The organism is Rothia sp. ND6WE1A (assembly GCF_001683935.1).
Classification (GTDB): domain Bacteria; phylum Actinomycetota; class Actinomycetes; order Actinomycetales; family Micrococcaceae; genus Rothia; species Rothia amarae.
In genome coordinates, this window is sequence record NZ_LXTU01000073.1 from 57,672 (window position 1) to 115,342 (window position 57,671).

51 protein-coding genes, 4 tRNA genes and 1 riboswitch (2 of these 56 cut by a window edge) are annotated in these 57,671 nt (G+C 53.1%); of the genes, 12 read left to right on the forward strand and 43 right to left on the reverse strand.

What is annotated here, in order from left to right; translation table 11 throughout:
* Both A7E48_RS10135 and hisI read right to left on the reverse strand, forming a co-directional pair.
* Positions 1–1,295 carry the 5' portion of an anthranilate synthase component I gene (locus tag A7E48_RS10135; protein WP_068173023.1) on the reverse strand. 292 nt of this gene lie to the left of the window's left edge, so the window shows 1,295 of its 1,587 coding nt (coding positions 1–1,295); its start codon is at positions 1,293–1,295; the stop codon falls past the left edge of the window.
* A gap of 86 nt (positions 1,296–1,381) precedes the next feature.
* Complete coding sequence (hisI, locus tag A7E48_RS10140; RefSeq protein WP_068173024.1) at positions 1,382–1,780, reverse strand: phosphoribosyl-AMP cyclohydrolase; 399 nt, start codon at positions 1,778–1,780, stop codon at positions 1,382–1,384.
* Between the two features lie 51 nt (positions 1,781–1,831).
* Between hisI and A7E48_RS10145 the strand changes: the two genes are divergently transcribed.
* Positions 1,832–2,473, forward strand: a complete 642-nt coding sequence (locus A7E48_RS10145; protein ID WP_083147371.1) for a TIGR03085 family metal-binding protein — start codon at positions 1,832–1,834, stop codon at positions 2,471–2,473.
* A gap of 94 nt (positions 2,474–2,567) precedes the next feature.
* Here the strand turns inward: A7E48_RS10145 and A7E48_RS10150 are convergent, their stop codons facing one another.
* From A7E48_RS10150 to zapE, 21 genes are all read right to left on the reverse strand, one after another.
* A complete protein-coding gene (locus A7E48_RS10150) occupies positions 2,568–3,638 on the reverse strand; it encodes an endonuclease/exonuclease/phosphatase family protein (protein ID WP_141669449.1) in 1,071 nt (356 codons plus the stop codon).
* Positions 3,604–4,365, reverse strand: a complete 762-nt coding sequence (gene hisF / locus A7E48_RS10155; protein WP_068173028.1) for an imidazole glycerol phosphate synthase subunit HisF — start codon at positions 4,363–4,365, stop codon at positions 3,604–3,606. Before hisF ends, A7E48_RS10150 begins: the two co-directional genes overlap by 35 nt.
* A gap of 8 nt (positions 4,366–4,373) precedes the next feature.
* A complete protein-coding gene (gene hisG / locus A7E48_RS10160; RefSeq protein WP_068173031.1) occupies positions 4,374–5,219 on the reverse strand; it encodes an ATP phosphoribosyltransferase in 846 nt (281 codons plus the stop codon).
* A gap of 16 nt (positions 5,220–5,235) precedes the next feature.
* Positions 5,236–5,499: a phosphoribosyl-ATP diphosphatase gene (locus A7E48_RS10165; RefSeq protein WP_068173034.1), complete on the reverse strand. Its 264-nt coding sequence runs from the start codon at positions 5,497–5,499 to the stop codon at positions 5,236–5,238.
* Between the two features lie 80 nt (positions 5,500–5,579).
* Complete coding sequence (locus A7E48_RS10170; protein WP_158004419.1) at positions 5,580–6,941, reverse strand: threonine/serine exporter family protein; 1,362 nt, start codon at positions 6,939–6,941, stop codon at positions 5,580–5,582.
* 93 nt (positions 6,942–7,034) lie between these two features.
* A complete protein-coding gene (gene ribH / locus A7E48_RS10175; protein WP_068173035.1) occupies positions 7,035–7,511 on the reverse strand; it encodes a 6,7-dimethyl-8-ribityllumazine synthase in 477 nt (158 codons plus the stop codon).
* Entirely contained in the window at positions 7,508–8,230 is a 723-nt protein-coding gene (locus tag A7E48_RS10180) for a GTP cyclohydrolase II (protein ID WP_083147373.1), read from the reverse strand. Before A7E48_RS10180 ends, ribH begins: the two co-directional genes overlap by 4 nt.
* A complete protein-coding gene (gene ribB / locus A7E48_RS10185) occupies positions 8,227–9,525 on the reverse strand; it encodes a 3,4-dihydroxy-2-butanone-4-phosphate synthase (RefSeq protein ID WP_068173037.1) in 1,299 nt (432 codons plus the stop codon). Before ribB ends, A7E48_RS10180 begins: the two co-directional genes overlap by 4 nt.
* Positions 9,526–9,547: 22 nt before the next feature.
* Entirely contained in the window at positions 9,548–10,618 is a 1,071-nt protein-coding gene (gene ribD, locus A7E48_RS10190; RefSeq protein ID WP_068173038.1) for a bifunctional diaminohydroxyphosphoribosylaminopyrimidine deaminase/5-amino-6-(5-phosphoribosylamino)uracil reductase RibD, read from the reverse strand.
* Entirely contained in the window at positions 10,608–11,321 is a 714-nt protein-coding gene (gene pnuC / locus A7E48_RS10195) for a nicotinamide riboside transporter PnuC (protein ID WP_068173040.1), read from the reverse strand. Before pnuC ends, ribD begins: the two co-directional genes overlap by 11 nt.
* A gap of 126 nt (positions 11,322–11,447) precedes the next feature.
* Positions 11,448–11,573: riboswitch (FMN riboswitch) on the reverse strand.
* A 70-nt stretch (positions 11,574–11,643) separates the two neighbouring features.
* Complete coding sequence (locus tag A7E48_RS10200; RefSeq protein ID WP_068173041.1) at positions 11,644–12,573, reverse strand: hypothetical protein; 930 nt, start codon at positions 12,571–12,573, stop codon at positions 11,644–11,646.
* Positions 12,574–12,654: 81 nt separating this feature from the next.
* Positions 12,655–13,317 carry a ribulose-phosphate 3-epimerase gene (gene rpe / locus A7E48_RS10205; protein ID WP_068173136.1) on the reverse strand — a complete coding sequence of 221 codons (663 nt, stop codon included), beginning with the start codon at positions 13,315–13,317 and terminating at the stop codon, positions 12,655–12,657.
* Positions 13,318–13,416: 99 nt separating this feature from the next.
* Positions 13,417–15,129, reverse strand: coding sequence for an RsmB/NOP family class I SAM-dependent RNA methyltransferase (locus tag A7E48_RS10210; RefSeq protein ID WP_068173044.1), 1,713 nt, complete (start codon positions 15,127–15,129; stop codon positions 13,417–13,419).
* Entirely contained in the window at positions 15,126–16,058 is a 933-nt protein-coding gene (gene fmt, locus A7E48_RS10215; RefSeq protein ID WP_068173047.1) for a methionyl-tRNA formyltransferase, read from the reverse strand. The genes A7E48_RS10210 and fmt overlap by 4 nt, the downstream gene beginning before the upstream one ends.
* Positions 16,058–16,651, reverse strand: a complete 594-nt coding sequence (gene def, locus A7E48_RS10220) for a peptide deformylase (protein ID WP_068173050.1) — start codon at positions 16,649–16,651, stop codon at positions 16,058–16,060. The genes fmt and def overlap by 1 nt, the downstream gene beginning before the upstream one ends.
* Positions 16,652–16,710: 59 nt before the next feature.
* Entirely contained in the window at positions 16,711–17,592 is an 882-nt protein-coding gene (locus tag A7E48_RS10225; protein WP_068173053.1) for a cytochrome, read from the reverse strand.
* Positions 17,593–17,713: 121 nt separating this feature from the next.
* Positions 17,714–17,789 (reverse strand) — tRNA-Gly (locus A7E48_RS10230).
* Between the two features lie 193 nt (positions 17,790–17,982).
* Positions 17,983–18,054, reverse strand: a tRNA-Val gene (locus tag A7E48_RS10235).
* A gap of 27 nt (positions 18,055–18,081) precedes the next feature.
* Positions 18,082–18,152: transfer RNA gene (locus A7E48_RS10240), tRNA-Cys, on the reverse strand.
* Positions 18,153–18,202: 50 nt separating this feature from the next.
* Positions 18,203–18,275: transfer RNA gene (locus A7E48_RS10245), tRNA-Gly, on the reverse strand.
* A 215-nt stretch (positions 18,276–18,490) separates the two neighbouring features.
* Positions 18,491–19,546, reverse strand: coding sequence for a cell division protein ZapE (gene zapE / locus A7E48_RS10250; protein WP_233126073.1), 1,056 nt, complete (start codon positions 19,544–19,546; stop codon positions 18,491–18,493).
* Positions 19,547–19,739: 193 nt separating this feature from the next.
* Here zapE and ybaK point away from each other — a divergent pair, with 193 nt between their 5' ends.
* Positions 19,740–20,234, forward strand: coding sequence for a Cys-tRNA(Pro) deacylase (ybaK, locus tag A7E48_RS10255; protein ID WP_068173057.1), 495 nt, complete (start codon positions 19,740–19,742; stop codon positions 20,232–20,234).
* Here the strand turns inward: ybaK and A7E48_RS10260 are convergent.
* Positions 20,231–21,517: a S9 family peptidase gene (locus A7E48_RS10260; RefSeq protein ID WP_083147374.1), complete on the reverse strand. Its 1,287-nt coding sequence runs from the start codon at positions 21,515–21,517 to the stop codon at positions 20,231–20,233. The genes ybaK and A7E48_RS10260 overlap by 4 nt on opposite strands.
* 144 nt (positions 21,518–21,661) lie before the next feature.
* Here A7E48_RS10260 and msrB point away from each other — a divergent pair, with 144 nt between their 5' ends.
* The 3 genes from msrB (at position 21,662) to A7E48_RS10275 (ending at position 24,036) form a co-directional block, all read left to right on the forward strand.
* The gene (gene msrB, locus A7E48_RS10265; RefSeq protein ID WP_068173059.1) at positions 21,662–22,075 is read left to right on the forward strand and encodes a peptide-methionine (R)-S-oxide reductase MsrB; all 414 of its coding nucleotides are present in this window, start codon (positions 21,662–21,664) and stop codon (positions 22,073–22,075) included.
* Positions 22,076–22,266: 191 nt separating this feature from the next.
* Positions 22,267–23,529 carry an HRDC domain-containing protein gene (locus tag A7E48_RS10270; protein ID WP_068173141.1) on the forward strand — a complete coding sequence of 421 codons (1,263 nt, stop codon included), beginning with the start codon at positions 22,267–22,269 and terminating at the stop codon, positions 23,527–23,529.
* Positions 23,530–23,577: 48 nt separating this feature from the next.
* On the forward strand, positions 23,578–24,036 hold the full coding sequence (locus A7E48_RS10275) for a Rieske (2Fe-2S) protein (protein ID WP_068173061.1): 459 nt from the start codon (positions 23,578–23,580) through the stop codon (positions 24,034–24,036).
* An 84-nt stretch (positions 24,037–24,120) separates the two neighbouring features.
* Here the strand turns inward: A7E48_RS10275 and dxs are convergent, their stop codons facing one another.
* Together dxs and A7E48_RS10285 are read right to left on the reverse strand one after the other, a co-directional pair.
* Positions 24,121–26,097 carry a 1-deoxy-D-xylulose-5-phosphate synthase gene (dxs, locus tag A7E48_RS10280; protein ID WP_068173063.1) on the reverse strand — a complete coding sequence of 659 codons (1,977 nt, stop codon included), beginning with the start codon at positions 26,095–26,097 and terminating at the stop codon, positions 24,121–24,123.
* A gap of 114 nt (positions 26,098–26,211) precedes the next feature.
* Positions 26,212–27,129: a site-specific DNA-methyltransferase gene (locus A7E48_RS10285; RefSeq protein ID WP_083147376.1), complete on the reverse strand. Its 918-nt coding sequence runs from the start codon at positions 27,127–27,129 to the stop codon at positions 26,212–26,214.
* A 94-nt stretch (positions 27,130–27,223) separates the two neighbouring features.
* On the opposite strand from A7E48_RS10285, the gene A7E48_RS10290 reads away from it, so the two are divergent.
* Positions 27,224–27,841 carry a mismatch-specific DNA-glycosylase gene (locus A7E48_RS10290; protein ID WP_068173065.1) on the forward strand — a complete coding sequence of 206 codons (618 nt, stop codon included), beginning with the start codon at positions 27,224–27,226 and terminating at the stop codon, positions 27,839–27,841.
* A 43-nt stretch (positions 27,842–27,884) separates the two neighbouring features.
* On the opposite strand, the gene A7E48_RS10295 is transcribed toward A7E48_RS10290, so the two are convergent.
* The 4 genes from A7E48_RS10295 to A7E48_RS10310 all read right to left on the reverse strand — a co-directional run bounded on the left by A7E48_RS10295 (position 27,885) and on the right by A7E48_RS10310 (position 36,109).
* A complete protein-coding gene (locus A7E48_RS10295; RefSeq protein ID WP_068173066.1) occupies positions 27,885–29,411 on the reverse strand; it encodes a sodium:alanine symporter family protein in 1,527 nt (508 codons plus the stop codon).
* 211 nt (positions 29,412–29,622) lie between these two features.
* Complete coding sequence (locus A7E48_RS10300; RefSeq protein WP_068173067.1) at positions 29,623–32,433, reverse strand: aconitate hydratase; 2,811 nt, start codon at positions 32,431–32,433, stop codon at positions 29,623–29,625.
* A 205-nt stretch (positions 32,434–32,638) separates the two neighbouring features.
* Positions 32,639–34,093, reverse strand: a complete 1,455-nt coding sequence (locus A7E48_RS10305; protein WP_068173068.1) for a class I SAM-dependent RNA methyltransferase — start codon at positions 34,091–34,093, stop codon at positions 32,639–32,641.
* Positions 34,094–34,099: 6 nt separating this feature from the next.
* Positions 34,100–36,109: an APC family permease gene (locus A7E48_RS10310; protein WP_068173069.1), complete on the reverse strand. Its 2,010-nt coding sequence runs from the start codon at positions 36,107–36,109 to the stop codon at positions 34,100–34,102.
* 171 nt (positions 36,110–36,280) lie between these two features.
* On the opposite strand from A7E48_RS10310, the gene A7E48_RS10315 reads away from it, so the two are divergent.
* Both A7E48_RS10315 and A7E48_RS10320 read left to right on the forward strand, forming a co-directional pair.
* On the forward strand, positions 36,281–36,973 hold the full coding sequence (locus A7E48_RS10315) for a TrkA family potassium uptake protein (RefSeq protein ID WP_068173070.1): 693 nt from the start codon (positions 36,281–36,283) through the stop codon (positions 36,971–36,973).
* Positions 36,974–36,975: 2 nt separating this feature from the next.
* The gene (locus tag A7E48_RS10320) at positions 36,976–37,629 is read left to right on the forward strand and encodes a TrkA family potassium uptake protein (protein WP_068173074.1); all 654 of its coding nucleotides are present in this window, start codon (positions 36,976–36,978) and stop codon (positions 37,627–37,629) included.
* A 34-nt stretch (positions 37,630–37,663) separates the two neighbouring features.
* Here A7E48_RS10320 and A7E48_RS10325 read toward each other — a convergent pair whose 3' ends face one another.
* The 4 genes from A7E48_RS10325 to dut all read right to left on the reverse strand — a co-directional run bounded on the left by A7E48_RS10325 (position 37,664) and on the right by dut (position 40,316).
* Positions 37,664–38,377: a DUF3159 domain-containing protein gene (locus A7E48_RS10325; protein ID WP_068173077.1), complete on the reverse strand. Its 714-nt coding sequence runs from the start codon at positions 38,375–38,377 to the stop codon at positions 37,664–37,666.
* Positions 38,377–38,958, reverse strand: coding sequence for a hypothetical protein (locus A7E48_RS10330; RefSeq protein WP_068173078.1), 582 nt, complete (start codon positions 38,956–38,958; stop codon positions 38,377–38,379). The genes A7E48_RS10325 and A7E48_RS10330 overlap by 1 nt, the downstream gene beginning before the upstream one ends.
* Positions 38,958–39,776 (reverse strand): DUF3710 domain-containing protein, encoded by an 819-nt coding sequence (locus A7E48_RS10335; protein WP_068173079.1) that lies wholly within the window; start codon positions 39,774–39,776, stop codon positions 38,958–38,960. Before A7E48_RS10335 ends, A7E48_RS10330 begins: the two co-directional genes overlap by 1 nt.
* Before the next feature lie 96 nt (positions 39,777–39,872).
* Positions 39,873–40,316, reverse strand: a complete 444-nt coding sequence (gene dut, locus A7E48_RS10340; RefSeq protein ID WP_068173080.1) for a dUTP diphosphatase — start codon at positions 40,314–40,316, stop codon at positions 39,873–39,875.
* 129 nt (positions 40,317–40,445) lie between these two features.
* Here dut and A7E48_RS10345 point away from each other — a divergent pair, with 129 nt between their 5' ends.
* Positions 40,446–40,910: a DUF3093 domain-containing protein gene (locus A7E48_RS10345; protein ID WP_068173081.1), complete on the forward strand. Its 465-nt coding sequence runs from the start codon at positions 40,446–40,448 to the stop codon at positions 40,908–40,910.
* A 96-nt stretch (positions 40,911–41,006) separates the two neighbouring features.
* Here A7E48_RS10345 and A7E48_RS10350 read toward each other — a convergent pair whose 3' ends face one another.
* Positions 41,007–41,306 carry a DUF4193 domain-containing protein gene (locus A7E48_RS10350; protein ID WP_068173084.1) on the reverse strand — a complete coding sequence of 100 codons (300 nt, stop codon included), beginning with the start codon at positions 41,304–41,306 and terminating at the stop codon, positions 41,007–41,009.
* Between the two features lie 347 nt (positions 41,307–41,653).
* On the opposite strand from A7E48_RS10350, the gene sepH reads away from it, so the two are divergent.
* Positions 41,654–42,961, forward strand: a complete 1,308-nt coding sequence (gene sepH / locus A7E48_RS10355; RefSeq protein ID WP_068173087.1) for a septation protein SepH — start codon at positions 41,654–41,656, stop codon at positions 42,959–42,961.
* A gap of 223 nt (positions 42,962–43,184) precedes the next feature.
* The gene (locus A7E48_RS10360) at positions 43,185–44,207 is read left to right on the forward strand and encodes a hypothetical protein (RefSeq protein ID WP_068173090.1); all 1,023 of its coding nucleotides are present in this window, start codon (positions 43,185–43,187) and stop codon (positions 44,205–44,207) included.
* 49 nt (positions 44,208–44,256) lie between these two features.
* On the opposite strand, the gene A7E48_RS10365 is transcribed toward A7E48_RS10360, so the two are convergent.
* From A7E48_RS10365 to A7E48_RS10385, 6 genes are all read right to left on the reverse strand, one after another.
* Positions 44,257–45,486, reverse strand: coding sequence for an alkaline phosphatase family protein (locus A7E48_RS10365; RefSeq protein WP_068173091.1), 1,230 nt, complete (start codon positions 45,484–45,486; stop codon positions 44,257–44,259).
* Positions 45,487–45,489: 3 nt separating this feature from the next.
* Entirely contained in the window at positions 45,490–46,065 is a 576-nt protein-coding gene (locus A7E48_RS10370; protein WP_068173094.1) for a DUF5998 family protein, read from the reverse strand.
* A gap of 111 nt (positions 46,066–46,176) precedes the next feature.
* Positions 46,177–48,945, reverse strand: a complete 2,769-nt coding sequence (locus A7E48_RS10375) for a GNAT family N-acetyltransferase (RefSeq protein ID WP_083147377.1) — start codon at positions 48,943–48,945, stop codon at positions 46,177–46,179.
* Positions 48,946–49,161: 216 nt separating this feature from the next.
* Positions 49,162–49,338, reverse strand: a complete 177-nt coding sequence (locus tag A7E48_RS11040) for an NPXTG-anchored protein (RefSeq protein WP_158004420.1) — start codon at positions 49,336–49,338, stop codon at positions 49,162–49,164.
* A gap of 45 nt (positions 49,339–49,383) precedes the next feature.
* Positions 49,384–50,004: an Ig-like domain-containing protein gene (locus A7E48_RS10380; protein WP_068173097.1), complete on the reverse strand. Its 621-nt coding sequence runs from the start codon at positions 50,002–50,004 to the stop codon at positions 49,384–49,386.
* Positions 50,001–50,240 carry a hypothetical protein gene (locus tag A7E48_RS10385; protein ID WP_068173100.1) on the reverse strand — a complete coding sequence of 80 codons (240 nt, stop codon included), beginning with the start codon at positions 50,238–50,240 and terminating at the stop codon, positions 50,001–50,003. The genes A7E48_RS10380 and A7E48_RS10385 overlap by 4 nt, the downstream gene beginning before the upstream one ends.
* Positions 50,241–50,749: 509 nt before the next feature.
* On the opposite strand from A7E48_RS10385, the gene A7E48_RS10390 reads away from it, so the two are divergent.
* Complete coding sequence (locus A7E48_RS10390; protein ID WP_083147378.1) at positions 50,750–53,371, forward strand: DNA topoisomerase (ATP-hydrolyzing) subunit A; 2,622 nt, start codon at positions 50,750–50,752, stop codon at positions 53,369–53,371.
* Positions 53,372–53,448: 77 nt separating this feature from the next.
* Here the strand turns inward: A7E48_RS10390 and cydC are convergent, their stop codons facing one another.
* Together cydC and cydB are read right to left on the reverse strand one after the other, a co-directional pair.
* Entirely contained in the window at positions 53,449–57,075 is a 3,627-nt protein-coding gene (gene cydC / locus A7E48_RS10395) for a thiol reductant ABC exporter subunit CydC (protein ID WP_141669451.1), read from the reverse strand.
* Between the two features lie 55 nt (positions 57,076–57,130).
* Positions 57,131–57,671: the 3' portion of a cytochrome d ubiquinol oxidase subunit II gene (gene cydB, locus A7E48_RS10400; RefSeq protein ID WP_068173102.1), read on the reverse strand. Its footprint extends 575 nt past the window's final position; the window shows 541 of its 1,116 coding nt (coding positions 576–1,116); the start codon falls outside the window, past its right edge; its stop codon occupies positions 57,131–57,133.

Here is a 57,671-nt window from a genome sequence, read left to right on the forward strand (position 1 = left end):
GCACGAGGTTTAGGAGCCCCCGAAAGCGTACCAGCAGGGAAAGCCACCCTGAGCACATCATAGGCAGACATCCCCTCACGCAGGGAAGCGGTGACGGTCGAAGAGATATGCATGATGTGGCTAAAACGTTCAATCTCCATGAACTGCGAAACGCTCACCGTACCGGGTACAGCAATACGGGAAATATCGTTACGCGCCAAATCGATGAGCATCAGGTGCTCAGAACGTTCTTTTTCATCTGCCAGCAATTCCTCAGCCAATGCCCGGTCGTGGACGTCGTCGACCCCTCGCGGGCGCGAACCAGCAATGGGGTGAGTGGTTGCTACACCGTCTTTGAGCGTCACTAACGCTTCAGGAGACGACCCCACAATATGGAAGGGCTCTTCCTGATGGTCCTCTAAATTGAACAGGTACATATAAGGTGAGGGGTTGCTTTGGCGCAGAATCCGATAAACATCCAACGCTTTCGCTTTGTTCTCAGCCTCAAAACGACGGGACACCACAATTTGGAAGACATCGCCATCAAGAATATTTTTCTTCGACTTATCTATAGCGGCTAAAAAGCCTTGCTCGTCCCAGCTATGAACAACCTCAGTCCGGGTTTTCTCTTCCACAGAGTCAGTGTCGTGCAAAGTCGAAACGGTAGTAGTTGCCAGAGGACTCGCTAGTTTCTCCAGCATCGCTTCGATACGCTCGACGGCGTCTGCGTAAGCTTCATCAACGTTGGAATCGGTGCCGTTGAAATTCACCGCGTTGGCAACTAAAGTCACGGTGCCATCAGCGTTATCGTGAATCGCCATATCGCTCACGAGATTGAGCGCAAACTCAGGCAGGTTAACATCGTCCTGGGGCCTGTGAGGTAGTTTCTCCCAGTGGCGGGCAACATCCCAGCCCAAATAACCGACTAAACCGCTAGTCAGCGGCGGTAAGCCCTCAAATTTTTCCGTATGCAAGATTTCCAATGTCTTGCGAATGGCTTCCACCGGATCACCATCTACCGGTGCCCCTGCAGGAGTTTCTCCTTGCCAGAGCACTTCACCCTCGCGAGTCGTTAGAGTAGCCCGGGAGCTAGCCCCAATGAAAGAATACCGGGACCACCTGGCATCCTCCGCCGCAGATTCCAGCAAAAAAGTACCGGCAGGTGCCCACCCCTCTCGCTCAACGAGCGCCCGATAAATCCCAATAGGAGTGAGCGAATCCGCCAAAATGGTGGTGTGTACGGGAATAACCCTGCGGGTCCGCGCAAGTTCGCGAAATTCTTCGAGATCAAGCGAAATGTTGCCTAAATCCTGCACAGTGAAAAGTCCTTAGAAAAACGTGCTTTGCATGCCATCTTAGTCGATAGGTCACAATACCTCGGCGGCAAAGGAATCCCGTGATTTTACTCTGAAGGTTCGACCGGGCGGTTGCCGACGGCGGCGGGCAGCTCTCCCCCTGCTTCAAAACAGGTCCTGGAACCGGTATGGCAGGCGGCTCCTACCTGATCGACCTGAATAAGCAGGGCGTCGCCGTCGCAATCTAGCTGTACCTTCTTCACAAACTGAAAATGCCCTGAAGTATCGCCCTTACACCAAAATTCCTGCCGCGAACGAGACCAAAAAGTAACCCGCCCTTCAGCCAACGTCCGCCGCAATGCTTCGTCGTTCATCCACCCCAGCATAAGAACTTCTGCGGTGTCATGCTGCTGAATAATTGCAGCAAACAATCCGTTCTCATCCCGTTTGAGCCGAGCGGCAATGTGAGGGTCGAGATCTCTAGATTCAGAAAGTTTTTCGCTCATTTTCATCCTTCAGATGTTCAGGCGGGCGGGAAACAGTGAAAGAATCATTATATGACTCAGCAAACACTAACCCCAGCCCAAATCATCCGCGAAGAACGCACCGCCTTGGTTCAGACACTGCGCCAAGCACAGCCGACCGACCCCACCCTGTGTGAAGGCTGGCAGTGCCGCCACCTGCTGGCACACCTCGTGCTGCGCGAAACCGAATTCCTAACCGCCGCAGGAATCGTGGTGCCGTTCCTCAGTGAGCGCACTACCAGGGTGACCAACTATCGCGCAGATAGCCTGATTGAGCGAGAAGCCTACGATCGTGCACTCGACCGCTTTGAAAATCTCGACGGCTACCTCAAAATGCGCAAACTCGCCACCAAGGTAGACCGCAAACTCAACCTCATCGAATACTTTGTGCATATCGAAGACGTACGCCGTGCGCGTCCTGAGCGGAAAGCCCGCGTATTGAACCACGAAACTCAGCAGGCTATCTGGGAGGATGTGCGCTCGCGCGCCAAGATGATGGCGGCAAAGAACTTCCCACACGGTCTGATTGTGGAAGCCCCCGGCTTTGTCGATGGATACTTTACAGTGATTGAGCCGAAGGAAAACATCCCTGCAACAATTCTCACCGGTGAGCCGGGTGAATTGGCGTTGTACCTCTTCGGACGTGAAGACCACGCAAAGGTAGAACTTTCCTAACTCACATATTGAGGCAGTTTGTACCAGATGATGTGCACTGTACCGGGGAAAATTCTGGTACGGTGCACGCCATCTGGTACAAACGGTTCAAGCACTAGTCAGCAACTTTGAGTTCTGTAAAAATCGCCCGATGGTCTCCATTGTCTAAGGCAATAGTTTCAAATCGTTCTACAGAAATTCCTGAGCTCACCAGAATATGATCGATGGGTGCTGATGCTGCCGACGGCCACGACGTCGGCCAAGTGCCCCGCTCCTGCCGGGCAAGCTGTGCGGCGTCATGAAGGTTTTCCAGGTCAGCCATTTCCCCGTGTCTCATCGTGGCGTTGAAGTCTCCTACCACGATGGTGGACTGGGTATCATTTATCTGCCGGTCGAACTCGCCCACGAGCCCTAAATCATTACGCCAATTACTCATCAGCGCAGGTAAAGGCGGCGCGGTATGCACGCCCAGAATGGTCAGTGGATTCGCTGTTTTAGACTCTAGACGAACGCTGCCAAAGGACAGTGGAATACCGGGCTTTTGCTCGAAATTCCCTGCGGATGAACGCACAAAAATTGTAGTGGGGGCTACCGCCTCAGAATACAATCCACCAAAATCTTGAGTCCGCGGTTCAAACAGGGTTCCAGTAAGGCCAGCTCCTTGGGTCGCAGTGGAGACGGTGGAAACGCCACCTTCTGGAAAAACATAGACATCTGCGTGAAAGGCATCATCAAGGTGGCGAAGGTTCTCGGCATTGACGGTGTCCTGGCTATTAAACGAAACAATTTTAAGTGTTCTAGTCGATACCATATCGGCGGCAGCAACCTGCCCGCTCGTCCCTTGAGGAAATGCCACCAGATAGACACCCAACCCCGCCCACACCAGCAAAAAGATAAAACCCCACGTCAGTTTTTTAGAATTGTCTTCTGGACGCCGGATACATATTTGCGCCAAAACTATGCAAGCCACCATGACCAAAAGTACAAGACCTGCGATGCGACTGAAAGCCAGTACTTGGGCAAACCCAAGCCGGACGCTCATCCACCGCGAGAACCCAAGCGCCGGGCACAGCACAACCACCGCTACTGCCGCTGTAATCAACCAGAGTAAAACCCTAATAAGGGTTTTCCGCTGCCGGGAGCGGTGCTTCTTAACGAACCTCGAACCCAGCTGCACGGATGGCATCTTTCACCTCAGCAATGGACACTTCCCCGAAGTGGAAGATAGACGCCGCCAGCACCGCATCAGCTCCTGCCTCAATAGCAGCAGGAAAATGCTCAGGTGCACCTGCCCCGCCGGAAGCAATCAGCGGTAGAGACGCCGCGGCGCGGACAGCGCGAATCATCTCCACATCAAAACCGGCTTTGGTGCCATCAGCGTCGATAGAATTCAGCAATATCTCGCCCACCCCGCGTTTCTGCGCTTCTTCCACCCATTCAACGGCATCTAATCCTGCAGAATTTCTTCCACCATGGGTAGTAACTTCAAAGCCTGAAGGCATCTGTGCATTACGCCGAGCATCCACCGATAGCACCAAAACCTGTGAACCGAAACGCTCCACGATTTCGTTGATCACATCGGGCCGGGCGATAGCAGCTGTGTTGATAGATGCTTTGTCGGCACCGGTGCGAAGTAGCTGAGCGACATCGTCAGCTGTTCGCACTCCACCACCGACGGTCAGCGGAATAAAGACCGTTTCGGCAGTTTGAGCTACTACATCAAAAGTAGTTTCACGGTCAGTGCTAGAAGCAGTGACGTCGAGAAAGGTCAGCTCATCTGCCCCCGCCTCGTTGTATTTCTTCCCCAGTTCTACCGGGTCCCCGGCGTCACGCAATCCCTCGAAATTTACACCTTTGACTACTCGTCCGTTATCGACGTCCAAACAGGGAATAACACGAATTGCAACACCCATGATGACTCCTAAAGTCGAGCAGCTTGAATGGGCGAGACCAAGATAGCGCGAGCGCCAATCTCGTAGAGATCGTCCATAATTTTGTTGACGGCAGTTCGCAGAACCATGGAGCGAACAGCCACCCAGCCGTCGCGTTCCAGCGGCGAAATGGTAGGCGCTTCGAGCCCAGGAGTAATGGCGGTAGCGCGGGGCAGTAAAGCCTGCTCGATGTCGTAGTCCATCAGGACATACTGGCGGGCAATCAAAACGCCACGCAGGCGGCGTGCCAACTTATCTAATCCGCTCGTATCTTCAACACCAGCGCGTTTGATGAGCAAAGCCTCGCTCTTCATCAGAGCTTCCCCAAAGGGTTCTAGCCCCGCAGCACGCATAGTATTGCCGGTTTCTACGACGTCGGCGATGGCGTCGGCTACTCCCAGTCGGATGGAGGATTCGATGGCGCCATCCAAACGAGTCACTGCGGCATCAATGTTATTTTTCTGCAGATAACGACGCACCAGCTTGGAATAAGAGGTTGCAATCCGTTTGCCGTTGAGCTGCTCGATTGAAGTGAATTTACCTTTTGGACCAGCGAAGTGAAAAGTTGAACGCGCAAAATCTAACCCCATCACCTCTTGGGCAGGTGCTTCAGAATCCTGCAATAAATCGCGACCGGTGATGCCGACGTCGAGCGTTCCTTTACCCACATACACTGCGATATCGCGGGGGCGAAGGTAGAAGAACTCGACGTCGTTCTCGGCATCGGCAATAACCAACTCGCGCGAATCACGGCGCTGAAGATAGCCAGATTCTTTGAGCATTTGAGTGGCAGCTTCAGAGAGGGCGCCTTTATTGGGTACAGCTACACGCAACATGATGAAATCCTAGAATTTAGAGGTACTTATAGATATCTTCGGGAGTCAGTCCCTTGGCGATCATCATGACCTGCAAATGATAAATCAGTTGCGAGGCTTCCTCTGCGAATTCGGCGTCGGATTGAAATTCTGCAGCCATCCATACTTCTGCAGCTTCTTCTACAATCTTCTTGCCAATCCCGTGCACGCCGGAATCCAGTTCGGCAACGGTACCTGAACCTTCGGGGCGTTCTGAGGCTTTATCGGTGAGCTCTGCAAAAAGCGAATCAAATGTTTTCACTCTTCTACTGTATGTGATGAAGAGCTCTCGATTAAAGGAAACCCCGCATTTTTCTCAGATGCAAAACACTGGAATTTTTCTTATTTATGAATAGAACGGCTAAACGGTCTGCTAAAGACGGGCAAAATAACGTCTTGGGCATTTCGCTCTTCCACCATGATTTTGTTGAACACTTTTCCCGGGTATCTGTGGGTAAATTGCCGTTTACGAATAGCCCACATGGATTCAGAGACAATCATCTGACCTGTAGTTCCGCCCACTGAGAGACAGTAGAAAAGGACCAGTGCTTCTTTAAGGATGCTGAAAGAATCCGGCTCGTTGTACAGCGAGCCCAGCATGCCCTGGTAAAGCATCATCCCCGGAATCAGCGGCAGAAGAGCCAGCATCATAATGGCGTTGGAAGTGAGATGGATTTGTTTGGAGATAAGTACTCCTACTGCCCCCACACAAATCGATGCCACGGTGGTAGCGGTGAAAGGGCTAAAGGGCAAAACATTGCCAATGACGAAGTGCAACAGCGTGGCACCCAATCCTAAAACGCCCAGTATGAGCAGGCGCAAATTCCTCCCACCGCTTGCCAAAGAAAAGCCAGCGGTAACCAGCGCCGCGCCCACCATTTGCTTCAGCAGCGGGGTGGTCTCTGAACTGAGTGGTTGCAAGTAAGTGAAATCTTCGTTCAAGAAATGATTCATCAATCCCATGCATACAGCCACACCGGAGACCAGGCCGGCTGTGGACATAGTTGCCTCAACCATACGTCCAGTAGCTGAAAGGTACCAGCCCATCATGGCATCCTGAGTTGCTCCGTAGACAGCAATTCCAGCAAGCTGCCCCGCAAGAGCTGAAACGATGCAAACAGCCACAGAATCAGCTGAAGTAATAAGGCAATAGATAGTTGCAATAAAAACAGCGATAAAACCGGCCAACGCATACCTAAAAATTCCAGGTACGCGAGATCGATCCAACGTGTTGAAGCTGATGGATACAAAGAGGGCAGTAATAGCAGCGCCCACCATGGTCAAAGTCTGTGCATTCAGAAGCAGGCTAAAGCCTCCGCCCAAAATTCCAAACCCCAGAGTAACCGCTAGGTTGGAAGGCTCAGACTGACGGTCGATTCTGCGCTCCAGCTCCTGATGGGCCTCTTCAAGAGTCAGCCGCTTGAGTAAGTAATCAGCGACTATTTCTTCTGTGGTGCTTCGCCATCCGATATTAAGAACGCCTGGGGCTATTTCGTGCATATCGGTATAAGGTATGCCGTCGATTCCATCTGTGTCACTGACCGAAAGCTGCCCCAGAGTCACGCTCACCGTAACGTTCTGTTTGCCTTCAGCCTGGGCAATGGCAAGAAGAGTTCTCGTGGTGGACGCCGAGCTCGCACCACTGCGAATCAAGGAGTCCCCCACGAGAATCATAAAGTCGTAGATTCGGTGTTGGGTGGTCATTGAATTGACCATACTAGGCAACTCGTTGTTAACAATCTTTATCGACCCGTACTTTGAGCGAACTTTTCAGCCCACATGAACCGCCGTCCGCAATTAGGATAGGTTTTTCAAAAGTAAGGCAGTCTCTAGAGCAGCTGCGGTTGCTTCATATCCCTTATCTTCTGAGGAGCCTTCCAGTCCGGCGCGCTCTAGCGCTTGTTGCTCATTGTCGCATGTCAGCACTCCAAAGCCCACAGGAGTTTTGGAGTTGACTGATACCTGAGTGAGGCCTTGTGTTGCTGATTGGCATACATAATCAAAGTGTGGAGTTCCGCCGCGAATTACCACGCCTAGAGCCACAACGGCGTCGTGTGATTCTGCTAGCTGAGCTGCTGCCACTGAGAGTTCGAAAGTGCCTGGGACACGTACCAGCGTGGGGTTCTTGATACCGGCATCGGCAGTTGCGCGCTGTCCACCGGCAACTAAACCATCCATCACGGTGGTATGCCAAGACGCCGCAATAATGGCAACTTTTAAATCTTTCATGGTTTCTGGATTCAAGGTGGTGGGTGCTGCGCCTGCGCCGCTCATGGTGTGTCCTTCTGATGGTGGGATGGAGTGAGCAAATGGTTCATCCGCTCACGTTTAGTTTCTAAGTAGGTATGGTTTTCGGGGCGGGGTTCAATTTCATCAGAGATCAAACCGCTGATTCTGATTCCCAATTCTAAAAGTGCTTGTTTCTTAGCGGGATTATTGCTGATGAGCTGAATAGTGTCCAGTCCCAACGCTCGGAGAATCACGGCAGTCTGCCGGTAGTCTCGTTGGTCTGCTGCGAGTCCTTGAGCAAGGTTGGCATCGACGGTATCAAGACCCTCACTCTGCAGACTATAGGCGCGGAGCTTATTTACTAGACCTATCCCTCGTCCTTCATGTTGCCGGACGTAAATCAGGTAACCGCCTCGTTCTTGAATGATGCGAAGACCTTGAGCTAGCTGCGCACCGCAGTCGCAGCGAAAAGACCCGAAGATATCACCGGTGGCACATTCTGAATGAATACGAACGGCGGGACCGAATGATCGCGCATCGTTTTTATCTCTAGAAACAGTTCTAGGGTTTCCCTCTGCATCAACTGCTTGGAGGGAAAGATGCTCGCTGCCGTCGGCAAACTGCCATGCCATCATCTTAAAGTGACCGTGCGCTGTAGGAACGCAGACTGCGGGGCTCTGCGCTATCAGGCGGGGCTTAACTACAGGGGTCAGCTCTTTCGAATCCGGCTGCTCAATCTTTCGCGTTTGTTGGTATTCGTTCATCGATTCCCCTGAACATACTGCGCTAAATCTTCAATCGAAATCATAGGCAGGTTATGTTCGGTGGCGAAAGTTCGCAGAGCATCAAATCGCATCATCGACCCATCGTCATGAACTAATTCGGCGATGACGCCTACACCCGATAGCCCTGCTAGGGTACACAGTTCCACTGCAGCTTCAGTGTGTCCGGGGCGTTCGTTGACGCCGCCGTCCACAGCACGTAAGGGGAAGATATGCCCGGGGCGGGTCAATGACGCCGCTCCAGACTGTGCATCAGCTAAGATACGCGCGGTCAGTGCCCGGTCTGCAGCAGAAATCCCGGTGGAAATTCCATCTGCCGCATCACAGGAAACGGTGTATGCGGTTCCCTTGGGGTCCTGGTTGTGGGCAAGCATTGGAGGAAGATTCAGCTTATCGGCGCGCGCACCGGGCAATGGCGTGCAAATTACCCCGGACGTATAGCGGATGGTGAATCCCATGAGCTCGGAAGTAGCATGTTCTGCGGCGAAGATAATATCGCCTTCGTTCTCGCGGTTCTCATCGTCCACTACAACCACAGCGCGACCGTTGGCAATCGCGTCCACCGCTTCGTTCACCGTATTGAGATGGATACGATTCTGGTACTGCTCGGCAAGTTCAGGTTGAACGGTGATTCCGGCGGTAGAAGTAGAGAATTCCAGGAGGCGCTGAACGTATTTGGCGAGCGCATCGGTTTCAAGGTTGACCGTGTCACCTACCTGCATTTCCCCTAAAACAGTAGCTTCGAGGGTAGCTGGAATGAGGCCGACTTCAAACCAGCTATGATCGGCGGAGGCTGGGGAAACGGCGGTGACTGTAAGCGAAGTACCGTTGACAGCAATAGAACCTTTTTCAGTCAGGTGAGCAGCTAAGCGGGTAGGAATATCAAAGCGAATCGTTCGCCAGCTTTCATGCTCAGTGACGGCAGCCACAGTGCCTACCCCGTCCACATGTCCCTGCACTACGTGGCCATCAAACCTGCCGCCCGCTGGCATGCAGCGTTCCAAATTTACGCGAGTACCAGGTTGCATCTTCCCTAAGTTGGTGCGTGCGAGCGTTTCACCCATCACGTCAGCGACGAAGATGCCCGGCTGCACGTTCTCCGTGCGTGTAGCGGTGAGGCACACTCCGTTGACTGCCAGCGATCCACCGTGTTCCAGATCGTCGACAATCTCACCTGCTTGAATAGTAATCACCGCAGATTCTTGGTCCCCGACAGAGTTCACAGCGGGTTCGATTTTTTCTACTGAGCCAACGGCTCCGATGATACCTGTAAACATAGTTTTCTCTTCTTTCAAATACTTAGTGAGCACCCGGCGCTAGATGCACTCGGAGGTCATCCCCCAAGCGAGTGAGCGCCGGAGTCATACCTAAATCATCCAGTTCCCAGCGGCGCACCTGCGCCAGAGTCTCAATGCCCAAATCGGGAATGGCGCTCTTGCCTGTACCTAGAATTTTGGGGGCTTGATACCAAAAGATTTCGTCCACCGCATCAGCGTCTAAAAAGGCCGAAATAATGGTGGGTCCACCTTCAATCAACAGGTGCTTGACGCCGCGTCGTTGCAGTTCGGCCAGCACGACGCGCGGGTTCCGAGTCGCTATATGCAGAAAGTTTTCTGGTTGCCCATCGGCGGTCTTATCATCCAGCTTCCGCTCCCCCATCACCACGCGCAGTGGCTGATGGGGCAGGTTGTTCCCTTGTGCATCTCTGGCGGTCAGACGGGGCTGGTCATCAAAGAACGTCTGAGTTCCCACCACGATGGCATCAACACGAGCACGAATTGAATGGCCGTCTAATCGCGCCTCAGCTCCCGTAATCCATTGGCTGCTGCCATCTGCTGCCGCAATATAGCCGTCAAGAGTTGAAGCGATTTTTGCGCTTACCCAGGGGCGAGCGGAGGATGTCGTGTCAAACCATCGGCGGTTTAGTTTCTGCGCTGCTGTACTCAGCAACCCCGATTCAACGTTCACTCCACGGGATGCAAGATACTGTGCCCCGCCTGAGGCTTGGCTGGTTCTGTCTGCTTCTGAAAACGTCACCGATGCAATACCAGCATCTGCAATAGCGTGGGAGCAGGGACCGGTTCTACCGGTGTGGTTGCAAGGTTCTAGTGTCACAAACAAGTGCGCACCGGTCACGTCGATTCCCCGGTCACGGGCGTTAGCCAGGGCATCGGCTTCTGCATGTGCGGTGCCTGCTCCGCGGTGCCATCCTGCGGTGAGGAACCGCCCCTCGGCGTCGCATATAACAGCGCCCACTAGTGGGTTTGCCCCGCGCACCCCCTGGGATGCCGCTTCTAAAGCCAGGCTCATAGCTGAGTTTTCACTCAAATAAGTTCCGTGCTTGGGTAAATGCAAGAGCTTAGCGTTCATGGGATGCTTCTACGGTATTGACAGTGGGGTCAGGAAAATTAGTCTCTACTTCAACGCGCGCCATTTCTCGGTTTCGAGTACGCCACCAAACGAAGAAGCCGGTCAACGTAAAGATTCCGTAGAACACGTACATCAGCGCGGTCGCATAGTAACCGGCAGACCACAGCAAAGGTACACCCACCAAATCTACGGCTACCCAAATGAGCCAGAATTCGACCCAGCCTCGCGCCATGCCGTAGGTCGCCAGCAATGACCCCATGAAAATCCATGCGTCTGACCACACGGGCTCGTAAGAACCGAGTGCTCGGAAAACAGGTGTTAAAAGACCGGTGCCCGCTATCATTGCTAAGATGAGAAACAGACGTTCTTTGCCGCTAGCCCAGTGGGGAACGACGGCAGAGCCGCCTTGATTCTTTGAAGCCTTCCACCGGTACCAGCCCCAGATTGAAACGGCAATAAACATGATTTGCCTGCCCGCTTGACCGAGCATATTGATGGCGTGGGGGGACCCAAAAACAGAGCCCAAAAAGACGGTGAAAAGAAGCGCATTCCCGGCGATTCCTACTGGCCACGCCCACACTTTACGTCTCATACCACCTAGCGCGCTGGCTAGACCGAATACATTTCCGAGGACTTCGCGCACCAACAGTGATTGATCGCCAATCTGCCACTGAGCGTCGAAGAGCCACCGCAGAAATTCCATTGTTTCCCTTTCGCGGAGGCTCCGGGGAGAACAAAGCGTTTTCATGCGTGGACGCCCGTAGGAGCCCAAATCGGCACTCAAAGAACTCCTCCGGCTGGTGCCGGGGCGGGTTCTTAGAACGTTTTGTTCGTGCTACCTTCCATCCAGACTGTACTGTCGGTCTAGGAATTTCACCTAGCAGGCTCACGCTTGCGCGTAAGTTAGCGGACTATCACCGCCGGTTCGGAATTTCACCGGGTCCCGGAGCACGATTTTTAGTTGTTCTTTGATTATGGCACAGAGATTTATTTGCCCCAAGTAGGTGTACTTTTGGCAGGCCTTGTCAGGGGCGCTCATCTGGGAAAGGCTTTGCGGGAAGGTGACTTCCGGCAGATTCCTCCGAGGAGGACGGCGCGGCCAGACGGTTGGCTCGTTCCTGGGCTAATTTGACCGCTCGGTAGTTCACCTTGGCTCGCAATGCATCTCTTCGGAAACCGTTTTGCTGGAATGTATCGAGGGCTGCTTTGGCGTGCAACACAGCCGAATCAAGGGCGTCGGCTTCAAATTCCACCGCTGCTAAGCCCTCTAAACACGAACCGATTTCCCAGGGGCTGTTCATTGCCTGGAACGCTTCAAGAGCTTCAGCGTAGAGCAGACGCGCGGCGTCCATATTTTTTTCGACTTTTTCCAGGTAAGCAAGCTGCATGAGCCCCGTTGCACGAGAATGTTCTGAAGCTCCCGATTCAACTTTGCTGAAATTATCCAGTGCCTGTAAAAAGAGGGTGCGGGCAGATCCAAATTGGTTGTCTCTTGCATTGAGGTTAGCGGCCAAAAGTGCGTTATCGCCGGCTCTCTCCCAATTTTTGAGTGAAATGAAGTCTTCTGCTGCCTGAGCGAATGACTGCCTTGCTTGCTCGGCGCGGTCACAAGACATATAGAGCGACCCAAGGTTCTGACGTTGTTCAGCAACCTGCTCAGCATGCCCCAGTCGGATGAAAGCATCCAAGGCTTCTTCGGCAAAAGGCATCGCAAATTCGTGCATGCCGTTATTACCATAGGCTGCAGCTATAGCTGAGGCCGCCATGGCTTCGCCCTCTGATTCTAGGACGGCGCGGAATTGTTTGAGGGAAGATTCGAAGACTGCGATAGCACCGGGGAAATCTTGCAGTTCAAAGAGCCGCCGTCCCTTCTCGAAAGACTCCCATGCATGCCCCAGCGGCGTATGGGCGGCACGTTTGATGGGGCGCTGGTGCACGGTGTTGCCTTTCTTCATGAGGGGAAATTTTTTATCTTAGCTTAGTCAGAGCATTCGCGGAACGATTGGTTGCTCGATCAAACTTTATCCTGGGCAGAACTAGGAGTGGGGGTGCTCTGCAGCCTGGCGCAATGCCGCAATAGCGGCTGAGGGATCCTCAGCACCATAGACCGATGAACCAGCCACGAAAACGTTTGCGCCCGCCTCAGCAGCGCGAACAATAGTTTCTTCGGTGATTCCGCCGTCCACTTGGATAGCAAGTGGAGTGGGCGAATCCTTCAGTGCTGCGGCAGCACGGCGGATTTTAGGCAGAGTAACATCAAGGAACTTCTGGCCGCCAAAACCGGGTTCAACGGTCATAATCAGCAGCATGTCGAGCTCACTCAGCATATCCAAATACGGTTCGACGGGCGTGGCGGGGCGAAGCGCCATCCCCGCCTTAGCTCCTGCCTCGCGCAAAGTACGGGCTAGCTTGATGGGAGCAATCGCAGCCTCCGCATGGAAAGTCACCGACTCGCATCCAATTTCTGCGTACTGTGGTGCCCAGCGGTCGACGTCCTCAATCATCAGATGAACGTCAAAAGGAACAGGTGAGACCTCGCGTAGTCGCTTAACCACCGGCGGACCCCAGGTGAGGTTGGGAACAAAGTGGTTGTCCATCACGTCAATATGAGCGGCATCAGCGGTGCTAATCGCCTCTAGTTCAGCCTGCAGGTTAGCAAAATCAGCACTTAAAATAGAGGGGTTGATATGGCAACTCATGGTCATTCCGCCTTCACACTTCAGTGGGTCAGTAGCTACTATTCCACTCTATTGCAAAAGCCTCCCAGCATAAACTGAGAGGCTTGAGTATATATGGATTTATTTCTTCTGGAACAGTGCAAAGAACATAGCATCCGTACCGTGAATATGCGGCCACAGCTGGGCTGTAGTCTGCGATGGATGCCTCTCATCGAGCACATGCGCTGGGTCTAGCTCCCCTGCCAGTACAGAATTACCTGCAGAATCTTTCAACGCCGCGTTGCGCAGTGCTGCTGCCGAATCAAGAAGTTCAACCTCACCGGATTTGAGAATATCCAGCACAATGTTCTGGGTCTCTGCCATGTGGGGTGAGCAAGTAACATACGCAATCAAACCCCCGGGGCGAGTCTGCGCTGCCGCAGCATCAAAAAGCTCTTTTTGCAAGGTGAGCAACTCGGCGATATCGCGCGGGGTTTTACGCCACCGTGCCTCGGGACGACGCCGCAACGCGCCCAGACCTGAACAGGGTACATCTACCATGACGCGGTCAAAGAGCTGACCGGGGTGCATGCCCGATGGCAACAGCGACTGTTTTTCTACCGTACTAGAAATCTTCCGACCATCGCCGGTCACAACCTTATAGCTACCCTGGGTCAACGGCTTGAGGGAGGATTCAACCAGCTTTGCCCTGTGTTTTGCTGACTCATTAGCGAGCAATTGAGCACCACGGTCAGCGCCGAGCGCACCCAACAGTGCTGCTTTACCACCGGGTCCTGCACACAGATCAAGCCATGCACGGTCAGTGCCCTCCAAAGGCGCATCCGCTAGTGCACGCGCGACCAACTGAGATCCGGCATCCTGGGCACGCACTGTTCCCTCACGCACAGATTCTAGGCGACCCAAATCACCCGATGAGTACAACGCAGAGCCTTGCACCAAGGTACCCTCTTCAGCGCCTTTATCAAGTGCCTCATCCAAAGAACCTAAACCAGGTAAAGCCACCAAGTTCACCACAGGAGCGGCATTATCGGCGTCCAATAGAGCACCGATTTCTTCAGGGTTACGACCATGAGCCGCCAGCGCCTGCCGGAAGGCGCGAACTACCCAGGCAGGGTGGGACTTGGACAGCGCTAAACGAGTGTATTCGTCCTTGGCATCCGCCTGAATGATGTCCTGCCATTCTTCGGGAGATCGCTCAGAGACTCGACGCAACACTGCGTTGATAAACCCTGCCGGGCCAGAACCAATCTCCGCGCGTGCCAGCGCCACAGTGGAGTTCAACGCCGCGTGGGAGGGAACGCGCATCGAGAGAATCTGATGAGCACCCATGCGCAGCGCCGTCATAATCTGCTTGCCGGTCTTCTCTAGAGGGCGGTCTACGCAGTGCGCCAAAATCACATCATAGGTGCCCTGGTGGCGTAACGTACCGTAGCAAAGTTCGGTAGCGAATCCGGCGTCGCGGTGGTCTAGATGATTTGCCCGAATAGTCTTGGGGAGCACTAGGTTGGCGTAGGAATCGTCCATGACCACAGCGTTAATCACCTGATATGCAGTCAAACGGGCGGGATCGCTAGAACGACGGCGAGCCGAAGGTGCCGACTCGGAGAACTCACGGGAGAACTGCGCCTTACGGTTGCGTTCTCGCCCCTTATCGTTCCGTCGGGTTTCTCCGCCGCCACCGCGTTTGGTACGTCCCGCGCCGGCTGGATTGAAGCTATCGTTGCGGTCATCGCGACGGTTAGCTCCGCTTCGCCCCTGCCCCGCACGGTTGTGTCCTGCGGCTCCGACCGATTGGCCGCCTGAACGACGCCCGCCGAAGTTTGATTGGCTCATGACAACACTACTTTCTGCTCTGCTACTGCAAATCCTAGACCTCGTGCCCAGTCAGCTGCGTTCATCATTTTTTTACCTGCAGGTTGCACCTTGATGAGTTCCACCGTGCCATCGCTTACGGTCACCACAGGCTTCTTATTCACCAGGTGCACGGTTCCCACAGGACCGGCAGGTGTAGCATCGGAGAGAGCGAGCTCCCCCACTTTGAAGCGGGCATCGTTGAAAGTACACCAGGCGCCAGGTTCGGGGGTCACTCCCCGATAGCGCGCTAAAATGTCGGCTTTCGGCAGATTCCAATCCAGGCGTCCATCGTCCAATGACAGCTTGGCAGCATGGGTAGGGTCGCCGCTCTGCGGTATCCCTTCACCTCCTGCCTCAATATCGGCAAAGGCCTCGTTCAAGAGCGAGCCACCGCTGCGGGCAAGACGCAGCAGAATCTCACCTGCGGTGTCAGTAGGACCAACACCGGTTGATTCTTCGCGAAAAACGGGACCAGTATCGAGTCCGCGCTCAATCCGAAAAACATTCGAAAAAATTTCGCTCTCCCCCGCCATCAGAGCACGCTGCACCGGTGCCGCACCGCGCCATTGAGGCAACGATGAGAAATGCAGGTTAATCCAGCCGTGAGGCAATAAATCCAAAGCCGACGGCGGCAAAATAGCACCAAACGCCACTACAGCAGCAATATCTGCCTGAAGTTTCTTAACTTCTTCAGCAACCTCTTTCGACCACTGATTAGCCTTAATAACTGGCAGCTCAAGCTCTTCGCCGCGCTGCGCTACAGCTGAGGGAGTAAGAACGCGTTTGCGACCCTGAGGAGCATCCTCACGAGTCAGAACACCCACCACTTCATGGTCGGTTTCCATCAGAGCGTTGAGAGTTTCAACGGCAAGATCAGGAGTGCCTGCAAATAGAACCTTAAATGCCATCAGCGTTTTCCCCCTCCAAATGCAGACCCAGAAGGCACAACGCCCGCCCCAAATGCAGAAGAAACTGCACTCGCGCGCTCGCTGTGCACAGCCGCAGACACATTTTCAAAATCTGCCTTGCGGATAGCACGCATAGCTTCTTTACGTTCTTCGCCCACCAAACGGTCGATAAAGAGGGTGCCGTATAGATGATCCGTCTCATGCTGGAGCATACGGGCAAAAAGACCCTCACCTTCAAGCACAAGGGGCTTGTTGTCGGCGTCTACCCCGGTGACTCTCGCCCAATTTTTTCGTGGGGTATCGGAGGAAATACCGGGAACCGAGAGGCAACCTTCGCCGCCTTCTTGGTCTTCATCGCCGGTCTCCAGTACAGGGTTAATGATGTAGCCTTCTCGACCATCAATATTTCCGAATGTAAAAATTTTCTTATTGATTCCGATTTGCGGTCCCGCCAGTCCCACGCCGTTGACCTCATACATGGTCTCTAGCATGTCGGCAATCAATTTCTTCAAATCGTCGTCAAAAACAGTGATTTCTTCACAATCACTGCGCAGAACGGGATCGCCCACGGTCCGTACGGTCAAAATCGCCATGAATCTTCTTTCGTGCAGGGAAAACATTTGGAGGTTTTTCTCTTACCAGTGTAGAGAAATTAGGCTTTCTTTTCGTCTAAAGACGGCTCGGCCTCATTGAGAGGAGGAGGGATCACCGGCATCAGCACTTCACACTCTTCTTCAGCCAAAGTCTTGTTATAGTCCCACACCCGCTTGAGAGCACAGAACTTATACCAGTTATTTTCCAGAACTCTCGGGTTAGCTTGTTGCGCCACGACCTCGGTCTCGCCGAGGGCAACACCCATCAGGATAGGAGCTTGTCCGTGTTTCCAGTCTTCCCATTGCCCGGCCTCTGCATCGACCAGAGATTTCTCAGCCTTCAACCCGGCAACAAGCTGCATCACTACTTTGTGATCTAGCGACTTTACTCGCCCTTTGCGATCTGTTCCTTTAGTTTTGTAATCAATAATGCAGGTGTGTCCGGCAATTTCCGCAACCAAATCAAGCGTTCCTGCATAACCCACAGTGTCGTTCCAGATGGTCACTTCGGTGGCTAGTGGAGTGGGTCGAAACTGATCCCACCATTCGTCAAAGCGGTCTGCGTAGGCTTGTTCGCCAAGGCTCACCAGAATTTCACGCATTTCGTCAGCTTCATGGGGCTCACCCATTGCCCGCAACGCAACATTTTCTGCGTAGTTATGAACGCGGTCGCCACGCGCAGCGGCGTCGTCCCTAAATCGTTCACTGGCATTGGCTGCATCCCGGATGATCGCAAATTTTAGACCGGGAGAGGACGACGCCCGATAGGACCGGTGATCCTCTAGAGCCGCTTTAGCAGCCATGTATCCGTGCCAGCCGCCCAGATCCATAGCCTGCTGGCTGATTACCGTGGTAATAGAAGGAACTTCCAGCTCTCCCCCCACAATGCGTGCGTACATTCGACCGAAGTCGGTGTTTGAGGCTAGCCGTGGTGATGTCATATTGCACCTTCACTTCTGCTCGCACGTGCGGGCGGGGTTAGAAATCTACGTGTCTGAAGAGTTCTGCTCCAGTATTCTGGGATAAAAATAAAGGGCTTCCGATGGTTCGGAAGCCCTTCTTTGGAGCGGTTGACGAGACTCGAACTCGCGACATCCACCTTGGCAAGGTGGTGCTCTACCAACTGAGCTACAACCGCGCAACGAAGAAATACTATACACAGCTTTTTAAAACCCTGCAAATTGAAAAGGATGATTCTAAGGGGATCTCGCTGCGATATGCAACACACTGATAAGTTCACCTCGCAGGGTGCGCAGGATTGGGCAGTCACTTTTAGAACTCTTAGTGTTAAACACAAAACCCAGCTGAAAAATTCAGCTGGGTTTAGTTTGTGCGCGATACTGGGATCGAACCAGTGACCTCTTCCGTGTCAGGGAAGCGCGCTACCGCTGCGCCAATCGCGCATAAACAATATGAAAATATTGTCTGCGAGGTGAGGACGGGATTTGAACCCGCGTACACGGCTTTGCAGGCCGCTGCCTAACCACTCGACCACCTCACCGTGCCTTGCATGAAGCCAGGGCCTGTGCTTCTTACTAGAAACAGCATGCGAGCGGTTGACGAGACTCGAACTCGCGACATCCACCTTGGCAAGGTGGTGCTCTACCAACTGAGCTACAACCGCATATGTCACCTTTTCAGGATGGTCACTTGGAGTTCTTCAACTCGCTGACCTGACAGATAAATACTTTACACAGTTTATCCCCCGCTGCCAAATCGACACAACACCTCTCAAAAAACCGCAGAAAATCAGGGATTTCAGCCGCACCGGAAGATCCAAACACCCCTGTGAGCCCCCACCATTTTATATGGAGTATCTCACAGGGATGCTCTTTTTATTTACGCGCGTTCGCCCGTTGCTGCCTCGCGTGCCAGTGCGGTGAGTCTGGATACCGCACGGAAATACTTCTTTTGGTATCCCCCAGCCATCATCTCTTCGGTAAAGACCTGGTCAAACGGAACGCCTGAGGAAACGATAGGAAGATCACGGTCATAGAGCCGGTCAGCAAGGACAACAAAGCGGAGGGCAATATCCTGTCGGGTAATAGGCTCAACGTTCTTCCAGCAAATACCGTCCAAGTCAGCAACGAGCTGGCGGTAGCGAGAGGGGTGAACCTGGGAAAGGTGTTCCACGACGTTGGCAAAATTATCTACTGCAATGCGGGAGTTAGCGGGGAATTTTTCTTCTACAGTTGCTTCCTCGGTGCCTGGGACAACCGGGTTGGGAGCTTTTTCTAGACCGCGGTGACGGTAGTCTTCACCGTCAACGCGCAATACATCGAATTGATCCGCTAATACCTGAATTTCTCGCTTGAAATCCTGGGCGGCAAAACGGCCCTCGCCCAGTGCGCCGGGCAAGGTGTTTGAGGTTGCCACCAAGCGCACTCCTGCGTCGGAAAGCTCTCGCATTAGGCGGGACATCAAAACGGTGTCGCCGGGGTCGTCGAGTTCAAATTCATCAATACAGACCAGCTTGTATTTGCTCAGTGCATCAACCGTATTGCGGAATCCCATGGCGCCTACCAGATTGGTGTATTCCACAAAGGTACCGAAGGCTTTGGGGCCATCCGCAGCATGCCATAGGGACGCCAGAAGGTGAGTTTTACCGACGCCGAACCCGCCGTCCAAATACATACCCTGCGCAGCCGCTGGATTTTTGCTTCCGCCACCAAAAAGTTTGGAGAAGAAGCCGCCCGAACCCTGTGGGCTCTGCCCCATGCTTGCCGCAAACTTTTTCAAAGCCTCAACGGCAGCGGACTGAGAAGGTTGCTGTGGATCTGGTCGATAGGTCTCAAACGACACCTCACCAAATCGTTCAGAGGGGCGGAACCCTGCGAGCAATTCTTCAGGTGAAACCTGCGGACGTCGTTCGGTGAGATGTTCAAAAGTAACCACGAGTGTGCTTTCTAGCCGGTACAAATTTCACACGTGCTATTCATCAGCAGTGTGACTGTCTTGATATCTCAGTCTAGTGAACACCGCGAGTGTTTCCTCTATTTCGGGCTAGAGGTTGCCTTAGCCTTTACATTTTTCTTGTTGCTCTCCTCTCGGTACATTAGAAGCAGAAACCTTTGATGAGGAGAGCACCATGGCTAAGAAAAAGAAAAAAGGCGCCGCCGCAACTGCGGCACTGCAAGTACTGGAAGAAGCAGGCGTTACCTATGAGGTGCGCGAATATTCACATCAAGACGGCGAAAAGGCCTTTGGATTAGAAGCCGCCGCTGCCCTGGGCCGCTCGGAAGATCAAGTTTTCAAAACCCTTATGATTCACCATGAAAAAGAGTATGCGGTGTGTGTAGTCCCGGTAGCAGGCAAACTCAGCCTCAAAGCTGCAGCGGCTGCTCTGGGGTGGAAGTCAGCCACCATGGCAGAGCCTTCAGTCGCAGAGAAACGGAGCGGTTATGTAGTGGGAGGGATTTCTCCTCTAGGTCAAAAAACACCTCACGTTACTGTGCTCGATGAAACTGCCCAGCTCTTTCCCACTATTTTGGTTTCCGGGGGCAAGAGAGGACTAGACATCGAGTTAACTCCCGATGATTTGCTCGCTCTTGCCCAAGGAAAGTATGCGGATATAGCCGCTTAGCTGAGATGCGCAGGTAACCAGGAGGTAACTGCATCAAACCAGCGGCGAGGATCAACATTCCACTCGCGCGTATGGGTTGCTCCTTCGAAGGGGACAAAATCTACCAGAGGTGAACGCTCCGCCAGCTTCTGCGAGCTATAAACGGGCACAAACGCGTCATCCATTGAATGCAGAATCAATGTGGGTACGGTGATGTCCCCCGCATGTTTGGTCCATGAGAGAGTATCCATTTCGATGGGCTCTTGCAGACCGGTAAAGATGTTGAGGGCAGGTTGCGAAATCATCGAGACTCCCAGTGCACCAAGGCGGAGCGGAATTTTATTGATTCGCGTATGATACTGCATCAAATCAAGCCAATCCGCTGCCGGTCCATCTAGAACCATCGCTCGGATAAGACGGCGATTGCGGGCGCGCCTCATGGTCTGGAGGCAAATCGCACCGCCCATTGACCAACCAAAGAGAACTACATCCTGCGCACCGTGTTCCCGCGCGTAGTCGATGGCTATATCTACATCTGCCCATTCGGTAAAACCTAGACCGTAGCGGTTATCTACCGACGGCGGTGCCTCACGATCATTGCGATACGACATGTGCAGCGACGTCATGCCAAGCGCCTGTGTTGTTTCCAATGCCCGTAAGGTTTCTGCGCGGGTGGCACCCATCCCATGCACCATGATTGCCCAAGTTCTTGAACCTGTTTGTACTGTCGGAGATACATCTGGCGAGAATTCGGACTCTGGAAGCCGTGCATCGGGATGGACTAACCAGGCAGGGGCCGAGCCCACCGCCAGTTCCAGTGAAATATCTTCACAGCTATACCCTGCCGCCTCGGGGGTACGCGAAACAACACCGGAAAGTCGACCTCTCTGCGCCGTCGCCAGATCACCGGAAACTACATTGATAATCTTGCGCGTGACCGTCTGTTCTTGGGGGGAATAGGCAGTAATTTCACCCACTACAGCGAATCCTTGACCACCGTTAAAAAATAGACCGTACTCGCCGGGAGCAAGAGTTGCTTCGGTTGCTGGCAAACGCACGCTTGAGGGCTGCTGGTGGCTCGTCAACTCGATGGAGTCATAACCCACCGAGATAAGGCGCAAATCTTCCACCGGCCGTTTGGGAGGAACCACCACCTTGCGAGCAAAATAGGTTGAGACAGCCGCTGCGCTCAGCAGACCGACTGTTGCAGATCCGGCTCCGACTGCGGCTCCGATAGTTGCTGGGGTCCAGGGTGAATTCAGAGTGCGGTCTTTTGTCTGTGCTTTGTTCACGGCTGTTTGCAACGACTTTCTTCGTTCTCACCAGTTTCACTGTGAACTATAGCCGTTCAAACTGAAAAAAGTTTGCCCTTTTCCTGGAAGGAATACCGGTGTGTCTTGACCGGTTATAGTGAGAACATAGGCATTGCAACTGAAGGAGATACACTTATGTCTGAGTTCAAACCTGGCGTGGGTAAAGTCGTCAAAGACTGGCGAGAAGTTCTAAACCCCCAGGAATTTGCCGTACTTCGCGAAGGAGGGACCGAGCGTCCCTTTACCGGTGAGCACCTAGATAACAAAACAGAAGGTGTCTATAAGTGCCGCGCCTGTGACGCCGAGCTTTTCCGCTCTACTGAAAAATTCGACTCCCACTGTGGTTGGCCCTCCTTCTTTGACCCCGCAGCCTCTGACAGCGTGCGCTACCTCGAAGACTACTCTTTGGGCATGAAACGGATTGAAGTCCGTTGCGCCGCCTGCGATTCTCACCTAGGTCATGTCTTTGAAGGCGAGGGATACGATACTCCCACCGATCAGCGGTACTGCATCAACTCCATCTGTCTCACCTTTGAGCCGCAAAAGTAAGCTCACGTGAGAAAAAATCCATCACCTCTGACGCCTCCGCCTTAACGAGGGCGCCAGAGGTGTTCAGCGTTAAAGTCATCTTCCGCCCAAAAATGCAACGGCAGTCGTAGAATAGAATTCTGTGCCAAGAATCAAAACCTCGGCAATCGGAAGAGCTATTTTTGAGGATCAAACGGATGGGTGGGTCTCGTATGAGTGGGCAGTCTGAATCTGTTGCTCCCACGTGCGAGCAACTTGGGCTAGGCGAATTCGCTATTCCTGACATCGTCCTCCTCAATCGACCAGCCGATGGCATCCCTGCGGTCATCAGTACAGAACGCGGTTTGCGCAATGCTGCGCAGGTTCTCAAAAACGCCGAAGGTTCTGTGGCAGTGGACACTGAACGTGCTTCGGGAATCCGCTACGGTCAGCGAGCCTTCCTGGTACAACTCAAACGGGGAGACTCAGGAATCATCCTGATTGACCCCGAAGCATTTGAAGACCTCTCTCTCATTAACGAGGCATTACGCGGCGTCGAGTGGGTTCTCCACGCCGCCACGCAAGATATGCCCTGCCTCGCAGATCTAGGCATGCACCCCGATTTTCTCTTCGACACAGAACTAGGTTCACGCCTTGCTGGCTTTGACCGCGTGGGGTTGGGAACTGTCGTCGAACAGCTACTGGGTTACCGCCTAAAAAAAGAACACTCGGCAGTGGATTGGTCCAAACGACCTCTGCCGGCTGAATGGCTAAACTACGCGGCGCTCGACGTCGAAATACTCGTTAATCTCAGAGACGCCATCGAAGACGTGTTGAGGGAGCAAGGAAAACTCGAAATAGCATTAGAGGAATTCGCCTACCTAGCTTCAGCCCCTCCCAAAGAAAGCACCCCCGACCCCTGGCGCAAAACCAAGGGAATTCAGGCGTTACGTAACAGACGCCAGTTGACGGCGCTGAAAAATCTTTGGTTTGAACGCGACCATCTCGCTCAGAAAAAAGATATAGCACCCAAGCGTTTACTACCCGATTCTTCATTAATTCAAGCAGCTCGGTCAATGCCCCGCACTGTCCCAGCTATACTGGCGATCCCAGGCTTCCAAACGCGATCGCTGCGACGGGAAGCGCCCCGGTGGGTGCGGGCTATCCATGAAGCAAAATCCGCTGAACAACCGGTGCCCTACACCACCCCTGCCAGCGGTCCGCCGCCCATCAAGGCTTGGGAACACAAGCGTCCAGCGTCGCACGCGTTGATTCAGGCGGCAAAGGAAACGCTCAACGAGTTGTCAGACGACATTAATATTCCCCACGACAACATCCTTCAGCCCGATACTTTACGCCGTCTCTGCTGGGAACCACCCCAAGAAATCAGCGAAGATTCTCTGTCATACGAGCTTCGCTCTTTGGGCGCGCGTAACTGGCAGATAAACTTAGTGGTACCAAGACTTCTGCCGCTCTTTGAAAAATATCTGGAATAACCAGGTTTTCAGCCCAAATGATGCGGCACCCCTATGGGAGGAACAAACATGGAGAATGAAAAGACAACCGAGACCGGCGCATTCAGCCGCCGTCTAGCCCTTGGCGGAGCGGGCGTAGCCGTTGCGGGCGTGACCCTCACCGCTTGCGGATCGAATGATTCAGATGCGGGTAAGTCCGCTGAAGGCGGTCTGACCGAGGCGAAAAAGCCTTCGGCTCCCACCGATGTTGCCGCTGCCGCAGATGTTCCCGTCGGCAGTGCGCTCAAAGCTACTTCGGGCGATCTCTCGGTCATGGTAACTCAGCCCAGCGAAGGCAAGTTCAAAGCATTCAGCTCCGTGTGCACTCACCAGGGTTGCCAGCTCAACGTGCAAAATAAGAATCTCGCATGCCCCTGCCATGCGTCGCAGTTCAGCATTGAAGATGGCTCAGTCAAGGGCGGCCCCGCCCCCGAGCCTCTGCCCGAGTACGCCGTAGAGGTAAAAGACGGACGAATCATCGTCTCCTAGCCTTCACACCAGAAATAACCGCTTGAACCTATTCATATTCAAGCGGTTTTATTTATAACTCAATATTCAATGCAGAGGTAGCTATCAACGAGCGTGCTTGGGCTTAATTCCCTTACCACGAGCGTAAGGAACCATTTCCCCTGAAAGCTGAGCCATAATATCTCCGGTAATTTTCTCGGTGGTGAGCCCAACTTCATCAAAAATTTCACTGCGTGAAGCATGGGGAATAAATTCAGAGGGCAATCCCACTTCGTTTAAAGCGGTATCAACACCGTGCGAACGCATCTCCTGACGGATTCGGGAGCCAACTCCCCCCGCCTTGACGCCGTCTTCTAGTACCACAACGATTCGGTGGTCGCGTGCTGCGCTGACAACCGACCCCGGCACGGGGATGACCCAGCGAGGATCAATCACCGTGCTCGATACCCCCTGCTGTTCCAGGGATTCGGAAACACTCAACGCCAGGGGCACCATCGCGCCCACAGCAACCAGCAGTACGTCCAGCTGCCCGCTGGAGCTATCTGAATCGCCGGATTGCCTCAGTACGTCCACGCCGTCGTCCATGCGGTGGATAGCAGAGATGTCATCGCCGACATCGCCCTTAGGGTAGCGGATAACGGTGGGAGCATCGTTAATAGCTACTGCCTCCCGCAGCTCTTCCCGCAAAGTCGCAGCATCACGCGGAGCTGCCAGATGCAAACCGGGGATGAACTGCAAAAGAGCAAGATCCCACATACCATGATGAGAAGGACCATCAGGACCTGTGACACCCGAGCGGTCGAGAACGATGGTCACTCCAGCACCGTGTAGCGCAACGTCCATTAATAGCTGGTCAAATCCGCGATTCAAGAAGGTAGCGTAAAGGGCAATCACCGGATGCAGTCCGCCAAAAGCAAGACCTGCGCTCATGGCGATGGCATGTTGCTCGGCGATTCCCACGTCGATTACACGGTTGGGGTAAGCCTGTTGCATGGGTTTGAGCCCCACAGGAATCAACATAGCGCCGGTAATGCCCACGATATCTTCACGCTCGTCGGCAATATTCTTAATCTCTGACGAGAAAACGCCAGTCCAAGACTGCCCACCCTTTGAAGCAAGAGGTTGACCGGTTTCGGGGTCGATAATACCCACCGCGTGGAACTGGTCGTCCTCATGTGCCCGTGCAGGAGCATAACCCCGGCCCTTTTCGGTAATCGCATGCACAATAACGGGGCCACCAAAGTTCTTTGCAGCTGTCAGCGCGGTTTCCACGGCATCTTGGTCATGGCCATCAATCGGTCCTACATATTTCATGCCCAAATCTTCGAAGAGACCGTTGGGCACCACGATATCTTTGAGTCCCGCTTTCATACCGTGCAGACCGCGGTAAACCATCTCGCCCACAGGACCAGACTTCTGTAGCTTCTGGCGCATCACATCGAGAGTCTTATCGTAGCGGCGATCCAGGCGAACCTGATCCAGACGATTCTGTAGTTCTTGCTGAAGCTCAGCCATATGGTTGGCAAAACCACCCACCGTAGGAGCATAGGAACGACCATTATCGTTCACCACAATCACTACTTTGCGCTGGCGGTCAGCAGCAATATTATTCACTGCTTCCCACGCCATACCGCCGGTTAGTGCGCCATCGCCAATCACCGCGACAGTATAGCGGTCGTCCTCCCCGTTATACTGGTGGGCACGAGAAATACCATCAGCCCAGCTCAGCGACGACGACGCATGAGAAGACTCCACGATGTCATGCTCTGATTCTGCACGGTCGGGGTAACCTGCCAGTCCGCCTTTTTGACGTAGAGTCTCAAAATTGTGGCGACCGGTCAAAATCTTATGTACGTAGGACTGATGTCCTGTATCAAAAATGATGGAGTCGTGTGGCGAATCGAATACGCGGTGAATACCGAGGGTCAGTTCAACCACGCCCAAGTTTGGTCCCAAGTGACCACCGGTCTGCGCCACATGCTGCACGAGGAAACTACGAATTTCCTGCGCCAGCTGATGCATCTCGCTCTCCGAAAGACGATCTAGATCTTTAGGCGTCGAGATGTTCTCAAGCAATCCCACGGTGATCTCCTTTAGTATGCACAATCTTCAGCGGTGACCAGGGTATCTCATCTCAGTACCCTGATGGTTCCGCTGTCTCAACTTTACCCGTCCCAGGGAATAACTTTCGAATTATCAGCCTTCAATCAGGCGAACAGGGCGCTTTCTAAACTTGGCGAACTGAATCTGCTGAGATTCTTCTTCGGCGTCGATAACGCGCGTAAAGCGGGTTTTCATCGTGTCAAATGCCTGCTTGTTCTTATCAATGAGTAAGAATTTTCTGCCCAGCTGGCGGGCGGCATCACCGGTAGTGCCGCTGCCGCCAAAGAAATCCAACACCCAGTCGCCTTCGGTAGAACTCGCCTGGATGATGCGCCGCAATACGCCCAGGGGTTTTTGAGTAGGATATCCCGTTTTTTCTCGTCCGCTCGGAGAAACTATCGTATGCCACCAGACGTCGGTGGGTAGCTTTCCTAAGGCTACTTTTTCTGGAGTAACCAGGCCCGGCGCCATATAAGGCTCACGGTCAACCTCAGTATTGTTGAAATAGTAGCCTTTGGGGTCTTTCACATAGACCAAAATATTGTCATGTTTAGTAGGCCAACGCTTCTTCGAACGAGCCCCGTAATCGTAAGCCCAAATAATCTCGTTGAGAAAGCACTCTCTGCCAAAGAGGGCATCGAGAAGAACCTTGGCATAGTGAACTTCGCGGTAATCCAAATGCAGGTAGAGGGTTCCCGAAGACTTCAGCAACCGCCACGCTTCTTCTAACCTGGGCTCTAAAAATTCCCAAAAATCTTCAAACGAATCGTCGTAGCTAGTAATTTTTCCACGGATCGTCTCGTAAGTTTGCCCTTTGTACCCCACGCGAGTGCCCTCCTGCGAGCGCACCGTCTTCAGAGACTGGCGTTTTTGCACCTTCCCCGTGTTGAAAGGCGGGTCAATATAAATTAGCTGAAAAGACTCATCCGGAAGTTCACGCAGCACATTGAGGTTATCTCCTTGAATCACCGTGTTGGGTGAAGTCGGGGTCCAGATGGGTTCGTGGGGCATGAAGTCATTTTAACAGTATTACTTTGCTTGACAAGAATTTAGCTCTGAGTCCCAATGGAAGAATCATCGAAAGACCAGCGGTCACAATAGGAGTATGAGTAAACTACATCCTTCCCCTTTGCAGGGGCGTCGCCCGCATAAAGAGGAACTGCATCACTTCGAAAACGATGAAATCACCGACCGTTTGCCTACCGGGGAAAATCCCTATCCGGTGAAGTTGTTGATGGTTGGCATAAACCCTGGTCTATGGACCGCGGCAGTCAACGCACCCTTTGCCCACCCGGGTAATAGGTTTTGGCCCTCGCTCGACGTCGCCGGTATTTTGAGTCCTAAAGTAGATGCTTCGACCGGTCTCAGCGATGAAGATGAACAACGCCTGATCGATGCGGGAATCGCCATCACTAATCTGGTACCGAGGGCAACTGCTCGTGCCGACCAGTTGACGGCAGAAGAGCTCAAGGAATCGCGCCAGCGCATTATCCGTCTTGCTGAAGAGCTAAAGCCTCGCGCCGTTGCCATCATTGGTATTACCGCCTACCGCACGGCGTTTTCAAATAATAAAGCTAAGCTGGGTCACCAGGATACATCGGAGATGGATGATTGGCCTCAGGATATCGAATTATGGGTGACTCCCCAGCCCTCAGGTCTCAACGCTCATGAGACCATTCAGACTTTAGGTGACAAGTGGAAGACAATCTGGGACTCAATATAGAATCGGCCCCCTTCCGTTGAAGGGGGCCGATTAGATCAGGATTTTAGTTCTTTTTTACCTGCTGCATCATTCCAGTATCGTGACGGATCTGCCAAAAATCAGCATTGTATATTTCCAGAGCCTCTGGATTGAAGGTAGGCTCCAAACCTTGCTTTTGCTGTTCTTCATAATCACGCAATGCCGCTAAAGCAGGTCTCCTCAAAAAGAGGATGCCTATAATATTCAGCCATGCCATGAGCCCTACACCAATATCGCCCAAAGCCCATGCTGAACCTGCACTGTTAACACAACCCATTACAGTTGCAACCAGAATCACAAATTGAAGGCCACGAATAGCTGCTCGCTGAATTTCGAGGTTTTTAAAATTGCGGGTGAGGTAGCGAAGGTTGGTTTCAGCCATGTAGTAGTAAGCGATGATGGTGGTGAATGCGAAGAAGACCAAAGAAATTGCAATAAACATGGGGCCGAAACCACTAAACACTGTATCAAATGCATTTTGGGCAAAAGCTGGACCAACCACTGCAGTGTCTGGCAGATTTCCACTTCCTTCAGCTAGAACCGGGCTGTCTTCGCTCCCTCCTGAGTAGACACGGTACATCCCCGTGGAGATGATGAGGAAAGCAGTAGCGGTACACACGAAGAGGGTATCAATGTATACAGCCATCGCTTGAACAAAACCTTGTGAGGCAGGATGTTTCACTTCAGCTGCTGCCGCGGCGTGAGGACCTGTGCCCTGACCAGCTTCATTCGAATAGATTCCGCGCTTGACTCCCCATTCAATAGCAGTACCAAGAATTGCGCCAAAAGCCGCGTGAGTACCAAATGCTGAGGAGAATATGAGGCTAAATACAGGAACAATTTGATCGATGTTGACGAATGCAACAATGATGGCGCCGATAATGTACAGCACGGCCATGACGGGAACAACAACAGCTGCAAAGTTTGCGATTCTCTTCACACCACCAACAACGATGAATGCCAAACAAATAGTAACGGCAACAGCAGCCATCCAGGGGTGAATGGAAGGCCATGCTCCTTGCAGTCCGGTCGCTATACCGTTTGCCTGTACACCTGGCAGGAAAATACCGCAAGCCAGAACAGTCGCAAACGCAAAGATGGATGCATAGACCTTGAAGAGTCCAGAATATTTGGTGTGCTTGTAAGCTTTTTCAAAGTAATAAGCTGGACCGCCGCGAAACTCACCGGTGAGCTTATCTTTTTCTTTGTAAATTTGACCCAAGGTAGATTCTACGAATGATGTAGAGGAACCGAGGAAAGCAACCGTCCACATCCAGAAAACCGCACCTGGTCCGCCAAAAGCAATTGCTGTGGCAACACCAGCTATGTTGCCTGTACCGACTCGACCCGCAAGCGACATTGCCAAAGCCTGGAAAGATGAAACACCTTCAGCAGTGGAGTCACCTTTGAAGGTGCTTCGAATCATTGTAGGGATTTTTCGAATTTGCAATAGTCTCGTTCGGATGGTGAAAAAAACACCAACGATGAGACATAGATATACGAGAACAGGCGACCAAATAATGCCGTTGACCCAATCAATCGCAAAAGCCATGTGCTACCTCATTAAGAGAAATCGTGCGCTTAGGCGCTGACGTCATTGTTGAACAAATTACTTTTTGTGAACTGTAGCACATATATTTTAGGAATGTGAACTGACTTACCCATGAGGGACTGTAGTCTTCATTCAAAAAAATGAGGTCCCCCGTATAGGGAGACCTCATTTTTTGCTGAATTATCAGACATTCAGGCGGGAGTTTATAGAATTACTTGGAATCACGAACCAGGTTACGCAAAACGTACTGGAGAATACCGCCGTTGCGGTAGTAGTCAGCTTCACCTGGGGTATCGATGCGTACTACAGCATCGAATTCGGTGGTGGAGCCATCTTCAGCGGTTGCAGTAACCTTTACGGTCTTAGGAGTCTTGCCCTCATTCAGCTCGGTCAGGCCGGTGATGGAGTAAGTCTCGGTACCGGTCAGACCCAATGACTCGTGAGACTCGCCCTCGGGGAACTGCAGAGGCACAACGCCCATGCCAATCAGGTTTGAACGGTGGATGCGCTCGAAGGACTCAGCAATAACTGCCTTGACGCCCAGCAAGGTGGTGCCCTTAGCAGCCCAGTCACGAGATGATCCGGTGCCGTATTCCTTACCGCCCAATACAACCAGAGGAATACCAGCAGCCTGGTAGTTCTGAGAAGCATCGTAGACAGTGGACTGTTCACCATCGCGGGTGAAGTCGCGGGTGAAACCACCCTCGACGCCGTCCAGCAACTGGTTCTTAATGCGGATGTTCGCGAAGGTACCACGAATCATGACCTCGTGGTTACCACGGCGTGAACCGTAGGAGTTGAAGTCCTTACGTTCTACGCCATGTTCAATCAGGTACTGACCCGCAGGGGTTTCAGATTTGAATGAACCAGCCGGTGAAATGTGGTCGGTGGTGACCGAATCGCCCAGCTTGAGCAGAACGCGAGCGCCTTCGATATCTTCCACAGGGGTGATATCCATGGTCATGCCCTCAAAGTATGGGGGCTTGCGCACGTAGGTGGAATCGGCATCCCAGGCGAAGGTATTGCCGGTGGGAGTATCGAGGGACTTCCAGCGATCGTCGCCATCGAAGATGGTTCCGTATTCGTTGTTGTACATCTCGGTATCCACTGCCGAAGCAATGATTTTCTCCACCTCGGCGGGGTCGGGCCAGATGTCCTTGAGGTAGACATCGTTGCCGTCCTGATCCTTGCCCAGTGCGTCCTTCTCAAAATCGAAGTCCATGGTGCCAGCCAGCGCATAAGCGATAACCAGAGGAGGTGAAGCCAAGTAGTTCATCTTAACGTCAGGTGAAATTCGACCCTCAAAGTTACGGTTACCTGAGAGAACTGCAGTTACTGACAGGTCATTTTCGTTGATAGCCTCAGAAATCTCAGGCTCCAGCGGGCCGGAGTTACCGATGCAGGTTGCACAACCATAGCCCACTACATAGAAACCAAGCTTTTCGAGTTCAGGGAGCAAGCCAGCCTTCTCGTAGTAGTCAGTAACTACCTTAGAACCGGGAGCAATGGAGGTCTTGACCCAAGGCTGCGCGGTGAGTCCCTTAGCCGCTGCGTTGCGCGCAAGGATACCTGCGGCAAGCATGACTGAGGGGTTCGAGGTGTTGGTGCAGGAAGTAATCGATGCGATGGATACAGCGCCGTGATCGAGCTGGAACTCGCGGCCGTCTTCCATCTTGACGTCGACCTTCTTGGACGCGCGGCCGAGGAGCTTCTTGGGGGCGTTGTTGTCGAACTCCCCTACCTTCTCTTCATTGCTTTCAGCACCGGGACCACCCACAGCGTCAGATGCAGGGAAGGACTCTTCGATGTCAGAATCTAAATCGGTTTGCTCGACGTAATTGGGAAGATCCTTGCGGAACTGCTTCTTCGCTGAATCCAACTCAATGCGATCCTGAGGACGCTTGGGACCAGCGATAGAAGGCACCACGGTGGAAAGATCAAGTTCGAGGTACTCAGAGTATTCAACCTCAACTGAAGGATCATGCCACAGGCCCTGTTCCTTGGTGTACTGCTCAACCAGAGCAATCTGTTCTTCTGAGCGACCGGTGAGGCGCAGGTAGTCCAGTGTGACGTCGTCAATCGGGAAGATTGCAGCAGTCGAACCAAATTCGGGGCTCATGTTACCGATGGTCGCACGGTTTGCCAGAGGAACCTGGGTGACGCCCTCGCCGTAGAATTCAACGAACTTGCCGACTACGCCCTGCTTACGGAGCATTTCGGTGATGGTGAGAACGACGTCGGTTGCCGTAGCGCCCGAAGGAATGGAGCCGGTGAGCTTAAAACCAACAACGCGAGGAATCAGCATGGACACGGGCTGGCCGAGCATAGCTGCTTCTGCTTCAATACCGCCAACGCCCCAGCCGAGAACGCCGAGACCGTTCACCATGGTGGTGTGGGAGTCGGTGCCCACGAGGGTATCGGGGTATGCGCGCATGACTCCGTCAACTTCACGGGACATGACGGTGCGAGCCAGGTATTCGATATTGACCTGGTGAACGATACCCATTCCCGGGGGCACTACCTTGAAGTCATCAAAGGCGCCCTGACCCCAGCGAAGGAACTTGTAACGCTCGCCGTTGCGCTCGTATTCGATGTCCATATTGCGGGTAATTGCATCTGCAGTGCCGAACTTATCAATCTGAACCGAGTGGTCGATGACGAGTTCAGCAGGTGCCAAAGGATTAATCTTGGAGGGATCGCCACCCAAGTCCTTCACAGCTTCACGCATGGTAGCAAGGTCCACGATGCAGGGAACACCGGTGAAGTCCTGCATAATCACGCGTGCGGGGGTGAACTGAATTTCGGTGTTGGGTTCAGCGTGAGGATCCCAGTTAGCCAAAGCTTCAATGTGATCTTTGGTGATGTTCGCGCCATCTTCGGTGCGCAACAGGTTTTCTAGAAGAACCTTTAGGGAGTAAGGGAGCTTCTCAGATCCCTTGACCGCATTCAGGCGGAAAATTTCGTACTCGGTGCCTTTGACGTTCAAAACGCCCTTGGAACCGAAGCTGTTCACAGTAGTCATGTGAACTCCTCTCGACACTGGTCTTTGGGGTAAAGCTCTTTCAAACCGCTCACTTTGCGCCGTTTGCGCCAGCCAATGACGCAAACGGCGAAGTTAGAGACAGTTTGACACTAAGCTCTATTACACACCAGTGTACCTGCTTATACCTCATTCCTATTTTCGCAACAAAACACTGACTAAATACAACGTCTTTTTCAGAAGTGGCTTAGCGGCGTTCAAAGCGGGCAATAGTTTCAACGTGGTGAGTACAGGGATACATGTCCAACCCTTGAACCTTAGCCAAAGACCAGCCCAGCTCTCGCAAGTAACCGGTATCGCGCCCCAGTGCCGCTGGATCACAGGCAACGTAGACGATAGCACGAGGGTCTAGCTGGTCAATCTGTTCCATAACTTGACGCCCGGCACCTTCACGAGAAGGATCAAGCACGACGACGTCGGGACGAGCGAATGCACGGTATTCAGGTTTAGTGGAAACGTTGCGCAGAACTTTAGCTACATCGCCACGCACCACTTTGATTACGGTTTTGGAAGAGCGCTCGGTGCGGGAGATTCCCTGGCGGGCAAAGTTCTTTTCAGCGTTTGAGCTGGTCACCGGTGAGCCTTCAACAGAGAGAACGTGCCCCTTCTCCCCCACTGCATCCGCGAGAACGCCAGTGAGAAGACCTGCGCCAGCGTAGAGATCGAATGCGGTTTCTCCGCTCTTCAAATCAGCAAATTCACGCACTAATGCACTGAGGGTTGCAGGCGCTGCCGCATGATTTTGCCAGAACCCCGCACCGTCCACCTCAAAGTTCAATTTCGCGCCTTCGAACGAAACGTTCTCTTGTAAGACGGGGTCACCCCAGAGAACATCCGCTGCTCTGACGCCGCGACCGCGACCGGAAATACGTTCCGCCGTGAAGCGAACCGCAATACGCCGTTCTTGGAAATCTCCCCAGATTTGTTCAAGCTGAGGTTTGAGGTTCTCGGCAACCACTGCGGGTTTATTTTCCGCGCCTACAGTAAATTGCACAAAACGCTGCCCGGTAGAAGACACGGCGGCATCCACTCGGGAAATACCAGAAAGTTCCAATTGTTCCAGGTGCAGGTTCTCTAGCGCTGCTGCTGCCAGGGGGAAGCCATCCACAGTCTGAGGCTCATTCGACTGGTGCGGATACATAGCAATATGTCTCTGAGCGTCTACACCAAAATGAACACGTGTGCGCTGACCTAGCTCTTTTTCACTCACGGGTTTCACGGTCAACTGCTCCAGAAGCGGGTGGTCAGCAGCAATACCGCCCAAACGTTGGAGTTGCTCTGCTATCACGACGGCTTTCAGCTCCTGCTGAACCGACGGGGTAATATGCCCAAATTCCATGCCACCGACTGGCAACCGGTTCCCTTGAGCTGCCAGGAGAGCATCGGCAGGTGCCCAAGGGTGCTGCCGTCGGTTTGCAGAAGCAGAGAGAACCTCTACTGTATCTGCAAAAAAGAATCGGTTTTTCGGTCCGCTGCCCGTAATCACAGCTCGGACTGTTTCGCCGGGCAAGGTGTGACGCACGAAGAAAACTCTGCCGTTGGCTCGTGCCACGAAAGACCCACCGTGGGCAACTTTTTCGGGGTTAAGCTCCACAATATCGCCGATGGAAAAGTTAATTTGATCTTCGGACTGATGATTCATTAAAAACTACTTTCTACGCTCATCTGGCTGTTGAGACAGTTCCTGAGCTAGGGATGAAGGTGATGCCTGAGGCTTTTCCACCGGATGACTACGCCCAATATTCCAGGGAACCGAAGCAATAACTACTCCGTTTTCTCGACGTAGCTGATGGGCAATCCGATGAACGGTGCGGCGGTGAATCAGCGATTCCCACCAGTGGCTCACCACGTACTCGGGCAGATAAACCACCGTAACATCTCCAGGTGAAGTTTCGGCGCGGCGGCGCACATACTCCCGCACAGGCTTGACCTGGTCTCGATAGGGAGAATCAAGAATTGTTAGGGGTACGGGAACAGCCAACTGCTCCCATTTCGTGGTCATGGCTTTTGTCCGCTCTTCCACCACGTTGACTGCAATCGCTTCAATGCTCGACGGGCGGGACGCGCGGGCGTAGGCAACTGCTAACGCAACGGGCTTACGCACCCGCGGTACATAAATAAGAGCGTGGACTCGAGCGGGAAGAACTCTTGCTCGGGCAAGGGAATCATCGTCTGAGCCCAGTTTGAGGTCTTCATCAACCGTTTCATAGTGTTTGCGGGTCATCAGCATCAGTCCTACGGTGGCAGCAATAAGTATGAGAGTGATCCAGGCTCCCTGGGTGAGCTTGGTGAACAAAACGACGATCAGCGCAGCCACGGTGACCATCAGCCCAAGAACCGTTACAGCTAGGTCACGAAACAGCTTGCGCCGCTCCATCTGACCGAGGGTAACGCGTAGCGTGCGGAAACGGTGCCAGGCAACAGCGCACTGAGTCAATGACATCGAGGTAAAAGCACCGACAATATACAGCTGGATGAGTGCGTTCACGTCGGTTCCAAAAATCAGTAGCAGCACGGCAGCACTGACCGACAGCATGATGACGGCGTTGGAGAAGAGACGGCGCGAGTACCGGGCGCTGAGTTGAACGGGGAGGTACTGGTGCTCAGCAATAGTTGAGGTGAGGAGAGGAAATCCAATGAACGCAGTGACCGCAGCCATCATCAGGATCCCCACGGTTGCCAGAGAAACCAGCTCTGTCATCCACCCACCGCGGAACACGGCGTCGGTAATTTGAAAGAGCAACGGTACTTGGTGGAAATCTGCACCCACCTTTTGCCCGTCGACCAGGAGGAATCGCTGGGGGTCTTGCACCACCACAGCACCGGTCTTCTTCACCAGATAGGTAATTCCTACCATCAATACAGCTGAAATCAGACCCAAATACATGAGAGTACGGGCGGCGTTGTGCTTCTTGGGAGAGGCAAAGAACCGCATTGAGTTATTGACCGTTGAGATACCGGTAATTGCGACTGCACCCGAGGAGAACGCTCGGGAAAGCAGCATGGCCAGGCCCACGCCAGTCACCAAATTCTGCACATGGCCTTGAGGAATCACCTGATAGTGGCTACTGGTAGCACTGTGCAGAGTACCCGAAGCATGCTGGATAATTCCCGCGGTAATCGTCAGTCCAAGGAGGACGAGGAAGGAATATGTTGGAATAGGGGCAATTCTTCCCATTGACCGCAACCCGCGCAGACAAAATATCGTGATGAGCAGGAGCAATCCCAGGGCTATCCCCCGGTTATAGGGCTGAAGCTGGGGAAAAACAGAAATGATGTAGGTGGTGGCCGATGCGATAGAAACAGCCACCGTCAGCAGATAATCCACCATTGAAGATGCCCCCTGGATCATCGCAGGTACAGGCCCTAAACGGTTGTGTACCAGCATATAATCACCACGCTCAGAAATCTGCGAGATGTTATAGCGGTAAGTTCCCACCACAATCAGAAGCGTGAGTGAAATGCCAAAAGCAACCCAGGGGGAAAACACCAAGCCGGCAGTGCCAGCAAAAGAAAGCATGAGCACAATTTCATCGGGAGCATAAGCAACAGAGGAAATACCGTCTGCGCCCAAAAGTGGCAGGGCACGCCTTTTTGAGAGCCCCAGGCTCTCAATATTTGCACGGTGTGCGGGGGTTCCCCACACCGAGTTTGCCACACTGCTCCAAAATTTACTCACAGCCACTAAGAGTAGTCATTTGTGAAGATAAACAACAGCGCGCAACTAGCAAACACTGCAATAATCACAGAGAACACACCATTCCCGCCGTCTGCAGGCGCGTAGTCTAGAATCGACATTGTTGTTGACGCTGCAAGTGAGGAAAAATCAGTGCCACATTTCGTGATTATGGGTGCCGGACGAGTCGGCGTCATGCTTGCCCACACGCTAGAAGATTCTGGTCACACCGTTGCGGTCATTGACCAAAACGAGCAAGCCTTTCGCAGGCTGCGTAAAGACTTTAGCGGCAAAAAAATCACCGGTGTAGGCTTTGACCGCGAAACGCTCAAACGTGCCGGAATTGAAGATGCCTATGCGTTTGCCGCCGTTTCCTCAGGAGATAACTCGAACATCATTTCCTCCCGTGTGGCACGAGAAACCTTTCGCGTTGCACATGTGGTAGCCCGCATTAATGACCCTAATCGTGCAGAATTCTACCAGCGATTGGGTATTCCCACCGTGGCAGCAGTGCGCTGGTCCACTGACCAGGTTCTACGCCGTATTCTGCCCGAGCAAGCTATGGCAGGCGACTTCCGTGAAGCTTCTGGTCGGCTTATCCTGGCAGAGCTTCAACTCAACGATGAATGGGCTGGGCACGCTCTGACCGACATTGAAGAAGCCGCCGGCGTCCGTATTGCCTACGTCACCCGTTTTGGCGAGGGCATCCTCCCCTCGGCACAGAGCTCCTACCAGCAGGGGGACGTGGTTCACGCGATGATGCGTATTGAAGATATTAATGAGATTTCAAGCGTACTTGCCAGCCCTCCGCTGACTGAGGAAGAACGAGAAGAGCAGGAGAACTAACCATGATCGTCCTTATCGTTGGCGCAGGCTCGGTCGGTTCATCTATCGCCCGCGAGCTCGTCTCCCACGGACACCAGGTCACCATCTTGGATGAAAAACCAGAAACAATCGGCCGCACCGAAATAACCGGAGTTCAGTGGGTCATCGGAGATGCCTGCGAGCTATCCGTACTACGCCGTGCAAAGCCAGAGCTGTGCGATGTCATTGTTGCCGCTACCGGCGACGACAAATCCAACCTAGTGGTTTCCCTGCTCGCCCGTAGCGAATTCGGCGTACCTCGCACGGTAGCTCGCGTCAATAACCCTAAAAACGAATGGCTTTTTGATGACTCTTGGGGTGTCGACGTCGCTGTTTCAACACCGCGCCTGATGACCTCTCTGGTTGAAGAAGCAGTGGAAGTGGGCGACGTCGTGCGCCTGTTGGATTTGCAGACCGGCGGAGCGATGCTGGTGGAATACACAGTTCCTGCGGGCCACCCCATTATTGGCCATACCGTCAGCAACATTCAGTGGCCAGAAGCTACAACTCTCACCGCTATTTTGCGTGACGCCCAGCCTATCGTTCCCACCGGAGATGAACCCATCGTCGGTGAAGACGAACTCTTTTTCATCACCACCGCCGAGGGCGAAGAAGACATCCGCGCGCTATTTAGTTAATTCAGCGAAGTTTAGCTAAATCAGCGAAAGATCCCTAGCTGAGGTCGGTCGATGCCACGTCAGCGGGTTTTCTCGTCATCATCCAGGTCAGCCACAACAGCGCAATATAAAGCGGCATGCCCATGAAGAGGCGAGCGATGCCGAGCAAGGGCACATTATCTGCGAAGTAGAGCGGAACCTGAACTGCCAATCGTGCGACAAACATGGCAAAGATAACCCAAGTAGCCACGGTATAGGCTTTCAGTCTCGCCGGTTCAGCGCGCCAGGTCTCTGATTCGTTGCGGAGGAAAGAATAGAAAAATCCCAGCACCGGCCAGCGGAACACGATGGAAACCAAAACCAGCAGTGCATACAGACCGTTCAAGAGCAGACCGGGTAGATAGAAGTCAGCGGCATCGCCGGTGCGCAGTGATGACCACGCACAAATGAGTACTCCCACAAAACCTGAAAGCGATTGCACCAGCGAACCTCGCTGCGCCAGACGTACAAGGCTAAAGACCAGCGCCACAGAACCTGCTGCCGCCAGCGCAACGTAAAGATTAGCTGTAGCAATAAAAACGCAGAGAAAAAGAAATCCCGGAAGCAACGCCTCGACCATACCGCGAACCCCGCCGACGGCATCCATCACATCAACTTCCCCATTCTCGCCGCGCTTAAAACGCGTGCCTGCTTGAGATAGTGCAGAAGAAAGATTGGGGTCAGTTGATGATTCGGTGTCGATCGGGCGCTGGGGCTTTTCTGTTGGCATTAGAGACCTTGTGATTTCTGAAATTTTTGGTGGCCGCGATGGCGGATGAGGCGCAAAGGAACAATTTCGTAGCGCGGATTATAGATTCGAGCCGGCATTGGTGAAACGGTAAGCATACCACTACACCGAATGTAGGTACCCGCCACGATACCGGGCACATCTTTTTGCCCGTGCCAGATGAGAGTGACCCGCTCCCCTGGATTCAAAGGCGGAGAGGTGGGATACAACGGCGGTGGAGATTTCGGACGCGGCGTGTACACACGATATTGGGGAAACGCTACAGAAGCGTCCTGCTCCTCGTCGTTTCCTGCAGAATCCTGATCCTCGTCGTCATCGTCGTCGCTACCTGCACTGATATCGACGGGCTCCACATCATCATCAAGAACTTCAACGATAGGAATACCCGTCAACTGATGGGAGCTCGACGGCGGAAGGGGTCGAGATTTTTCAACTTCAACCACTGCCTCATACCGCGGATTAGCACCTGACGCCGGAAGAGTCACCTGAATAACTCTCCCGGCAAGTCTCGCACGAAATCGCGAAGGATACTCGGTTAGTCGCTTAGGCGCTTGCTCTACCATTAGCCGATTTCAGTGATTTCAGGGCCGCGGCGGGGTACCTGACGGCTCTTAGAAGACTCCGCGGCAGATTCCGTTTGCTGGTTTTGCTGATTGTTTTGCTGAGCTTCCACCACCGATTCAGGAACGGTCATGGGTAGAAGATCTCGCGGAGGGCGAGGATCATCGCCACGTACTACCACGATAGAGCGGAAAATTTCTTCCATCTCTGCCGCTGATTCGGGCTTAACCGCCGCTTCGCCGGAGAGAACACCTCGCAAGAACCAGCGGGGACCATCTACACCCACAAAGCGAGCGACGCGGAAGCCTTGGCGTCCATCAGCAGTCTTTGCGGGAAGCTTTGAAATGAGCTGGCGTCCCAATGGACCATTGGAGTACTCCACCGTTCCGCCCTGCTGGCGCACAGAGTCAGCAATTTCTCGGGAGATATCCTCCCAGATGCCGCTTGACTTAGGGGCAGCAAAAGCTTGAACCTGCAGATTACCTTTACCCTTGGTGAGTGTAACAGCAACCATCTGCTGACTCTTCTGCTCCACGTCCAAGCGCATACTGAGACCATCGCTCATCTTGACCTTCATGGAACCAAAGTCTAGGTAACCCTTGTCTGTATCTTGCTCGGAGCTATCCCAAGGACCATTAGAGCGGTCAAATTCGAAAGAAACGAGATTATCTTCGGACGACGGCGCGCCCGGACGGGACACCTCTTGTTCTTGCTTCGAAGCGCTCTGTGACTCTGGCACCGCAGAATCATCTGGTGCGGTCGTAGCAGCTACGGAAGTTTCCTCCGCCTTAGCTTTTTTCTTTTTACCCAAACCAAACACAGCGAATCCTTCTCATTCTGGGGTCTTCATCTATTTCACATGACTCGATATCTATTTTATTTTAGTCACGCGTACTCTTGAATTCTTAAGGTAGCTCTAGCGAACGCCGCTTGAACCAAAGCCGGTGGAACCACGCGCCGATATTTCCAACTCTTCTACCTGGCGGAAATTAGCGTGTTCATACTTCTGAATAATGAGTTGGGCAATACGATCCCCACGCTCGATAGAAAATGATTCTGAGCAGTCGGTGTTGAGAAGGCACACCATAATTTCGCCCCGGTAACCAGAATCGATCGTACCCGGCGCGTTCACTACGGTGATCCCGTGTTTGACCGCCAGTCCAGACCGGGGGTGAACCAGGCCCACATACCCGGCAGGCAGAGCAATCGCAATTCCGGTTTTCACGAGTGCTCGCTGCCCCGGCTCCAAGACCAGCTTCTCTGTGGAACGAAGGTCCACTCCGGCGTCGCCGTCCTTGGCGTAACGAGGAATTTCTAGCTCAGTATCAAGTATCTGAATCTGCACATCAATCGGTTTCATCACAGCTGTTACTGTACTAGAACTCTCTGAGCACTTCCCTGGGAAAACAGACTAGGATGGTAAAAGATTGTTATCTCAAAGAGGAATCCGACGCTCTCCAAGAGAAATGAAAATTCAGAAAGGTGCCGCATGCAGTATCAGGAAAGACTTTCCCCGGGCTTTGGAACGTGGATATTGATTGTCTGCGCAGGTGTGGCATCGTTTTTCGTGGGTGCGCCCATTTCAATCACCGTAGGTGTTATTGCCGCCATTGTAGTCACCATTCTTCTAGGACTCATTCTCTACCTGAGCTCCCCCGTCATCGAAATCACTCCCGAATTTGTTCGAGTAGGACGGGCACAAATTGAACGTGAATATGTAGGTCTTGCCGAAGGGTTCAGAGGGGAAGCTGCACGAATTGCAGCGGGGCCGCAGCTCGACGGGCGTGCGTTCATGTGTTTTCGCGGTTGGATTGATCCCAAAATCCGCATCGACATCACCGACCCAGCAGACCCTACTCCCTATTGGCTAGCTTCGACTCGGCATCCAGAAAAAATTGAAGAAATTCTCAACGCAGGAAAAGAGCTGGGCACCCCAGCTGAGACAGTGAGCTAAGGGCTTCGCCTCGTTCACTGATATAAAAAGGGAGGATGAATCAAATGATTCATCCTCCCTCTTATACTGCTGGAGCCAGGTTCAGTCAGCTGAAATTTAGCCTTCGCACTCTACACAGAACTTGAGATTGCCCTCTTCGCGCGCAATCTGTGAACGGTGGCGAACCAAGAAGCAGGAGGCGCAGGTAAATTCGTCTTCCTGTGCAGGTAGAACAACAACGTTGAGTTCTTCATTAGAGAGGTCTGCACCGGGAAGCTCGAAACTTTCAGCAGCAGCGTTTTCATCCTCATCTACTGCACCGGACTGCATTTCAGAACGGTGTCCGTTGAGTTCCTCAATGGACTGGTTGTTATTGTCTTCATCTTGCTTGCGAGGTGCATCGTAATCGGTAGCCAAAGTTAGCTCTCACGCTCCGTTTGTCAGCGGTGGGGTCTCTTGTATGATGCCCAGCCTAGGTCAAAAAATTCGTTGTCAGCGCCACGAGGGATCATCTGCGATGTTCTTTTTTCGTTCGGTAACGCGTAGCATTTTCCACTATTAATTCTCATATGTCTAGTTCAGGCAGATAAATCAACTTCATACTCTGCCTTGCGAAGTAATTTTTTTTGGATCCTACAAGGGTCTTTTTTGCTGTTCTCTCTCGAAGATGAGTGAGTTTTCCTCTCAAAATCGGTTTATTTTTCCCATAGTTATCGGTAAACAGGTAGTCTTTTCATGAATCCCTGTTTGAGTTGAGGAGAAGTATGTCCGATTCGCACGCCATTGAGCTACGACTGGTCAAAATTCATGACGATGGTGAACATCTTGTTCTTAAATCGTCAGACGGCACCGAATTCACGTTGCCCATTGACCAAAATCTGCGCACCAGCGTCGCTAAAGCTCGACGCCTTCAGCCAGCTCGTTCGCGCAGTGGCTCAGGCGCGTTTGGTCCCCGCGACATTCAGGCACGATTCCGCCAAGGCGCAACAGTAGAAGAAATCGTTGAAGAATCAGGGTGGGACGCCGAGCGTGTACGCCGCTACGAATGGCCTATTGTTGCTGAACGCGCGCATATTATTACTGCAGCTCGATCCGTCTTAATCTCCTCCATTGATTCCTCGCGCAATGGCGAGGGCAAAGCTGCCAACCTCGATGAGCATATTGCTCGTCAGGCTCAAAAATTTGGCTTCGATGAAAACTCTGCCGACTGGAATACTTTCCAGCAAGAGTCTGGCTCTTGGACCATCTCTGTGGACTTCAATTTGCCCGATGCTGTAGCAAATGACTTGCCTCGCGGTGTCGTCTTTCCCGCACGGTGGAACTATAACCCTGCAAATCAGGGGATCTATGCTTCTAACGAAAGTGCCTACTTCTTGATGGGGCGTGATGATTCTTCCGACGGGCCGCTCCCAGGAATCGGGCACCACGAGACTCACGCAGAGGAACCAGAATCAACGCCTGCAGTACAAAAACCGGCTCGATCGGTGGGCGCTTTGGCGCCTGCACTTACCGCTGAACAGATGGAATCTGTACGACGGGCAGAAAAGTCTGCGGGAAACATCGGTCAAAGTGGCACTCGTAACATTCACTCCGCTCGTGAGCGCAAGCTAACTGATTTGCTGGAACGTGCACGCCGAGCATCACTGGAAAAGTCCGATTCGACTGTCGCATCTCAGACAACTGCAGAGCCCGTTGCACCGATGCCTTCTCCTGAAGTTCCCCAGGAGATGCCGCCCAGTGACTCTGCAAAATTTTCTCAGTCCGAGGAGAAATCGGCTCCAGTTAAAGAATCTTCTACTGAACAAGATTCAAAATCCAATGGGGATCAAACTGAATTCACTGTCCCGGTAGTTGTAGATACAAACGTCATCAGCGGTTATCAGCAGTATTCACCCCGGGAAAATCAGCAGGAGCAGCCTGGAGAAGATACATCCGCTACTGCATCTGCGCCCAGCGCCCCCGAGTATGAGCAGAAGGCTTCTGAAGAACAGCAACCAGCCAAGCCTACCCGCCCCAAAAGGGCGTCAGTGCCGAGCTGGGACGACATTATTTTTGGAAACCAACGCAAGTAAGTTGATTGCATCGCCCTGAGATGTCCGCGCTGTCTGGAGTTCTTCATGAAACCAGGCAGCGTTTTACTCGTATCTGCAAACTTTAGATGGGTAAGATACTGTGAGAAGAAGTACCCTTTGATATTCCCCCATCAGGCGTACTATATATTGTCAGGCTTGAATAAATCACTCGCAATCCAGGTCTGAAGTTCGCATCACACCGCAATAACTAGGGAATCATTTCATGACGAAACCCCATCAGGACACATCCTCAGAGTTCGAGGACTTTTCCTCTGCTGACTCCCCCACAGAAAATCTGCCTATCCAAGAGGATTCAACTGAACAGTACTCCACCGATGAACTGGCAGAGGGCTATGAATATGTGCACCCCGATGGTACTACCACCGGATCTCCCGTCGAAGAAGATGACTCGCTCTCTCATCAGCTATTTCTCAATGGAACAGTAGTAGAAAAACGGTCCCTAGCAGACCGCCTTCAAGATCGTAAAGAGTCGCAAGCGCAGCAACGCGCTGAAAAAGAAGAACGGGAACGGCAAGAGCAGGCAGCGAAAATCGCTGCTGGTATCGCCGCAGTGCGTGCCTCACGAACTGACGAAGGTGTCGTAAGTTCCGTGGCCTCTGAAGAAGAAAAGCGCTCTCACCGTGGGCTTTGGGTGCTTGGCGCCTCTGCTTTTCTCGTTCTACTAGGTGGAGGTTCTCTATTGGCGTTGGGAAGCATGAACAACGACCCGCAACCCATGGCTGTGCCTGCCGAATCTTCTAGCTCCGCGGCGTCTTCTACCTCCGCAACTCCGAGTTCGGCAAAGCCCTCCGCCACGCAGACAGTTGCTGCCCCTGAAGTTAAATACGTAGAGCAAACTACTGTTCCCGTTGCACCGGGTCAGGTGGATTATGTAGAAGATCCGGCAACACAGGCTACCGAATCGCCAGTTCCTGCACCCGTCCAGACTCCAGGGGCACCTGTTGCTCCTCCAGTTACCGCAGCACCATCGGCAGCGACCGCCGAACAGCCTTCGGTGGAACCGACGACCGAAGATCCCAACGATGCTGCTCCTACGACTCCAGCCCCGACAACCACCGCTCCAGCTACGCAACCCCCAGCAACCCAAGCACCGGCACCGTCCGCTGCTCCTCAAACTGTTGCCCCAGTTCCTACAGTGGCTCCGGCATCGCCCAAGGGACAAACCGGTGCTCTACAGCAAACAAGCGCGGCAAATATACAACAGATGCCGGCACCCACTAACTAACGGGCGAGCCCCCGAGCGATCTACAAAGTGGTAGAGGTAGCGTGATTATCTACCTAGCGTGAAGTACACGCAGGGGAACAGCGGTTTCCTCACATGTGAGCGATCCGTGTTGCCCCACCATGTTTAGCGCATGCGGCTTGAAATGACGCATGTCATACAGTGCAATGGGTTCACGGCAGCTGATGAGCACATCACCAATACGATCCCGTGCCTGCTTGTTGAGATGAGGCCCAAAATAACCCTGCTCAAACAATTCTTCGCTGTCTAGAATCCAGGCTTTTGACCCCCATCGCTCTGCCCAACGCCGCATGGTCTCCATTTTGGCGGGCACACTGGAATCTTTGAGGAGTAATTGCACCATCCGAGGCTCCCCCGCTGTATGAGCCACATTCTCAAGCAACTCGGCATCTTCTGAATAATCGATTCGGTTTTCAACGGCAATATCAACCATGCCGTGGTCGGCGGTCAGCAGAATGAGTACATGCGGGGGCACGCGTTCTGCTAGCCGTCGCATGGCGAGGTTCAGTTCTTCGAGCTGTTCAATCCATTCTTGCGATTGAACACCATAGCGGTGCCCTGCCTGGTCAATTTCACCCCAGTACATGTAAACCAGCGAGGGCTTACGAGCAGAGAGAATACTGCTTGCCATAGTGATCCGAGCTGTAGTCGATTGAGCGTGGATAAACCGTCCACCGCGAAGACCAGATAGGCTAAGCCCACTTTTCTCATACTTATTCAGGGATACCGTAGCAACATCGCAGTGGTTCTCAAAGCGCTCGAAGACCGTGGGATAGGGTTGCCATTCTTTGGGGTCTACTCTTTTGTCCCAGCCAGAGAGCTGATTCATCACCGATTCGGTGCCGGGGTTATAGACCTCATATCCTGCAACGCCGTGATACCCGGGAGGTAGAGCGGTGCCAAAGCTCGTCAATGATGCCGCCGTGGTGGAGGGGTAAGCGGAGTGGAGCGGACCCAGGGAGCTTGTCTTTTTAAGGTAGGGAGCGTAGGAGCCATAGCGGTTGAGGAGGTGCTCTCCTAGCCCATCAACCATCACTACGCACACGCTACGATATTTTTTCGAATCAAATCCAGCGTGCGTAAGACGTTCTTCCAAGTTCAGTACGTCATGCCGCCCCTGCCCTAACCAGGGGTGGGGATCAGGCGTCAGCGATTGCCCGGCAACCAGCGTGCCTGCAGATTCAAAGAGATCTGCCACATTATTTTCAAAGTAACGCGGGGGTTCTGGCAGCTCAACGCCGCAATAATCCTGCAATGTCATCGTTTAGAGTCCTAGCTGGCGGCGTCGAAGTTCTTTCGCAAAATCACGAGCACGGTGCACGGCTTCTATACCATCTGCCGGGCCGCTAACTCTCAGCACTACGTCCTCACTCGGTGCGACCCCGGTATATCCGTGATCGGCAGTACAGGTTGGATCAGGACACTGTGCCGGTTGCACATCGAGACGCTGCCCGCCCGTCCACGAAATGGTTAGCGAAATTTCCGACGGATCAGTGGTCTGTTCAAACTGCTGGGGCTGTGGGTAGGAATAGCTCATACCCACAGAACGGAGGGCAGAGATTTGCACAGATTCCACGTTGACGTGCGCCATCACCGACTCCCCTTCGTCATCTAACTGCTGATCATCCAGATGAGCGACCATCAGCAATTCTTCGGCGATAGCCAAAACGGTGATGTGGCGGTGGATTTCGGCATTATCGATATGCGTTTCCAAATGCACCAAATGTGCCGAGGGTTCTAGTCCCAGCAGCCCATCATTGACGGCGCTCTTGACGAGTTCCGGATAAAAACCCAATCTAGAAATAGATTCTTCTAAATCCTGCATCACCGTATTCGCCACTGTTCACTCGCTTTCGCCAAAAAATACTGAGGTTAACCAGTCTAATAGTTTCTGCTTCTCATCCTATAAACCAGCTTTAGAATCCGTCGCTTCTGCCATTTCTGTGAACGCCTAGGCGCTCAAAGAACGACGCGCGGAATCTGTTCGTTGACGGGGATTACCCAAGGTAATTTTGGCTCGAGCTACGGTCAAAGTGGTCTCGGAAACGATAACGGGACTCAGCTGAAGTGAGGCTATTTCTGGGTGGTTATCTTTCATCAGCGCCACTCTGGTCGCTAAATCCTCAAGAAGATCCACACGCACTTCGGGCAAATCATCATCCCCAAAGAGTTTGGAGGCAGCTTTGGGCGAGCGAATGAGTTTTTCTACATCACGTTTAGTCAGCGGAGGAATTCTATAGGCCCAATCTTCTAGGAGAGCCGTGGTATCGCCGCTCATACCGAATGAGATTACGGGTCCCAACAGGGGGTCTTCGATAGCTTCCATTACTGCAGATTGCCCGGCCTCTGCCTGCTTTTGTAGCTCAATTTCCTGCTTGCCATAACGAGCCAACCGCTTTTTCATGGTCTCAAATTCAGCGCGCAACTGCTCTGCATTTTCAATGCCCAGGCGCACACCGCCCAAATCAAGTCGCTTGCTGAGCGCCTCGTCGGTGGACTTGAGAACCACTGGGTAGCTACCTAGTTCTTCCACCCTATCTACCGCTTCTTGCGGTGAGTCAACAGTGGTGGACGGTAGCAACTCAATACCGTAAGCATCAAGTAAGGACGCCACGTCCTCTTGAGCGAGAGGAAGAAGATTTTCTCCTTGAACTCGGGGCATAAAATCAGCAATCAGATGAGCCGCGGTATCGGGGCTCACTCCTGAAGGGGTAGCGTAAGTTCCGCCTTCTTTTTCACGCCATTCCACATAATTCATCACGGCAGCCAAAGAATCGACCGCCCCCATAGGCGATGCGTAGCAGGGCAACCCTGGATGCTCAATGGTCGAATCTTGTACCAGCCCCACCATCGAAGCGGCATTTTCAATGATCCCCGGAAAGACAGCAAGTATAGGTTTAGTGATTTCCTCTGCTACACGCTGGGCAAGTGAAGCGATTTCCCGGCAGACCTGCGCGTCCTCGTGCATAAAGACCACAATGAGGGCGTCGACGTCCGAGCTTTCCGCAGCGGTACGAAGCATTTGCTGAACAAACGCACTGTCCTCATGCTCGAGATCCAGAGCAGCATCTGCAAGCTTTACCTCTATTTCTTGGGTATTAGCCCGATCAGCTACCATCTGAGCCAGTGCGGTGGCATTAGAGACTACAGCCAGGCGGCGACCAGAAGGAAGTGGCATCGAGACTAATAACTGTGCAATATCCAAGACCTGTTCGCTGGAATCGGCGCTAATGACACCCGATTGTTTAAACAGAGATTCCAAAGCGGTCGCTGGTGCAATAGACGTTCTACCAGTATGCCCCGGAGGCAACTGCATTCCAGTGACGGCGTTCTTAGCTACAATAACCGGTTTGTTACGAGATAATCTGCGCGCAATTCGACTAAATTTTCGGGGATTTCCAATAGATTCAAGGTAGAGAGCACATACCGAGGTCCCCGGATCATCTTCCCAATACTGCATCAAATCGTTACCGGAGACATCGGCGCGGTTGCCCGCAGAGACCAAGGATGAAACACCGATTCTCCGGCGAACAGCCATATTAGAAAACATCTCGCCCATCACTGCAGACTGGGTAAAAACGCCAAGAGTTCCGGCTTGGGGATCGTGTTGATTCACCGTGGCATCTAGGTTGATTTCGGGAGAATTGTTGAGAATACCAAAGGACGCCGGTCCGATGATTCGCATGCCGAAAGAACGCGCTGTGCGAACCAAAGCTTTTTGGCGAACCTGCCCTCGTGCGCCGTCCTCTGCATATCCTCGTGTGAGAATTAAAGCGCCTCGGATGCCCGCCCGACCGCAGGATTCAACCACTCTCTCCACCTGTTCAATGGGAACCGTGATGAGTGCAAGTTCAACGCCTTCCGTTTGATCTACGGAAGTAACGATGTTGGGAGATTCACCTGTACTGTCAGAGATCGCTCCGCCCTCCAGGCAAACTCCCCAAATCTTGCCTTGATACTCTCCCTGTCGAATAGTCTCAATCATGGGCTGTGCCTGATCGGGCCATGTGGGTGCACTACCCACCACGGCGATCGACGCAGGATTGAGAAGTTCACTAATCGATTTGGCTTCTGCACGGTGCTCACGCGATTCCATGACCTGACGGGACCGATCGGTAGGGTCAATGTCAAAACGCACCATCACGAGCCCGTCATCAAACGCCCGTGAGACGTCGTAGCCGGTATCTGCAAAAACGTTGAGCATCGCACGGTTCTGAGGGAGAACTTCAGCGGCGAACTTATTGATTCCTAGTTCTTTGGCGGCCGCTGCCAAATGTTCGAGAAGAATAGAACCAATCCCCCGTCCTTGGTGGCGGTCTGAAATCATGAATGCGACTTCTGCCTCAGTGGGGTCGTCGGTGCGGTCAAAACGGCCGATACCTATCATTTCGTCGCCGAGCATCAGCACAAATGCAACTCTGTCTTTATGGTCCACTGTCGTAAACCGAGTGAGCTCCTTTTCACTCAACTGAGGTTTGGGCGCAAAGAAGCGAAGATAAATCGTTCGTTCGCTCTGCCCCGCATACATCTGCTGGAGAGCGTTACGATCGGTAGGAATCACGGGGCGCAGGTGAGCTGTTGCGCCGTCGCGAAGTACCACGTCTGCTTCCCAATGGGCGGGGTAAATAAAGGGGATTTCAGCGGTGGTTGGCGCGCCCTTAACTAATGGTTCCCGCGAACCTATTTGATGTGATTCGGTTGCGCGCGGTTGTTCAGACATTTTTGTTAACCCCTACCCGGTTGGCACAGTACTTCTGAGAGAAAGATTTATCAAAAGAAATCTGGGGTATTCTTTCAATAACTCTTAGCAACTAGCCTATATCGAATATGGTGTGGATAACACAAAAACGGTGCCCTCGTTCTTCATATATGAAGAACGAGGGCACCATTTACATCTCGCAAACTGCAAGCGCAGAATCTACGGAGAGATTATTGTTTAGGCGTGACGGCGACGGGAAGCCACAATCGCTGCGCCGCCCAAAGCGAGCAGCGCTACAGCACCGATAGCTAGTTGCACGCCGGAGAAACCGGTGTGTGCTAGGCGCTGACCTAGGCTAGGGGTCTCCGCCGTTGCGGTTCCTTCAGCAGGAGCAATTTCCTGGGAAGAGTCCACTACTGGGTTATTCTGCTGTGGTTCTTCTACGATCGAAGGCTGCGCCTAAGGATTAGTAGCTACTGTAGCGGGTGCCGAAGACTCTTCTGAAGGTGCTACCTCAGGAGCAGTTTCGCAATAAGTGGTCGGAGTGGAAGAAACAAGGATGTGGATCAACTGATTTGCCGCAATCTGATCCATTTTCAGAGTGAAACCGTCCGCTGCGCAGTCAACGGTGTAGGCAGTGGAATCAACGCACTGCAAAAAGGTGGGATACCCCTGCGACTGGTCGCCCTGGTAGACAGCTAGGGTGTCACACTGAAGATTTACGTTGCTGGGAGTATCGGTAACGGTGACGTAGCTGAGCTGACCGGGCACATCGATTGCCCAGCCGGCATTGCCGCCCTCACGTGCCCAGCCATATTTCACTAGCTCAGTCAGCTGTCCAGGAACTACACCAGAACCGGCGGGTGTAATGGCGGTGGAAGTTCCACCCCAATTCACGTTAATAGGCTGACCGGGTACTGCGCTATTGGAAATCTTTACTGAGAACGTAAGGTTTCCATGGACATTGATCGGGTGGGTTGCCACAAAATCAGTAAGGGTCACCACTACAGCACCGTTTTGAGCCACAGCCTGTGCCACTACGTTCCCATTTTCATCCAAGATGGGGAAATTATTGGTCAAAGGAATGAGTTCCTGGGGCAGGGCAAGGGTGAAAGTATCACCTGGCTGTGAGTAATCAGGAGAACCTGCCATGCGGCGTTAAGAGTGAGGACGTCGCCTACCTTGGCTTCACCCTGGGTATTGATGTTAACGATGGCGTTGTTAATTTCGCCGGCCTGAGCTGCAGAAACTGATCCTACTGTCATTCCGCCGATGGTAAGTGTGGCAGCTGCGATAGCTGCGACGTGCTTGCGCATATTTTCCCCTAAGTTAAGAAGCGCTGCTGAATTTAAATGTGTGTTGTTTTCAGCATTGTTATTTCAATTCAAGGGAATTGGTAAATCTAAGAAACAGATAATTATTATTAGATGTACCGCCAATTCACGATATATTGTCCGTCATCGGTATCCCCGATGGGCAATATTTAATCCTCGAAGTATCGCTTGATTGAAGCCTACCAATCCCATCAACCATAGAGTGAGACCCTGGGCACATCTAATACAAATGTCCCCTAAAGTATTAGTTTTACCCATCCTTTTGGTTAACAATATTCCATTCTTTTTGTCGATTCTTTATCCTTTTTAATAATTAATTCCTTATCTTTTAAGAGAAATTAAACTCTCCTCAATAAAAGAAAATTAAGCACCTTGGCACCGCTGACCTGGAGTAATACCCTCTAGGCAAACCCTCATTTGATAGTTCCTCTCCCTGTTCATCCAGGCGGTAAACTAGAGAGAAACAAGAACCCACAGCTGAAGAGGTATAGATGGCGCGCCGCTCCAAGACATTTCAGGATGATTACCCCACCGATGTCGTCGAAAATATCGTAGATATCGATGTTTCTTCTGAAATGGAAACCAGCTTCCTGGAGTACTCATACTCAGTGATTTACTCTCGCGCGTTGCCCGATGCCCGTGATGGTCTGAAACCGGTTCAACGCCGCATCCTCTATATGATGCAGCAAATGGGTTTACGTCCTGACAAGGGGCATGTGAAATCTGCCCGCGTGGTCGGGGAAGTCATGGGTAAACTCCACCCCCATGGCGATTCAGCGATTTACGATGCGATGGTGCGCCTTGCTCAACCCTTTGCTATGCGCATGCCCCTGGTAGATGGGCATGGCAATTTCGGGTCTCTCGATGACGGTCCGGCGGCGTCTCGCTACACTGAAGCTCGGATGGATCCCGCAGCTCTTGCCTTGACGGCGGATCTCGACGAGGACGTCGTCGATTTTGTACCTAACTATGACAATCAATTCATGCAACCTGCGGTTCTCCCCGCAGCCTTCCCCAACCTTTTGGTGAATGGGTCCTCAGGTATCGCTGTGGGTATGGCGACCAATATGCCGCCGCACAATTTACGGGAGGTTATCGCCGGTGCTCAACACCTGCTTGCGAATCCCGATGCATCTCTCAAAGACATCATGAAGTTCATCCCCGGCCCCGATTTACCCTCCGGAGGTACAATCGTAGGTTTGCAGGGTATCAAAGATGCCTACGAGAACGGTCGGGGTATTTTCAAAACTCGTGCCACAGCGTCCATTGAGCAGGTTTCAGCGCGAAAACAGGGCATTGTAATTACCGAGCTACCTTACATGGTGGGTCCGGAAAAGGTCATCGAAAAAATAAAGGATGGCGTCAACAAGAAGAAGCTGGTAGGCATCTCAGACGTTACTGATTTGACGGACCGCAAACACGGTTTGCGCATGGTAATTGAACTCAAAAACGGGTTCAACCCGCAAGCTGTTCTTGCATCGCTCTATAAGTTCACCCCGCTTGAAGACTCATTCGGTATCAACAATGTGGCACTCGTTAATGGGCAGCCTCACACTCTCGGTCTGCTGGATTTGCTGCGGGTCTACGTCAACCACCGCGTTGAGGTTGTACGCCGTCGTACCGCTTTCCGCCTGAAAAAACGCCAGGACCGTTTGCATCTGGTGGAGGGTCTGTTAGTTGCGATTGTAGATATTGACGAGGTTATCCAAATCATTCGCTCCTCGGACGAGACCGCTCAGGCTCGCGAACGCTTGATGACTATCTACGATCTGACCGAGGTTCAGGCGAACCATATTCTGGAGCTTCGCCTCCGCCAGCTCACCAAGTATTCGCGAATTGAGTTAGAGAAAGAGCAAGAAGAACTTCAAGCGGAGATTTCCGAGTTAGAGTCAATTCTGGCGCAGGAATCTAAATTGCACCGGTTGGTTTCAGACGAATTGCAGCAGGTTGCCGATTTGTATGGCACCGATCGACGGACCAAGCTAACGCAGCGAGACGATTTGGAGAAAGCCGTTTTGGCAGCGGCTCCCGATACGCCGAAGAGTAAGAAGTTGGGTTTGGCGCTCGAAATCGCTGACGATCCGTGCTGGGCGGTGCTCTCTGCATCAGGCATGATGGGGCGCACCAACTCAATCCGAACTCAATTACAGGCCTTGCCCGATCCTGCTAAGCGAGTGAAGCATGACGCGCTCCTCTCTCTTGTACCGACCACCGCTCGTGGAGAAATTGGTGCAGTTACTTCTGCCGGACGCATGATTCGTGTGAATGTTATGGATTTGGTGGTGCTGGAAGAAAGCAATGGCGCTCCCCTGCTGAATTCCGGAGTGAAAGCAACAGAGGCAATTACACTAGCGCGAGGTGAAACGCTGGTGGGGATTGCTCCGCTGAATCAGATTATTGCTCTAGCAACCGAGCACGGTCTCATTAAGAGAGTGAATCCCGAATACCCGCTCAACGCCGATGAGTGGGAAATTATCAAGCTCAAGCCCCGAGATCGTGTGGTAGCGGTGCATCAGTGCGCTTCTAACGATTTGAATCTCACCCTGGTCACCGAGCAGGCGAAGTTGCTGACTTTCGATGCCGCCAAGGTCCGACCCCAGGGCAGATTGGGAGGAGGCATTGCGGGCATCAAGTTGGCAGAGAACGACCGAGTCATTGCCTTAGGCGTTACAGCCCCCGGTGCTCCCGCTCAGGTGGTGACCATAACGGATGGTTCGGCAGAGGACGGCGCTGCTGCCTCCGCGAAGGTAACCGAACTCAGCGAATTCCCTGCCAAGGGACGCGCTACCGGTGGTGTACGAGCGCATCGGTTCTTAGCGGGGGAATCAAAACTTTCTGTAGCCTTTGTGGGAGTTGGTCCTGCTCGCGCCACCACTGCCGCCGGGGTTGCTCGTTCATTGCCCACCGAGTTTGGGGTGCGAGACGGCTCAGGAGTTTCACTGAACCAATCGATTGCTTTGATCGGCCCCAGTTTTGAAGAAACTCGCTACTTGCTAGGTGCATTGGGATCCCGTCAAGAAAAAGTAAAGTCTCCTGGTGCCCCGGCGGAAACTTCCGACCAGCCAGAGGCTGAGTCAACTGCGGTAGTTGAGTCTATGGACCCGCTCTTCTAAGAGCAATTCAGCTGTGGCAAAGAAGACCCCCGCGCCATCGCGCAGGGGTCTTCTTGCGTTGTTCTGCTCTCTTGGCTCTATCCTAATTTGACCGTGCGATCGCATGCGGCAATATCTTCTGCTCGGTGCGAGACGAGGATAACTGCCGGGTGCGTTACTCCGTTACGACGTCGGGAGGTGCCTTTGGTGCCTTCGGCAACTTCCTTAATCAGAGCTTGAGCTGCAGGAGCATCGAGATGGGCGGTGGGTTCATCCATGAGCAGTAGCGGTGAAGCAGTCAACAGTGTACGGGCGATTGCAATACGCTGGCGTTGTCCACCTGAAACGTAGGAGCCACCCGCGCCCACCGGCGTCTGCAACCCCTGGGGCAGGGACCGGACGAAGTTACCCAGCCCTACACGATCGAGCACTTGGAGCATCTGCTCATCGGTGGGTCGCTGGGAGCCATCGGTAGCCAACGCAAGATTATTAGCGATGGTCGATTCGAAGATGTAGGCGGACTGGGGGCACCACGCAGCGTATCCCCTCAGATCTTCCTGGAAAAGTTCTTTGCCATTGATGCTGATAGCACCTGATTCCAGAGGTAAGAAGCCGAGTAAGGCTGCTAGCGCCGTCGTCTTACCTGAACCCGATGGACCAGTGATGCCCAGCCACTGCCCTGACCAAATATCGGCAGACAACCCGCTAAAAACAGGTTCTTTCATCCCGGGCCAGCGCGTGGAAACATTATCCAGCATCAGGTTGATGGGAGCGCCAGTAGTTTTCTGCCGCAGCAGATCGGCTGGTGTTTGCGCTGCTTCTTGTTCTTCTGTTCGTAAAGAAATGAGCGGGCGCATCCGGGCAACTAGGTGGGCGAATGCCGGCCACGAACGAACCGCTTCAAGATGGGCAATGGTGGTTTCAAAAAGGGCGGTACACATCAGGACCACTACCGCTACCAAAGGAGCAGCAATTTCTCCTCCGCGCACGTCATTCCAGGAGAAAGCTACCACGCCCAAAGCTGCTCCCCACCAGCACAGGACGGTGAGGGCCTGACCGAATCCGCTGGCACCCGCAGTTGCTTGGGTAGCTTCAACGTTTTTCCGATCCTTATTCTCAAAGGTCTTAACCGCCAGGTAGGTCAGACCGTTTGCACGCAGTTCTTCTGCCGAGTCCATGGTAGATACACCGAGTCGGAGCATTTCAGAGGTTGCCTCGCGCGCTATGGAATCTGCCTGGTAATCCAGGTAGAGGGCTACTGCGGGAATCACAAAGGTAGCAACTGCCACGGCAATGGCCATGAGCGGAAGAACAGATGGGACTGTCAGAGCCGTCACTCCGAGCACCAACACCATTACAACGAGGTGGGAGGCTACCGGCAGAATAACTCGAGGCAGGGCATCCCGCAGTTCATCGATGTCTCCGATGAGTCGGTCAAGAATATGGTCGCCCCTCAGAAGCGAGCGGATAGAGAGCACTGTATGGCCGGCTGATTTCCAGGCGCGAACGCGCAGACTATTTGCTGCTCGCAAAATCGCATCGTGAGTTTTCAGCCGTTCAGCGTAGCGCAAAGTAGCGCGCCCCAGCCCAAAGAACCGCACGCCCACTACAGCAATGAGCAAGTACATCATCGCTGGTTGTTCTGCGGCACGCACAATCAGCCAACCGGAGAGTGCCGTTAGCGCGACCGCGCAGCAGACAGAAAGTACCGATAGAACGATGGGAACTATCGATTGGGCTATGGTTAATCCGCTGAGGTCCCTTACGTCGCTAAGGGTCTGCAGAACGCCTCCCGCTTTCACGGGTTCAGCCTGAGATTTCTTTCGAACTGGTTTGGCTACCTGTGTGTCATTTTGTTGGTTCACTGCGCGTTTAAACGCTGCAAAATCCCAGCCAATGGATTTGGAAGGTTCGAGCTTCCACCTTGTACCGCTTGCTCCTGAGACTGCATGTAAATGGTAGTCGGTGCGGCGGGTCAGGGATTGGTCGTGCGTCACGATCAGTAAGGTCGCGCCCGTCTTCGCGAGCGCCGCTAATGAAGCATTCACCCTCAGGGCTGCCGCGGTGTCCAAATGGGCGGTGGGCTCATCGACCAGTACAGTCACGCGCTCCCCCAGCTCTTCCAAAGCATCGACGCGCGCCAGCGTACGGGCAATGGCCAGACGGCGCATCTGCCCGGCGCTGAGCGCTTCTGGGGAAAGGTCTGCATACTCTTGCAAACCTACAATACTGAGATAGTTCATGTAGCGGGCGCGACCGTTGGGCGAGAGCGCCAGCGGGCTTTCCTGGGTCATCAGCGATTGGGCGGCGGTGAGGTCTTCGATGGAGTGCACTTCGACCGGGAATCCGTAGAGAGCCACTTCGTTGAGGACAGTGGTGGCGATGAATGACGGTGATTGACTCACCCACACGACCGATCCGGTACCAGAGACTTCCCCGCTGACGCTCATGGGTTGGGAGTTACCGGTAGGTATGAGTCCCGGTGCCACCGAGCCGCTGATGACGCCCAACAAGGTGGATTTTCCGCAACCCGAATACCCGGTGATAGCCGTGGTTGATCCGTGGGGGAATGAAAAACTGACTCGGTCGAGGATTTGGGGTCTGCCGGGGTAGCTGACCGAAACGTTGGAAACGCGCAGTTCATCACCTTCGAAGGAAACGATGCTTCCGGGTACTGGGCGGTCAATCATTTGCTGGGCAGTACGAAGAGCCGCTATTCCTTCTTCAGATTGGTGGTAGGCAGAGCCGAGGTTGCGCAAAGGCTGGAAGCACTCGGGTGCGAGAAGAAGCGCGAACAGGGCGACGTCTAGCCCCATTTGCCCGTGCACCAAACGAATTCCGATAACAACTGCTACTACCGCCACCGATATCGTGGTCATCAGTTCGAGCCAGAATGAAGAGAGGAATGCCGAACGCAGGGTTTGCATGGTGGTTTTGCGGTAACGTTCACCCAGGTCACCCATTGCCGCAGCTTGACTCCGCGCACGTCCCAACCCTACGAGGACAGGCAGACCTTTCACCAGCTCGACAATATGGTCGGATAGCCGAAGTAGCTCGCGTTGAGCCACCGCGGTGTCCTGCCGGGTTGTCTTACCAATCAGAACCATGAAAAGTGGAATGAGCGGAAGGGTAAGAACCAGGATGAGAGCTGAAATCCAGTCGTAGAACGCAATAACAACCAACAAAATAAGGGGTGTAATGAAGGAGCTAACCATTGCCGTCAAAGTTTTTGCGTAGTAACTATCCACAGCGTTGAGCCCACGTGACAGAAGGACGGCGGTGCCGCCTGTACCGTCCGGGGTATCGACGCCGCCGGTGGCCAGCACTCGCTGAATCAAGTTTGCCCGTACCTGAGATTTCACGCCGGTAGCAGCCCTTTGCGCGCTATAGCTTAAAGCCCAGTCAGCCAGCGCCCGCCCTAGTGCGGCGAGCGCCCCCACGCTCACTAACAAGAGGACAGTAGGCTCGTGCCCGAAGTTTGCCCACCAGAGTCCCTCCACCCGCGCTTGAGCATTTCCCTCAAATATTGCTCGCTGTGCGGCCTGTGCTGAGGGGTATTCCACCCCGGAGTTAACGGCAACGTAGGTGAGCCGTGCTAGATAGGCGAGGGCGGTTCCTATGACCGCAGCGAACATGATGGAACACAGTGTTCGCAGAATCGTAAATAGAGCAAAGACACTCAGGTGCTTGCGGGCTGAAGGCCCCAGCGGTGGACGTTGATCCATTGATGGTGCGAATCCTTTGAATCGGAGCGAGTAGATTCTTTCAGTCTAACGAGGGTCAGCATTTTGGTGAATTAGCCGGCTCTTTTTGGCGAGAACTGTGCGTCACAGCTTGGTTGCTCTCCCCTAGTTCTGTGGGGTCATGAGCATCTGGAATATGTTCTACTTTCATGCGCTGGCGGAACTGATAGTAGCTCCAGCATTGGTAGCCAATGATGAGTGGCAACATGATTCCCACTACCCACGACATGACGGTCAGGGTGTAGGGCGAGCTGGATGCATTGGTAACTGTCAAGCTGTGTGCCGGGTTCAGAGTTGAGGGGAGAACGGTGGGGTAAATTGCCAGAAAAATACCCAGCATTGAACCGCACACAAACAGGGAATTTCCTACGAAACTGCGTCCCTCGCGTCCTTGAAGCGCACTGATATATCCCAGGATTAGCCCAAGGACACCCACCAGGCACAGGATATAACTCAGCATCCCGGCACTTTCTCCCTTCCACTGCAGTAGCAGAGCCCAGATTAGCAGCGGCGCGGAGCCCACCAGCATGAGGGGACGCTGAACAGCTCTCGCCCTATAACGAATAGGACCATCCGTT

Coding starts and splice junctions, on each gene's coding strand:
- sepH (WP_068173087.1), top strand. CDS start 41,654: ATGTCCGATTCGCACGCCATTGAGCTACGACTGGTCAAAATTCATGAC.
- A7E48_RS10170 (WP_158004419.1), bottom strand. CDS start 6,941: ATGACCACCCAACACCGAATCTACGACTTTATGATTCTCGTGGGGGAC.
- ribH (WP_068173035.1), bottom strand. CDS start 7,511: ATGAGCGGCGCAGGCGCAGCACCCACCACCTTGAATCCAGAAACCATG.
- fmt (WP_068173047.1), bottom strand. CDS start 16,058: ATGGCATTTAAGGTTCTATTTGCAGGCACTCCTGATCTTGCCGTTGAA.
- A7E48_RS10270 (WP_068173141.1), top strand. CDS start 22,267: ATGAGTGGGCAGTCTGAATCTGTTGCTCCCACGTGCGAGCAACTTGGG.
- A7E48_RS10200 (WP_068173041.1), bottom strand. CDS start 12,573: ATGAAGAAAGGCAACACCGTGCACCAGCGCCCCATCAAACGTGCCGCC.
- A7E48_RS10300 (WP_068173067.1), bottom strand. CDS start 32,433: ATGACTACTGTGAACAGCTTCGGTTCCAAGGGCGTTTTGAACGTCAAA.
- def (WP_068173050.1), bottom strand. CDS start 16,651: ATGGCGATTTTGACCGTACGGACCGTGGGCGATCCCGTTCTGCGCAGT.
- A7E48_RS10385 (WP_068173100.1), bottom strand. CDS start 50,240: ATGCGCAAGCACGTCGCAGCTATCGCAGCTGCCACACTTACCATCGGC.
- A7E48_RS10390 (WP_083147378.1), top strand. CDS start 50,750: ATGGCGCGCCGCTCCAAGACATTTCAGGATGATTACCCCACCGATGTC.
- cydC (WP_141669451.1), bottom strand. CDS start 57,075: ATGGATCAACGTCCACCGCTGGGGCCTTCAGCCCGCAAGCACCTGAGT.
- hisF (WP_068173028.1), bottom strand. CDS start 4,365: ATGGGTGTTGCAATTCGTGTTATTCCCTGTTTGGACGTCGATAACGGA.
- ribB (WP_068173037.1), bottom strand. CDS start 9,525: ATGTTTACAGGTATCATCGGAGCCGTTGGCTCAGTAGAAAAAATCGAA.
- A7E48_RS10210 (WP_068173044.1), bottom strand. CDS start 15,129: ATGAGCCAATCAAACTTCGGCGGGCGTCGTTCAGGCGGCCAATCGGTC.
- A7E48_RS10330 (WP_068173078.1), bottom strand. CDS start 38,958: ATGGTAGAGCAAGCGCCTAAGCGACTAACCGAGTATCCTTCGCGATTT.
- A7E48_RS10345 (WP_068173081.1), top strand. CDS start 40,446: ATGCAGTATCAGGAAAGACTTTCCCCGGGCTTTGGAACGTGGATATTG.
- A7E48_RS10325 (WP_068173077.1), bottom strand. CDS start 38,377: ATGCCAACAGAAAAGCCCCAGCGCCCGATCGACACCGAATCATCAACT.
- pnuC (WP_068173040.1), bottom strand. CDS start 11,321: ATGGAATTTCTGCGGTGGCTCTTCGACGCTCAGTGGCAGATTGGCGAT.
- A7E48_RS10295 (WP_068173066.1), bottom strand. CDS start 29,411: ATGGCTTTTGCGATTGATTGGGTCAACGGCATTATTTGGTCGCCTGTT.
- A7E48_RS10275 (WP_068173061.1), top strand. CDS start 23,578: ATGGAGAATGAAAAGACAACCGAGACCGGCGCATTCAGCCGCCGTCTA.
- A7E48_RS10145 (WP_083147371.1), top strand. CDS start 1,832: ATGACTCAGCAAACACTAACCCCAGCCCAAATCATCCGCGAAGAACGC.
- A7E48_RS10285 (WP_083147376.1), bottom strand. CDS start 27,129: ATGCCCCACGAACCCATCTGGACCCCGACTTCACCCAACACGGTGATT.
- dut (WP_068173080.1), bottom strand. CDS start 40,316: ATGAAACCGATTGATGTGCAGATTCAGATACTTGATACTGAGCTAGAA.
- msrB (WP_068173059.1), top strand. CDS start 21,662: ATGTCTGAGTTCAAACCTGGCGTGGGTAAAGTCGTCAAAGACTGGCGA.
- A7E48_RS10365 (WP_068173091.1), bottom strand. CDS start 45,486: ATGACATTGCAGGATTATTGCGGCGTTGAGCTGCCAGAACCCCCGCGT.
- hisI (WP_068173024.1), bottom strand. CDS start 1,780: ATGAGCGAAAAACTTTCTGAATCTAGAGATCTCGACCCTCACATTGCC.
- A7E48_RS10360 (WP_068173090.1), top strand. CDS start 43,185: ATGACGAAACCCCATCAGGACACATCCTCAGAGTTCGAGGACTTTTCC.
- A7E48_RS10180 (WP_083147373.1), bottom strand. CDS start 8,230: ATGAACGAATACCAACAAACGCGAAAGATTGAGCAGCCGGATTCGAAA.
- hisG (WP_068173031.1), bottom strand. CDS start 5,219: ATGTTGCGTGTAGCTGTACCCAATAAAGGCGCCCTCTCTGAAGCTGCC.
- ribD (WP_068173038.1), bottom strand. CDS start 10,618: ATGAACGCTAAGCTCTTGCATTTACCCAAGCACGGAACTTATTTGAGT.
- A7E48_RS10150 (WP_141669449.1), bottom strand. CDS start 3,638: ATGCCATCCGTGCAGCTGGGTTCGAGGTTCGTTAAGAAGCACCGCTCC.
- A7E48_RS10290 (WP_068173065.1), top strand. CDS start 27,224: ATGAGTAAACTACATCCTTCCCCTTTGCAGGGGCGTCGCCCGCATAAA.
- A7E48_RS10305 (WP_068173068.1), bottom strand. CDS start 34,093: ATGAATCATCAGTCCGAAGATCAAATTAACTTTTCCATCGGCGATATT.
- rpe (WP_068173136.1), bottom strand. CDS start 13,317: ATGAGTTGCCATATCAACCCCTCTATTTTAAGTGCTGATTTTGCTAAC.
- A7E48_RS10225 (WP_068173053.1), bottom strand. CDS start 17,592: ATGACATCACCACGGCTAGCCTCAAACACCGACTTCGGTCGAATGTAC.
- A7E48_RS10320 (WP_068173074.1), top strand. CDS start 36,976: ATGATCGTCCTTATCGTTGGCGCAGGCTCGGTCGGTTCATCTATCGCC.
- A7E48_RS10375 (WP_083147377.1), bottom strand. CDS start 48,945: ATGTCTGAACAACCGCGCGCAACCGAATCACATCAAATAGGTTCGCGG.
- ybaK (WP_068173057.1), top strand. CDS start 19,740: ATGGCTAAGAAAAAGAAAAAAGGCGCCGCCGCAACTGCGGCACTGCAA.